Origin of the sequence: Pseudomonas caricapapayae (assembly GCF_001400735.1) — a bacterium.
Taxonomy (GTDB): domain Bacteria; phylum Pseudomonadota; class Gammaproteobacteria; order Pseudomonadales; family Pseudomonadaceae; genus Aquipseudomonas; species Aquipseudomonas caricapapayae.
Genome location: NZ_LJPW01000181.1, coordinates 1 through 57671 on the forward strand (window position 1 = coordinate 1; position 57671 = coordinate 57671).

General features: G+C 59.6%; 46 protein-coding genes and 4 pseudogenes (1 of these 50 running past the window's edge). 31 read left to right on the top strand and 19 right to left on the bottom strand.

Going from position 1 to position 57671, the window contains the following annotated elements; genetic code table 11:
- Positions 1-149 precede the first annotated feature (149 nt).
- The 4 genes from ALO80_RS27345 to mksB all read right to left on the bottom strand — a co-directional run bounded on the left by ALO80_RS27345 (position 150) and on the right by mksB (position 6359).
- The gene (locus ALO80_RS27345) at positions 150-1397 is read right to left on the bottom strand and encodes a right-handed parallel beta-helix repeat-containing protein (RefSeq protein ID WP_055011219.1); all 1248 of its coding nucleotides are present in this window, start codon (positions 1395-1397) and stop codon (positions 150-152) included.
- A gap of 171 nt (positions 1398-1568) precedes the next feature.
- Entirely contained in the window at positions 1569-4388 is a 2820-nt protein-coding gene (mksF, locus tag ALO80_RS27350) for an Mks condensin complex protein MksF (protein ID WP_055011220.1), read from the bottom strand.
- On the bottom strand, positions 4385-5092 hold the full coding sequence (gene mksE, locus ALO80_RS27355) for an Mks condensin complex protein MksE (protein WP_055011221.1): 708 nt from the start codon (positions 5090-5092) through the stop codon (positions 4385-4387). Before mksE ends, mksF begins: the two co-directional genes overlap by 4 nt.
- A complete protein-coding gene (gene mksB / locus ALO80_RS27360; protein ID WP_055011222.1) occupies positions 5082-6359 on the bottom strand; it encodes an Mks condensin complex protein MksB in 1278 nt (425 codons plus the stop codon). The genes mksE and mksB overlap by 11 nt, the downstream gene beginning before the upstream one ends.
- Positions 6360-6503: 144 nt before the next feature.
- On the opposite strand from mksB, the gene ALO80_RS27365 reads away from it, so the two are divergent.
- Positions 6504-7301, top strand: a complete 798-nt coding sequence (locus tag ALO80_RS27365) for a hypothetical protein (protein WP_055011223.1) — start codon at positions 6504-6506, stop codon at positions 7299-7301.
- On the top strand, positions 7294-7749 hold the full coding sequence (gene rimI / locus ALO80_RS27370; protein WP_054986305.1) for a ribosomal protein S18-alanine N-acetyltransferase: 456 nt from the start codon (positions 7294-7296) through the stop codon (positions 7747-7749). The genes ALO80_RS27365 and rimI overlap by 8 nt, the downstream gene beginning before the upstream one ends.
- Positions 7750-7755: 6 nt before the next feature.
- On the opposite strand, the gene ALO80_RS27375 is transcribed toward rimI, so the two are convergent.
- Positions 7756-8160, bottom strand: coding sequence for a hypothetical protein (locus ALO80_RS27375; RefSeq protein ID WP_055011224.1), 405 nt, complete (start codon positions 8158-8160; stop codon positions 7756-7758).
- 162 nt (positions 8161-8322) lie between these two features.
- Between ALO80_RS27375 and can the strand changes: the two genes are divergently transcribed.
- Positions 8323-8961, top strand: coding sequence for a carbonate dehydratase (can, locus tag ALO80_RS27380; RefSeq protein WP_002552086.1), 639 nt, complete (start codon positions 8323-8325; stop codon positions 8959-8961).
- A gap of 77 nt (positions 8962-9038) precedes the next feature.
- Here the strand turns inward: can and ALO80_RS32690 are convergent, their stop codons facing one another.
- The 4 genes and pseudogenes from ALO80_RS32690 to ALO80_RS27395 all read right to left on the bottom strand — a co-directional run bounded on the left by ALO80_RS32690 (position 9039) and on the right by ALO80_RS27395 (position 13569).
- A complete protein-coding gene (locus ALO80_RS32690; protein ID WP_375233081.1) occupies positions 9039-9902 on the bottom strand; it encodes a methyl-accepting chemotaxis protein in 864 nt (287 codons plus the stop codon).
- Positions 9897-10703, bottom strand: a pseudogene (locus ALO80_RS32695) (MCP four helix bundle domain-containing protein); the annotation flags it as partial. The pseudogene ALO80_RS32695 and the gene ALO80_RS32690, both read right to left, overlap by 6 nt.
- 119 nt (positions 10704-10822) lie before the next feature.
- Positions 10823-11482, bottom strand: coding sequence for an HD domain-containing protein (locus tag ALO80_RS27390; RefSeq protein ID WP_055011226.1), 660 nt, complete (start codon positions 11480-11482; stop codon positions 10823-10825).
- Between the two features lie 65 nt (positions 11483-11547).
- Entirely contained in the window at positions 11548-13569 is a 2022-nt protein-coding gene (locus ALO80_RS27395) for an acyltransferase family protein (RefSeq protein WP_055011227.1), read from the bottom strand.
- Between the two features lie 277 nt (positions 13570-13846).
- Between ALO80_RS27395 and ALO80_RS27400 the strand changes: the two genes are divergently transcribed.
- From ALO80_RS27400 to ALO80_RS27410, 3 genes are all read left to right on the top strand, one after another.
- Entirely contained in the window at positions 13847-14191 is a 345-nt protein-coding gene (locus ALO80_RS27400; RefSeq protein ID WP_054984527.1) for a zinc ribbon domain-containing protein YjdM, read from the top strand.
- A 108-nt stretch (positions 14192-14299) separates the two neighbouring features.
- Entirely contained in the window at positions 14300-14734 is a 435-nt protein-coding gene (locus ALO80_RS27405) for a thiol-disulfide oxidoreductase DCC family protein (RefSeq protein ID WP_083493431.1), read from the top strand.
- A gap of 268 nt (positions 14735-15002) precedes the next feature.
- Positions 15003-16211 (top strand): sugar transporter, encoded by a 1209-nt coding sequence (locus ALO80_RS27410; protein ID WP_055011228.1) that lies wholly within the window; start codon positions 15003-15005, stop codon positions 16209-16211.
- A 66-nt stretch (positions 16212-16277) separates the two neighbouring features.
- Here the strand turns inward: ALO80_RS27410 and pcsA are convergent, their stop codons facing one another.
- Positions 16278-16997, bottom strand: coding sequence for a phosphatidylcholine synthase (pcsA, locus tag ALO80_RS27415; protein ID WP_055011229.1), 720 nt, complete (start codon positions 16995-16997; stop codon positions 16278-16280).
- An 87-nt stretch (positions 16998-17084) separates the two neighbouring features.
- The gene (locus ALO80_RS27420; RefSeq protein WP_055011230.1) at positions 17085-19097 is read right to left on the bottom strand and encodes an alkaline phosphatase D family protein; all 2013 of its coding nucleotides are present in this window, start codon (positions 19095-19097) and stop codon (positions 17085-17087) included.
- Between the two features lie 265 nt (positions 19098-19362).
- Here ALO80_RS27420 and ALO80_RS32700 point away from each other — a divergent pair.
- Both ALO80_RS32700 and ALO80_RS32705 read left to right on the top strand, forming a co-directional pair.
- Positions 19363-20145 (top strand): annotated as a pseudogene (locus ALO80_RS32700) (MCP four helix bundle domain-containing protein); the annotation flags it as partial.
- A complete protein-coding gene (locus tag ALO80_RS32705) occupies positions 20140-21003 on the top strand; it encodes a methyl-accepting chemotaxis protein (RefSeq protein WP_408003293.1) in 864 nt (287 codons plus the stop codon). The pseudogene ALO80_RS32700 and the gene ALO80_RS32705, both read left to right, overlap by 6 nt.
- A gap of 8 nt (positions 21004-21011) precedes the next feature.
- Here the strand turns inward: ALO80_RS32705 and ALO80_RS27430 are convergent, their stop codons facing one another.
- Positions 21012-21449, bottom strand: coding sequence for a GNAT family N-acetyltransferase (locus tag ALO80_RS27430; RefSeq protein ID WP_055011232.1), 438 nt, complete (start codon positions 21447-21449; stop codon positions 21012-21014).
- Positions 21450-21532: 83 nt separating this feature from the next.
- Positions 21533-22726 carry a GGDEF domain-containing protein gene (locus tag ALO80_RS27435; RefSeq protein ID WP_055011233.1) on the bottom strand — a complete coding sequence of 398 codons (1194 nt, stop codon included), beginning with the start codon at positions 22724-22726 and terminating at the stop codon, positions 21533-21535.
- 408 nt (positions 22727-23134) lie between these two features.
- Here ALO80_RS27435 and gmd point away from each other — a divergent pair, with 408 nt between their 5' ends.
- Entirely contained in the window at positions 23135-24181 is a 1047-nt protein-coding gene (gene gmd / locus ALO80_RS27440) for a GDP-mannose 4,6-dehydratase (protein ID WP_055011234.1), read from the top strand.
- A gap of 88 nt (positions 24182-24269) precedes the next feature.
- On the opposite strand, the gene ALO80_RS27445 is transcribed toward gmd, so the two are convergent.
- Entirely contained in the window at positions 24270-25229 is a 960-nt protein-coding gene (locus ALO80_RS27445) for a GDP-mannose 4,6-dehydratase (RefSeq protein ID WP_055011258.1), read from the bottom strand.
- A 350-nt stretch (positions 25230-25579) separates the two neighbouring features.
- On the opposite strand from ALO80_RS27445, the pseudogene ALO80_RS32710 reads away from it, so the two are divergent.
- The 4 genes and pseudogenes from ALO80_RS32710 to ALO80_RS27460 all read left to right on the top strand — a co-directional run.
- A pseudogene (locus tag ALO80_RS32710) lies at positions 25580-26206 on the top strand (PAS domain-containing protein); the annotation flags it as partial.
- A 162-nt stretch (positions 26207-26368) separates the two neighbouring features.
- Positions 26369-26803, top strand: a pseudogene (locus ALO80_RS32715) (methyl-accepting chemotaxis protein); the annotation flags it as partial.
- A 158-nt stretch (positions 26804-26961) separates the two neighbouring features.
- Positions 26962-28230, top strand: coding sequence for a hypothetical protein (locus ALO80_RS27455; RefSeq protein WP_055011236.1), 1269 nt, complete (start codon positions 26962-26964; stop codon positions 28228-28230).
- A gap of 26 nt (positions 28231-28256) precedes the next feature.
- Positions 28257-29117: an SH3 domain-containing protein gene (locus ALO80_RS27460; protein ID WP_055011237.1), complete on the top strand. Its 861-nt coding sequence runs from the start codon at positions 28257-28259 to the stop codon at positions 29115-29117.
- Between the two features lie 9 nt (positions 29118-29126).
- Here ALO80_RS27460 and ycaC read toward each other — a convergent pair whose 3' ends face one another.
- The 3 genes from ycaC to ALO80_RS27475 form a co-directional block, all read right to left on the bottom strand.
- Positions 29127-29753, bottom strand: coding sequence for an isochorismate family cysteine hydrolase YcaC (gene ycaC, locus ALO80_RS27465; RefSeq protein WP_055011238.1), 627 nt, complete (start codon positions 29751-29753; stop codon positions 29127-29129).
- Positions 29754-29906: 153 nt separating this feature from the next.
- Entirely contained in the window at positions 29907-31475 is a 1569-nt protein-coding gene (locus ALO80_RS27470) for an alkaline phosphatase D family protein (protein ID WP_055011239.1), read from the bottom strand.
- Positions 31472-32035 carry a GNAT family N-acetyltransferase gene (locus ALO80_RS27475; RefSeq protein WP_055011240.1) on the bottom strand — a complete coding sequence of 188 codons (564 nt, stop codon included), beginning with the start codon at positions 32033-32035 and terminating at the stop codon, positions 31472-31474. The genes ALO80_RS27470 and ALO80_RS27475 overlap by 4 nt, the downstream gene beginning before the upstream one ends.
- Before the next feature lie 201 nt (positions 32036-32236).
- On the opposite strand from ALO80_RS27475, the gene ALO80_RS27480 reads away from it, so the two are divergent.
- The 15 genes from ALO80_RS27480 to ALO80_RS27550 all read left to right on the top strand — a co-directional run bounded on the left by ALO80_RS27480 (position 32237) and on the right by ALO80_RS27550 (position 53931).
- Positions 32237-32644 carry an ExbD/TolR family protein gene (locus tag ALO80_RS27480; protein WP_003380333.1) on the top strand — a complete coding sequence of 136 codons (408 nt, stop codon included), beginning with the start codon at positions 32237-32239 and terminating at the stop codon, positions 32642-32644.
- 2 nt (positions 32645-32646) lie between these two features.
- Positions 32647-33411, top strand: coding sequence for an energy transducer TonB family protein (locus ALO80_RS27485; RefSeq protein WP_055011241.1), 765 nt, complete (start codon positions 32647-32649; stop codon positions 33409-33411).
- A 20-nt stretch (positions 33412-33431) separates the two neighbouring features.
- Positions 33432-35714, top strand: a complete 2283-nt coding sequence (locus tag ALO80_RS27490) for a TonB-dependent receptor (RefSeq protein WP_055011242.1) — start codon at positions 33432-33434, stop codon at positions 35712-35714.
- Positions 35715-35739: 25 nt separating this feature from the next.
- Positions 35740-36390, top strand: coding sequence for a MotA/TolQ/ExbB proton channel family protein (locus tag ALO80_RS27495; RefSeq protein ID WP_055011243.1), 651 nt, complete (start codon positions 35740-35742; stop codon positions 36388-36390).
- 63 nt (positions 36391-36453) lie between these two features.
- Positions 36454-37695, top strand: coding sequence for a phospholipase D-like domain-containing protein (locus tag ALO80_RS27500; RefSeq protein WP_055011244.1), 1242 nt, complete (start codon positions 36454-36456; stop codon positions 37693-37695).
- Positions 37696-37822: 127 nt separating this feature from the next.
- Positions 37823-39013: a murein transglycosylase A gene (mltA, locus tag ALO80_RS27505; protein WP_055011245.1), complete on the top strand. Its 1191-nt coding sequence runs from the start codon at positions 37823-37825 to the stop codon at positions 39011-39013.
- 279 nt (positions 39014-39292) lie between these two features.
- Entirely contained in the window at positions 39293-40432 is a 1140-nt protein-coding gene (gene bcsQ, locus ALO80_RS27510) for a cellulose biosynthesis protein BcsQ (RefSeq protein WP_055011246.1), read from the top strand.
- Positions 40429-42648: a UDP-forming cellulose synthase catalytic subunit gene (gene bcsA / locus ALO80_RS27515; protein ID WP_055011247.1), complete on the top strand. Its 2220-nt coding sequence runs from the start codon at positions 40429-40431 to the stop codon at positions 42646-42648. The genes bcsQ and bcsA overlap by 4 nt, the downstream gene beginning before the upstream one ends.
- 14 nt (positions 42649-42662) lie before the next feature.
- Positions 42663-44918, top strand: a complete 2256-nt coding sequence (gene bcsB / locus ALO80_RS27520; protein WP_055011248.1) for a cellulose biosynthesis cyclic di-GMP-binding regulatory protein BcsB — start codon at positions 42663-42665, stop codon at positions 44916-44918.
- A gap of 3 nt (positions 44919-44921) precedes the next feature.
- Entirely contained in the window at positions 44922-46133 is a 1212-nt protein-coding gene (bcsZ, locus tag ALO80_RS27525; RefSeq protein ID WP_055011249.1) for a cellulose synthase complex periplasmic endoglucanase BcsZ, read from the top strand.
- Positions 46109-49981, top strand: a complete 3873-nt coding sequence (locus tag ALO80_RS27530) for a cellulose biosynthesis protein BcsC (RefSeq protein WP_055011250.1) — start codon at positions 46109-46111, stop codon at positions 49979-49981. Before bcsZ ends, ALO80_RS27530 begins: the two co-directional genes overlap by 25 nt.
- 16 nt (positions 49982-49997) lie before the next feature.
- Positions 49998-50663: an SGNH/GDSL hydrolase family protein gene (locus ALO80_RS27535; RefSeq protein WP_055011251.1), complete on the top strand. Its 666-nt coding sequence runs from the start codon at positions 49998-50000 to the stop codon at positions 50661-50663.
- Positions 50660-51334: an alginate O-acetyltransferase AlgF gene (locus tag ALO80_RS27540; protein WP_055011252.1), complete on the top strand. Its 675-nt coding sequence runs from the start codon at positions 50660-50662 to the stop codon at positions 51332-51334. The genes ALO80_RS27535 and ALO80_RS27540 overlap by 4 nt, the downstream gene beginning before the upstream one ends.
- An 18-nt stretch (positions 51335-51352) precedes the next feature.
- Positions 51353-52768, top strand: coding sequence for an MBOAT family O-acyltransferase (locus ALO80_RS27545; RefSeq protein WP_055011253.1), 1416 nt, complete (start codon positions 51353-51355; stop codon positions 52766-52768).
- An 11-nt stretch (positions 52769-52779) separates the two neighbouring features.
- On the top strand, positions 52780-53931 hold the full coding sequence (locus tag ALO80_RS27550) for an alginate O-acetyltransferase AlgX-related protein (protein ID WP_055011254.1): 1152 nt from the start codon (positions 52780-52782) through the stop codon (positions 53929-53931).
- Positions 53932-54094: 163 nt separating this feature from the next.
- Here ALO80_RS27550 and ALO80_RS27555 read toward each other — a convergent pair whose 3' ends face one another.
- Complete coding sequence (locus ALO80_RS27555) at positions 54095-54556, bottom strand: RES family NAD+ phosphorylase (RefSeq protein WP_055011255.1); 462 nt, start codon at positions 54554-54556, stop codon at positions 54095-54097.
- Positions 54553-55002: a DUF2384 domain-containing protein gene (locus tag ALO80_RS27560; protein WP_054984499.1), complete on the bottom strand. Its 450-nt coding sequence runs from the start codon at positions 55000-55002 to the stop codon at positions 54553-54555. The genes ALO80_RS27555 and ALO80_RS27560 overlap by 4 nt, the downstream gene beginning before the upstream one ends.
- A 265-nt stretch (positions 55003-55267) precedes the next feature.
- Between ALO80_RS27560 and ALO80_RS27565 the strand changes: the two genes are divergently transcribed.
- From ALO80_RS27565 to ALO80_RS27575, 3 genes are all read left to right on the top strand, one after another.
- A complete protein-coding gene (locus ALO80_RS27565) occupies positions 55268-56272 on the top strand; it encodes a response regulator (RefSeq protein ID WP_055006502.1) in 1005 nt (334 codons plus the stop codon).
- A gap of 3 nt (positions 56273-56275) precedes the next feature.
- Positions 56276-56758, top strand: a complete 483-nt coding sequence (locus tag ALO80_RS27570; RefSeq protein ID WP_055006503.1) for a PAS domain-containing protein — start codon at positions 56276-56278, stop codon at positions 56756-56758.
- A 96-nt stretch (positions 56759-56854) separates the two neighbouring features.
- Positions 56855-57671, top strand: the 5' portion of a protein-coding gene (locus ALO80_RS27575; protein WP_055011256.1) for a 3-phosphoshikimate 1-carboxyvinyltransferase. Its footprint extends 440 nt past the window's final position; 817 of the gene's 1257 nt are visible here — the first part of the coding sequence; it begins with the start codon at positions 56855-56857; its stop codon lies beyond the right edge, outside the window.

The following is a 57671-nucleotide window of genomic DNA, read 5'->3' on the forward strand; positions in this document are numbered from 1 at the left end:
ATCGTCAAGATTGAATTCCAAAACCCCATCTGCTCACGCAGATGGGGTTTTGTCTTTCTGGGGTTTAGAAAAATCAAGCTCTGTTCGCTGCCTCACCTGACTCATGTCCAACACATCCAGCTATCGAGTCGACGTCCTCTCCCCGTCACTCAGTTGAACGCCCCCATACCAGCAAGCCTGCTTCCGGATGTCAGGTGGAAGCTGCGCAACACCGGCAGGCTTCCGTCAGGCTGACGCTGTGCGTCCCAGCCTGTGTCCGAGACATCGTCGAAGTCAGCGTCCGTTACCGGCGCTGGCAAGGTCCATGAGTTGTGCGTCATATCCAGCCCTTCGGTATTGATGGTCAGCCGTCCTCTGTAGGCAATGTTGTTCAACAGATTGCCAAGAGGGATTGGTGAACCATCCGGCGCGATCCCAGCCATGTTGTAGTCCGTTCCGTTGGAAAAGGCCGTGTTGTTGATGAAGTCCAGCGCCAATGGGTGGTGATTGGCATAGAAGCCGGCAGCCTTGTTGTCGAAAGCAACCGAGTTACGGATGATGTGTTTCACGCCGTTCGGTACATACTTGCCACCATAGCCGCCTGCTTTGATGCCATTGCCGTTGCCCGCCTCAAGTTTTTTAAGCGTGCCAGGCAAGTAGCCTTGCCGCCACGCCCATGAGTTTTCGATGATTACCGGGGAGAAAGCATTGATCAGGTCAAAGCCATCGTCGGAATTGGCCCACGCGCGGCAGCCGCGAAATACATTACCTGGGTGGCCCGCTTTGATATGGGCACCGAAACCATCGGCGCTCTGGCCTGCGCCGTTTGAGGTGTAAGGGTCGTAGTTGTGATGGGAGTCGGTGTTCAGGACCAGATTGTAGCCACCGTTCTGGATGAACAGTCCTGGCCCCATGTTGTGGTGCAGGTTGAGCCGCTCGAAGACATTGTGGCTGCCGCTATTCCAGATACCCCAGGACTCGTGGTTGAGATGGTTTTCTGGCTGCTGCGGTACGCCTGTCACCTCAAGCCCTTTCAGGTGCAACCAGCTACCGGTGACGTTGAAGCCTTTGACGCGGCAATCATCTTTCATCGCCGAGAAATCGAAGACCGGTGTTTCGCCAGGATAGGCCCAGTAACGAATAGGCCTGCCTTCGCTGCCACTGTTGTCAATGGTGATGGCATTGACGGTGTCTGTACGCGTAGCACAGCTGTTGACGCCTGACGTGTAGGCATAGACGCCGCCGCGAAAGTACACCGTGTCACCGGCCTTTGCGGCTTGTTGTGCGCGCATGATGGATCGCAACGGTGCGGCTTTTGTGCCTGCAGCGTGATCATTGCCGTCGGGGGCAACGTAGTAATCGGTTGCCTGCGCTGTTGCGGCTACGGTCAGCAAGGCTGCCAGCAGTATCGTTTTCATAAGGTTATTCCAGGCCAGCCTCCTGGAATCGTATGCGTGTTTGCAGCCTTCCATCATGAATTCGATGAATAAAGAGCCTGGTCGACGAAGCCTGGCGATAGGGCCTCACTCGATTCAAAGACAATAAAAAAGGCCGCATTTTCATGCGGCCTTTGATGACAACTGACAGCCTTACGAAGCCAGCTCGGGAACCCCTGGTTTGACATCGTCGCGACGCTGAATGTATTTCCAGTCCGCCTCATCGATGTAGATGCCATTAGGCCCGCTGCCACCTTCCAGGTCGATGGCCACATGGGCCGAGACCTGTGGCTTCACGCTTGCCAGAATTGGAACGAAGCCCAGTTGCAGGCTCGTTTCCAGCAGTGCTGCCTGATTTTTCTCATCAATGTCCGCGGCTTCGTCCAGGTAATATGGCAAGCGCACACGACCGGCCTGATCGCGATCCATCAAGTGCAGCAACAGGTACATGTTGGTCAAGGCCTTGATGGTCATCGTGGTGCCGTTGGACGCGGCACCGTCGATATCGGTGTGGATAACCGGCTGACCATTGACCTTGGTGATCTCGAATGCCAGCTCGAACAGGTCCTTTAATCCCAACTGGTTATGGTTGGCAGCGACAAGCCTCGCCAGGTACTCCTTGGCCTCTTCGTTCTTGTTGTCCTGCTCTGCGCTCTGGCTCAGGTCGAAGACCGACAACGTCTCGCCTTCCTCGTATTGCCCGGCGCTGTGGATAATCTGGTCGATGTGCTTGAGCGCTTCCTTGTTCGGCGCGAGCACGATACGGAAGCTTGCCAGGTTCGACACCTGACGCTTGTTGATCTCGCGGTTGAACAGCGCCAGTTGGTGCTCAAGACTGTCGTAGTCGCTACGAATATTGCGCAGGGTGCGCGCAATGTCGGTGACTGCTGCGCGGCGAGCCTTGCCCAGCGTAAGCGCCTCGTCGGTACGGTGTGCGTAGGCATTGATCAGCAGTTGCAGGCGACGCTCCATGTCGTCCTCGCTGTCGAATTTGGCCACACCCTTGAGGCGCACCTGAGCATACAGCGCTTCGATCTGTCCGTCGCTGCGCAGCAGGCCTTGCCAGCTGTCCTGATAGTCGTTGAGCAGAGGCAGAAGGTTATCCATGGAATCGTCGATCGGGTCCATGAACGGTGTTCCGAACGGCAGGTCCGCAGGCAACAGCTGGCGACGGCGTAACGCGTCATCCAGCGTGCGTTGCTTGGATTCCATATCACCAATCTGACGTGCGATCAGTTGCAGCTTGGCCGAGAGCTGCTGGACGCGCTCGGTAAAGGCATCGCTGGAGCGTTTCAATTCATCCTGAGCGGCCTCCATCTGCGCCAGATCTTCCAGCTTGCCCGACTCTTCCGCGCTCAGGGTCTGGCACCGGCGGAAGTCTTCAAGGGCTTTTTGCGCATCCAGCACCTGTTGATACAGCGCTTCGGTCTGGGTTTTGCTCGCTGCGCGGTCGGCAGCAACGGCCTGCTGCGTCTTCAGCTGCTTGAGTTCCTTCTCCAGTCGCTCTTTCTGATCGCGCAGTGCAGCACGATCGGCCAGCGCCTGCAGGGCAGGGGGCTCGATGCTCGACAGGTTGATCGTCAACCCCGGCACGGCGAACTGATCGCCTTTGAAGCCGTCCAGAATGGTTTCCAGCGATTTGACCCACGCGTCGCCGTCGTCGAGGGCAATACCTTGCTCACCCAGTGGCAGGCTGAACAGCGCGCTGTTGAACAGGCGCATCAGGCGTTCGACATCCGGCTGGGAAAACTCTTCACGCAGACGGGCATAACTGTTGTTATCCGCGTGGTCGAGTTGCTGCCTGACAGACTTGAGGCGTTTCTCGAGATCGCGCAGGCGCTCGTCCAGGTCTTCGGCGCTGAACTGGCGGGACTGGGCCAGCGCACCCGCCAGCTCATCGTGAGCGTCTTTGGCCGCGAGCAGTTGCTGCTCCAGCACTTTAACGTCATCGACCAGTGCGAAACGATTCTTCAGCACCGCCAATTCGCCGACCCAGCGCTGGATGCTGCTGATTTCGCGCTCCAGGCGCATCAGTTCCTGGGTGCTGCTGCGCTGATCGTTTTGCATCTCATCCTGCTGAGCACGGTAGTGCTCGGCCTGAATGACCAGTTCTTCCTTGCGCGCGCCGGAGTAGTCCGACCAGGTGCCGAGCAGTGAGTCAAGGATGGGTGACAGGCGATGTAGCTTGCCGCGCAACAGATCGCGCTGTTTGACGCCAGCAGCCAGCGCCTCGACCAGAGGGCCGGCCAGCACCAGCGAGTTGTAATCCTGTTCCATGCGTCGTACATCACGGAAGGCCTCTTCACAGGCAGCGATGTAGTCGACGCTGCCAGAGCGCAGGCTGTGTTCGAAAGCATCCAGAAACAACTGTTTGAGTTTTGCTGCAGTGATTTCACGCATGTGCAGCAGGTTGATGAACAGCGCGCGGAAGGTCTTCAGGCTCTGTTCACTGGTGGAGCGCAACGGGATCAGTGTCAGGTCCAGCGGAATGGACGTATGCCCGCCGACCAGCAGACGCCGCAATTCGTCGGGCTTCAGCTCGTAGGCTTTCAGGCCCTGGCTCTCCAGATTGCTGAACAGCTCTTTCTGACGCAGGCAGGTGTCGTTTTTCTGGTAATGCCCCAGATCCAGCTCGCCGGCATAGGCAAAGAACTGATGGCCGAAACCGCCGCCCGGACCGCGGCCCACGACGCCAATAACATGCGGGCCGTGGGGCAGGGAGACTTCCACCAGTATGTAGCTGGTATCGGAAGCAAAGTAGAAGCGCCGGGATTGCTCCAGGCTGTACTTGCCGAAGCTCATGTCCGACATGCGCGCCAGAATCGGGAACTGCAGAGCGTTGATCGATGCACTCTTGCCCAGGTTGTTCGCGCCATACACCGACAGCGGGTTCTCCAGCGGGAACAGGCCGAGGCTGTAACCGGCGGTGTTCAACAGGGCAAAGCGGCGGATGCCATAACGTTCCTGGCTCATGTGTCCATCTCCTGTCGTTGCTCATCGGCGATTGCCCGGGCAAGTGCCTCTTCCTCGGTTTCTTCACCGAATTCAGCGAGGTCCAGCGGGTCATCGGTTTCCAGTAGCTTCTCGTCGCTGTCGTCATCGATGAGCACAGGCGTCGGGAGGGGCAGGGCGCTGTGCAGGCTGGCCGCCATATCTCGGTCCTGTTGCACCGACAGGCAGACATCGAGAAAGCGGTGCATCGGCGGCAGAAAGCGGTAGATGCCGACTTCTTCGCTGGCAAAGCCCAGTTGCGTCATGCGGCGCATGATCTTCTCTTCAAGCTCTTCCTGGGTCTGCACTTCTGCCTGAAGAAACAGGTCGCGGTATTTTTCCAGCATCGAAGGCAGCTCATCGCGGCCCAGGCTGCCGCCGTCCAGCACGGCCATAGGGTCGCGGCCCTGGTCGGCCAGATGCTCGACGAGGATGAAGGTGAACAGCGCCAGACGCTGAGCCGTCTTGTTGACCTGCGCGGCTGCCAGCTCAGGCACGAAATAGTAGAAACCGCGGGTGTCGCAGACCAGTTCGTAGCCCAACGCCTTGAACAGCGCACGGTACTGGTCCTGACAATTGGAGAGCTGGGCATACAGCTCCGGGTCGCGGCGGCTGATGTGATAGCCCTTGAACAGCTCGCGAAAGATCGGCGCAAGCTGGGACATTTCGGATAGATCAAGATGCATGAACGGTGCTCTCGGAATGCGCTGGCTGCTCGTCTTTCGCGGCGAGCAGGGCAAAGGAGCGCAGGCTGACGCGGTGCTCCCGGGTGAAATAGTCGCGACGCTCGAGGCGTTCGCGGGCGAAGCGCTTGTCCCGCGACAGGCGCGAGAACCAGTAGAGCAGTTCGTCGGTTTCGCCAGTCGGCTCCTGCTCCAGCAGCCAGACCATCAGGTCAGGCATCGGCAAGGCGTCTTCGCAGCGCTCGAGCATTTCCTTGACCGTACGTGGCGCACGGGGCGGTTCGCCCTTGCGAGTGCCACTGGCCTTGGGGAATTTCGCGGGTTTGGGCTCGAATCGCGCCAAGGCATATACATAAGCCTCGACCTGACTCGCACTGCCCAGAAACGTGCTTTGCGGACGGGTGAACAACGGCATTGCAGCCTGAGGCACTGCGTCCAGGCCCTTGCGACGAATCGCCGACAGGGCCAGCGCTGCACCACGGGTCACCGCGTTATGGCGACGCGCTTCCTCACGCAGCGGCAGCAGCAGCTCGCGCGCATGACGCAAGGTCAACTGGGCACTGGTCTGCATTTCGAGAATGCGCGCATGGGTACGCAGCAGCATGTCGTCGTCGACCAGATGACCCAGCCGTTGCTGCTCGGTCAACAGCCTCAGCAGCACATTCTCGACCTTGCGCACGCCCTGCTCAAAAGCGCCATCGGCGTTGACCAGCTGGATCATCGGCTCGACGTATTCGTCCCAGGTTGCCAGAACTTCTGCATACCGCTGACGCAACGGAATCTGCCGGTCGCTGGTCTTGGCCCGGTCGGCCACGGCAACCAGCGCCTGTTCGTCGTTGGCGAGTTTTTTGAGAACGTCGCGTACGCGCATATCCAGCAGCCGCAGTTGCCTGGCCAGATCGTTGGCATCGCGGATATCGAACGCGTCCTGAATGTAACCGGCCAGTCGCTCCAGGTGGCGCAGATAAGCCTCGATTTCCAGGCACAGGCCCAGGCGGTGCTCGCGGCGCAGATAGGACAGGAAGTCATGGATCTGTGCGTTGAGCTCAAAGCGATTGGGGCTCTTCGCGACGGGCACCAGAATGTCCAGACGAATCCACACGTCCAGCAGGTTGGTGATGTCTTGCGGTGTACTGTCCTGCTGTTGGGCGCCCAGTTGCAGGCGCAGCTCGCTCAGGCTCAACGTACCCTGGTCGAAATGTTCGCATAAGGGCTCGAGTAGCGCCCAGTGCTCGGCAAGGGCGCGCAGGACGCGCTTGGGTTCGATCATCGTTAGGCCGACTGTTGGCAAGTGAAAAGCGGCAATTGTACTGCATCAGTCGCCTGATATTTCACCTGCGGGCGATATGCTGCAGCGCAAAAAGCCGAACAACGCTAGAATTGCGCGCTTAACTTATCCACAGGTGGCCGACCCTTGCTCAACGAGTCCCGTCGCCGCGCTTATTTGACCGCCATGCAGGTGGTCAACTGGCTGCCGCGCACAGAACTGCCATTTGCCGCGCCGTCGCGTCCGCAACTGCTTGCCCCGGTGCCGCCACCGGTCGAGGTGCAGAATGCTGCGTCTACCGAGGCATATGCTGCGCCTGCCGAAACGCCGAACGTTGAGCCCGCTGCACGGCAGCCTGAACGGCCAAAAATCGACCTGCCGCGTCCTTCATTGGCGAGCACGCGCACAGCTGCGCCGACCGCCGAAGAGGCCGAACCTGCACCGCCCAAGGCACCTGTGGTTCCGCCCCCGCGTTTTGCTCTGCAATTACTGCGTGCCGGTCGTTGCCTGCTGCTGGTCGAACTGACCACCGGTCAGCCGTTTCAGAGCCGCGACCCATCCTATCTGCTGCTCAAGGACATGCTGCGCGCTGCCGGTCTGCCCGACAGCCCGCAGATTATCGGCGAGCCTGTGCGCTGGCCATTGCTGGTGCGTGGCCAGATGGATCAGGGCCCGGAGGCCGCGCGCGATTTTGTGCAGGGGTTTGTCGGTGCACGGGTGGAGGATGAGCCCTGCGCGTGCCTCTGGCTGATCGGTCTGCCGTCGATGAAGTACGCCGGTGAAGCCGATGCCGAGTCTTATAACCGTGAACTGCAGATCGAAGGTCTGGGCACTGCCTGGGCGTTGCCGGGCCTTGAATTAATGATGGACGAGCCTGAGCGCAAGGCGGATGTCTGGAAAGCCATGCGTCGGCTGATGACGCACTGGAAATCTACCGATGAGTGATGCCGTAACCTTCCGCCGCATGACCGAAGCCGATATGGATGCGGTCCTGAAAATCGAATACGCAGCGTTCAGCCACCCCTGGACACGCGGCATCTTTCTCGATGGCCTCAAATCCTACGAGATCTGGCTGATGTTCGAGGGCGCGCAGCAGGTCGGGCACGGTGTCATCCAGGTCATCATTGATGAGGCGCATCTGCTCAACATCACTGTTAAGCCGGAGAATCAAGGTCGTGGCCTTGGCTTGCTGTTGCTGGATCATCTGATGAAGCGTGCTTATCAGCTCAATGCACGGGAATGCTTTCTGGAACTGCGCGACAGTAATCGTCCAGCCTATCGTCTGTATGAAAACTATGGTTTCAACGAGATAGGCCGGCGTCGTGACTATTATCCGGCAGCAGATGGCCGTGAAGACGCAGTGGTCATGGCCTGTACGCTGCTGGAAGAGTAACTCGCATCAGCGCTGATGGCCGTCCAGTGGGTCGACGATTGCCAGCTCTTCCTCGTCCAGACCGTTGCCGCCACCGATGTCATCCTCATCGACCACCGTTACGTCCAGATCGGCCGGAACGTCTTCACCCTGTTCGTTGGACGAGCGGGCACCGTCCTCATGGATCAGGGTTTCCGGCGACAGATCGTCGTCGGTCGGGTGGTGGTCTTCAGTTGACGCACCGGTCAGGCCTGCCTCACGTACGCGTTGATCCGGAATTTCATGTTGCAGTTCGTCTTCAGGGATAAGATCGCCGATACGGGCGGTCTCATCTTCATTGAAATCGAGTGTTTCCATTGAGCCCATACGGTCTTCATTGTCGTCGATGGGTTCCGGCTGGGTAGCACGGAACGGACGGCGTGAATCGTTCATGACAAATCCTCATTTCAGATGGTCGTAGAAGGTGGACCGGCCATCACTTTGAAGATTCCTTTTTGTTGACCGACAGTTCTTGCCAAGTAATGGCATTCAAGGCGTGACTTGAGGGATCGGACACCAGTCCAAGGCTGGGCATCATTATCGAGGCGTCAAAGCATGAACGAGCTACAAGACCTGATTGATAACAATGCACGTTGGGCCGATGCGATAAAGCAGGAAGACCCTGAGTTTTTCGCCAAGCTGGCCCGTCAGCAAACGCCTGAGTTTCTGTGGATCGGCTGTTCGGATGCACGCGTTCCGGCCAACGAAATCGTCGGCATGCTGCCCGGTGACCTGTTCGTTCACCGCAACGTGGCCAACGTTGTGCTGCATACCGATCTGAACTGCCTGTCAGTCATTCAGTACGCCGTGGATGTGTTGAAGGTCAAACACATCCTGGTCACCGGCCACTATGGTTGCGGTGGTGTGCGTGCGTCCATGCAGGACCGCCAGTTCGGCCTGATCGACGGCTGGCTGCGCACGATTCGTGATCTGTATTACGAAAACCGTGAAGTGCTGGCCAAATTGCCGACCGAGGAAGAGCGTGTCGACCGCCTGTGTGAACTGAACGTGATTCAGCAAGTGGCCAACGTCGGTCATACCAGCATCGTACAGAACGCCTGGCACCGTGGGCAGAGCCTGTCTGTGCATGGCTGCATCTACGGTATCAAGGACGGTCGCTGGAAAAGTCTCGACGTGACCATCAGCGGTTTCGAGCAGTTGCCGCCGCAATACCGTCTGCGTCCGCAAGACTGATAGCTGCCCCGGGGTTATCGTCGTCAGCCAGCCCGTCTCCCTGACGGCTGGCTGCTGGCTGCTGGCGAGTCGGGGCATCACAGCACGAAGCGTTGGACCATCAGGTTCAGATCAGTTGCCAGCATCGACAGTGCGTTACTTGCGACGGTTGTCTGCTGTGCGCCTGACGCTGTCTGGCTCGACAGGTCACGAATGCTGCTCAGGTTGCGGTCAACTTCAGTCGCGACCTGGGCTTGCTGTTCCGCTGCGCTGGCTATCAACAGGTTACGGTCGTTGATGGTCGTTGTTGAATGGATGATCACTTTCAATGCTTCGCCGGTCGACGCTGCCTGCTCCATGGTCAGGTTGGCCTGTGTTGCTGTGTGACGCAACGAACTGGCGGTTTGGTGGGTGCTTTGCTGTACGCCGCTGATCAGCCCTTCGATTTCTGCCGTCGACGCGCTGGTGCGTTGCGCCAGCGAGCGGACTTCATCGGCCACCACGGCAAATCCGCGTCCCGCTTCGCCCGCCCGGGCGGCCTCGATGGCTGCGTTCAGGGCCAGCAAGTTGGTCTGGTTGGCGATCGCGCGAATCACATCGAGAATGCTGCTGATGCTCTGTGTGCGTTCGGCCAGGCCCTCGGCCTGATGCGAGGAGTCCAGCACGTTTTCTGTCAGTTCCTTGATCGAAAGAATCGTTGCCGACAGTTTTTCTTGTCCTTGGGCGGCTGCACGGGTCGATGCCTGCGATTCGGTCACGGTACTGCTGGCGTTGCCTGCGACTTCAATGGCGGCCTGACTCATCTGATTGACGGCAACAGCGGCCTGCTCGATTTCGTTGTTCTGCGATTGCAGGTTGAGCGCACTGGCTTCGGCAATGCTGCCCATTTCCTGGACCGACTGTGAGAGTTGTGTTGCCGCTGCGTATATCTGATCAATCGTGCTGTGCAGGTTGGTGCGCATGCGCCCCAGCGTGATCAGCAGTTGTGCGGTTTCGTCTTTGCCGTCCGGTATCTGATGTTCGGTCAGATCACCATCGGCAATGGTGCTGGCGATGTGTAAAGCCTGGCGCACCGGGTGAATGATGCTGACGCTCAGACGCCAGGCGAGCAACAGGGTCAGCGCCAATACGACAGCGATGACGCTTAGCGCAATGATTCGCGTCTGTTCGTAGCTGGCGACAGCTGAATCCACGGCCAAGGCAGCGCTCTGTTTGTTCAGTTCCCGCAGCAACTGCACCTGCATGTCCATCAGGTCGCCCTGTAGCGCGAGCATGGTGTTGGCGAGCATTCTCGCCTCATCCAGCTTGTTCTGTTCGATCAGTGCGATCTGATCCTGCAAGCCTGGCATGAAAGCCTTGTAGGCCTCCTGCAACGCGACGATAGAGTCATGTTCAGTGCCTGACTGGACGCGTGCGAGGTATTCCGAGAATCCTTTCTCGACTTCGTTCCTGAGTTGTTCGACGTTGATTCTGCTGTTGATGACTGCGCCGGGATCATCGGCATTGGCGATCAGACGAGTGGTTTCGCTGCGCAGTTTGACCAGACCGATGGCGATGGCATCGGCCATGGCGATGCTGGGCAGTGCGCCACTCTCCACCGCTTCGCCCTGTTTGCGGATTTCCTGCATCTGCAGCAGGCAGAACGCGCCCAGTGCGACCATCAGCAGCGAGGTGATAGCGAAGCAGATCACCAGGCGCAGAGTGATTTTGAAACGGCGCAAGAGTGTTGTCGTTGTGGTTTGCCGACGCAGGAAACGAGGCATAAATATTTTCACGGCACACAACCCCTATAAACTCACAGACCTTTGCGGAGAGCCGTTTATAGGGCAGTTGTGTGATGTCTTTATGACATCGGTTGTTTACGTCAGGGACAGCGGACGACTCACGCCCGAGGCGCACCGATTTCCTCCATCAGTTCATCAAGAAAGCGCTTCAGTCTGTCGTGTCTGATCTTCGCCATGTGCGCACCGGTATCAGTCTGAAAACCGTCGGCAAGTTTTAACAGCTTGGTGTGAAAGTGGTCGACGGCGAAGTTCATGTCGTCATGGGCACGCTGGCTGGCATGCGGATCATTCGGGTCGTAGAGTCTTCTGCCCATTCGCCCTGATACGTAGAAGGTTCGAGCGACGCCGATCATGCCCAGGGAATCGAGGCGGTCAGCGTCCTGCAGTATCCGGGCTTCCAGCGTCAAGGGGGTTATCGCCGCCGAGAAACTGTGCGCTTCGACAGCGTGGGCGACCGAAGCGATGCTTTCTTCATCCCACCCCATCTCGGTAAGCAGTTCGCTGGCCCGCGCTGCCGACAGTCGTGAAGCGCTGGAGCGAAACGGCGAGTCTTTCTCGACTGAAGCGCAGTCGTGCAACAACGTAGCGGCAATCAGTACGCGGGCATCGCCGCCTTCCCGGTCACGGATGGCGCAGACGTTTTCCCAGACGCGCAACAAGTGCGAGACATCATGCGAGCCGTCGATTTTCTCTGCACCGGTGTGCGGGATCAGCAGGCTGGCCAGATCCTCAAACGGGGCGAAGCTGGCGTGGGTCATGCGGTGTTCCTCGGGCGTCTGTGCGGGTATCAGCATTACAGACAATACCGCTTCATAAAACCCTGTCACTGATCAAGGATGTGGCTGATCTGGCCGGCAAGCAGCCCTGCGCCCTTGCCGTTGAGGTGATTGAAGTCCTTGTAATACGAATTCATGTCGCCAATCAGGCACTGGCTGTTCTTACAAAAGGCTTCATCCAGCGTTACGAGCCTGATCTGTTTCGCTCGGCTGGCGCGCAGGAATGCATCGCGGGAAAAATGCTGCAGCCGATCATGTTGTTCGACCGGCACCGACAGGTCGCTGACCCGCTGCAATTTTTGTGCGTTGCTGTCCGAGGCGTCTCGGGCCAGGCGGTAGTAGAGGCTTTCAGGGTTGACCCGTTGCTGTGGCACCTGCGCGACGATGAAGAGCTCGCTGCCAATCTCCCGATAGGCTCTGATCGTCGTATCAAGCGCCTGCCTGAACACTTCCCGCGAGGTTTCCCGGCTTTTTTCCGGATGGGTGCGCGAGGTCAGGAAATACTTGCTCATCTTTCTCTCACCGTAATTGCCGTCGGTGTACAGCGTCCAGCGTGCAACCAGCACGACCTTTTTGATCTGACGCTGCTTCACGTATTCGAACTCGCGATCGGCCAGCGCCTGGCATACCCCGGCAGCATAGTTGCCGTTGGTGACGTCCACGCCGAGCAACGGCAAGCAACCGCCCAGCCCGATATGCGCGACGGTTTTGCCCTGATCCCGCGCGGCGGCGTCAAACGTTGCCAACAGAGCCTCGGAATGGCTGTCGCCAAACAGGGCCATGTCCGGTGTAACCTTATTGTCCGCGAGGCCAAACAGACAAAAATCGACGTTCCAGCGCTTGTCCGCAAGGTTCCGGTCGCATTTGTCGCGTGTCTGCGGGTCGGTAAATGCCTGATGCATCGCCGGATCGACAGCGAAGCGCCAGGTAAAGCCGTTGTTGAGATAGCCGGCCAGCCCCAGCGCCACGAACAGTATCGAGGCAACACCTGCGCAGGCGAATATCTGTCGGCGGTTGAACGCACCGGCCTTGCGAAAAGGCTGCTCGACGAATCGCCAGCTCAGCCATGCCAGGCCCATCGACAGAAGGGTCAGCGCCAGCATCAGCGGCAGGTCTGGCTCAATCAGACTGCGCTGACGCGCAAAGGCGAAGACGGGCTGATGCCATAAGTAGGCGCTGTAACTGATCATGCCGATCAGAACCGGTGCCCGTGAGCCCAGCGCTTTGCCCACCCAGGTCTTGCCGGTGGCGAACACGATGATCAGTGCGGCCCCCAGCACGGGCACCAGCGCGTTGAGGCCGGGGAAGGGTGTGCTGCTGTCGAAGCACGCGACGGCGTAACCGATCAGCAGAACCCCTAGCAGCGTTGCCGCCTGATCGAGCAAGCTGGCGCGCTCGGTAGCGTGCGGTCGCCAGGCAAAGTAAAAGGCGATAAACGACCCCGTCAGCAATTCCCAGGCGCGTGCAGGCAGCAGATAAAACGCGTTGCTGGCGTTCTGATGTGCACCCAGTTCAGCCAGCGTCAGGCTCGCCAGGGCGATGCCGATCAGCAGGGCAATCAGCCACTTGCGACCCATGCTCCAGGCAAACATCAGTAGCAACGGGAAAAACAGGTAGTACTGCTCTTCTGCCGCGAGCGTCCAGGTATGCAGCAACGGTTTGAGCTCTGCCGTTGCGTCGAAATAGCCGCTTTCCAGCCAGAACAGCACGTTGGATGAAAACGTCGGCACCGCCACCAGGCTCTTGGCGAAGTACTTCAAATCGGACGGGTCGAGTGTCAACCACGCGACGGGCAGGCAAATCAGCATCATCACGTACAGTGCCGGCAGAATGCGCCGGGCGCGTCGTTCGTAGAAGTCGATCAGCGAGAATCTGCCTGCGAGCATCTGCGCAATAATGATCGAGGTAATGAGATAACCGGAGATCACAAAAAAGATATCGACCCCCACGAATCCACCGGAAAACAGCGGCAAGCCAGCGTGAAACAGGATGACCGGGATCACCGCGAGCGCGCGCAGGCCATCGATTTCGGGTCGATAGCCCAGCGCCGGGTTATGAGAAATGCCCATGAGTGTGCTCGATGCAAGAAGTGATGAAAGGCGGCAAATGCGGGCTGCAATAGCTACCGCCAGCGCGTGGCGCAGGCGTCGGGGATGAAGGAGTAGAGGGGATTGCTGGAGGCCGATTGGCTCGAACGCCTGTATTTTTAGTTCAGGTATTCAGTTCTGTCCAATGGCTGATGCTGCTTTACAGCGTGCGGTTACGACAACAGATCAGCCTCTTCCCACCTGAAACCGTAAAAGCCCTTTATAATTCATGGTTTTTACCCTCCCTGATGCGAGAACCATTGTGAGCTTACCGTCCTGCCCGAAATGCAATTCCGAATACACCTATGAAGACGGCAGCCTGCTGATCTGCCCGGAATGCGCCCATGAATGGTCTGCCGACGCGGCTGGCACCGACGCGTCCGACGACGTGAAAGTCATCAAGGACTCAACGGGCAACGTGCTGCAGGACGGCGACACCATCACCGTGATCAAGGACTTGAAAGTCAAAGGCTCCTCGTTGGTGGTCAAGGTCGGCACCAAGGTCAAGAACATCCGCCTGGTCGATGGCGACCATGACATCGATTGCAAGATCGACGGCATCGGCGCGATGAAGCTGAAGTCGGAGTTCGTCCGCAAGGTTTGATTCTGCCGGGCAATGGCTTTAGCCTGAACGCCTCGCCGGTGTTTCGACTGGCGGGGCGTTCATGTTTCCGGGCGCGCCAGGGCTGTTTTTCCTGAACAGGTGAATACCGTGCCGACCACCACCCCCGCCCCTTATCTGAAACCCGATGAATGCGTCGTGCTGTTCGATGGCGTCTGCAAGCTGTGCAATGGCGTGGTGAAGTTTCTGATTCGCCATGACCCGCATCGGCGTCTGCGGTTGGCCGCAGTGCAGTCTGAGCAAGGACAGGCATTGCTGAAGTGGGCCGGGCTGCCACTGGACGATTTTCATACCATCGCGGTCATCGTCAACAATCGGGTGTTCGTGCGCTCGGATGCTTTTCTACACATCATGGGGTTGCTGCCTGCGCCGTGGCCGCTGCTCAAAGTGCTGGGGATTTTTCCACGCTTTCTACGGGACTGGGCCTACAACCGTATCGCGCTCAACCGATATCGCCTGTTCGGACGCCATGATCACTGCCAGTTGCCTTCGCCCGAGCACCGGCAGCGCTTCCTTGATGGTTGATGACCGGCGGTCAATTGCCACGTCTGTTACGTGTGCACGGGTTGTGATCCACTCTGGCGGTCCGTAGAATTCGCTTCATCTGGCTTCACTCCCACTACCCACAATAATCCACTTTGCACACTGCGCCCGATCCCGAAGGTCGAGCGGAGCGTTTTTGCGTTGGTTTTTCAGTGGGGCGAGCCGCGGTTTTCCATACAGGTGTCAGGCGTGCGTGTTCACGCGTGGCGGTCGGCCTTCGGGTCGGAACATTTTCAGGGCGTTGTGATTCTTGATAACTTCACCTCCAAACGAGCAGGCAGGTAGCTGGCTTGGCGTATTCGCGCTGGCGCTGGCGGCCTTCATTTTCAATACCACCGAGTTCGTGCCGATTGGTCTGCTGAGCAACATCGGCCAGAGCTTCGAGATGACCCCGGCGCAGGTCGGGTTGATGCTCACGATCTATGCCTGGGTCGTGTCGCTGATGTCGTTGCCGATGATGCTGGCGACGCGCAACATCGAGCGCCGCAAGTTGCTGATGTTCGTGTTCGGCCTGTTTGTGGTCAGCCACGTCCTCTCCGCGATCGCCCCCAGCTTTGCGATCCTGCTGGTGAGCCGGGTCGGTATCGCGTTTGCACATGCGGTGTTCTGGTCGGTCACGGCGTCGCTGGCCGTGCGCATCGCACCGCCCGGCAAGCAGGTTCAGGCGCTTGGCCTGCTGGCGACCGGTACTTCGCTGGCAATGGTGCTGGGTATTCCGCTGGGCCGCGTGCTGGGCGAAGCGCTGGGCTGGCGGACCACCTTCATGGGCATCGCCGGCGTTGCCGCGCTGGTAGTCTTCCTGCTGGCTCGCGCGCTGCCGTTGTTGCCCAGTCAGAACTCCGGATCCTTGCGCAGCCTGCCGATCCTGTTCAAGCGCCCACGGCTGATGGCGATCTACCTGCTGACTGCGATTGTGGTAACCGCTCATTTCACCGCCTACAGCTATATCGAACCGTTCACTCAGACCGTGTCCCGGCTCAGCGGCGAAATGACCACGATCCTGCTGCTGGTCTTCGGCGGTGCCGGAATCATGGGCTCGATCATCTTCAGCCTGTTCAGCGACCGTTTCCCGAACGGGCTACTGATCACCGCCATTGGCACACTGACCGTGTGCCTGCTGATGCTGCTGCCCCTCTCCGGTGATGCCGCAACGCTCGGCACGCTGACCATTATCTGGGGCATGGCGATCATGTGCTTCGGCCTGACATTGCAGGCGCGCGTCCTGTCGCTGGCACCCGATGCGACCGACGTGGCAATGGCGCTGTTCTCAGGCATTTTCAATATCGGTATTGGTGGCGGCGCGCTGCTCGGCAGCGTGGTCAGCAGCCATCTCGGGGTTGCCAACGTCGGTATCGTCGGCGGCCTTCTGGCCCTGGGCGGTTTGGGGTTGTGCTGCTTTACCACGCATTACTTCGGCAAGGTCCGGCCCTCTGCCGAGATGCACGCCGAGAGCAAATAGGACGCACATAAAAAAGCTCGCCGACCGCGCAAGGCGATCAGCGAGCTGTTTGTTCTGACATGAAGATCAGGCTTTAAGCCGACCCAGCCATTCCAGCGACGTTCTCCAGATACAAATCCCCAGAAAGTACGCCGACATCGCCAGCCACAGTCCCATTACTACAGGGCCATTGTGCGGATGGTTGATGATCAGCAGGGCGCTGGACAGCAGCCATACGGTGGTGACGGCGATGTTGATCGGCATAAAGCGACGCACCCGGAACGGGTGCAGAAACTTCATGCGGGTCAGGGTCAGCAGTGCCAGAGCAATAATGGTGATGAAGGTCAGCCACGGCGCGGGCGACAGAATGTAGAGGCAAAGGGCAACTACGTTCCATGCTGCAGGAAAGCCCTGAAAATAGTTGTCCTTGCTTTTCATGTCGACGTTGCAGAAGCAGAACAGCGACGACACAAGAATTACCGATACGCTGAGCAGCAGCGTGTAATCGGGCACCGGAATGTAGCGGTAGATGAACAATGCCGGAATGAACACGTAGGTCAGGTAGTCGATGACCAGGTCCAGCACCGAACCATCGAAGTGCGGCAGAACAGACGTTGTATTGACCTTGCGGGCCAGCGAGCCGTCTAATCCATCCACGATCAGGGCCGCGCCCAGCCACAGCAGGCAGGCCTTGGGTTCATTGTTGAACAGGGCGATGGTGGCCAGGAACGCAAGGACTACGCCGGTGGCGGTGAAGCCATGCGCGCCCCATGCGTTGAGTCTGGCTATGCGTTGATTGGTTATCACGGGGGCGCTCTCCAGGAAATAATGCTTGCCAGGGTGTGCCGCAAACCTGACCGGTAGCAACTATCGACCCGGCAATTGCCGATAAGTTTAGCGGTGACTATCCCTTGTTTCCCGGTTGTTTTCCAGAAAACCGCGATCTGTGTCAGACCGCTCGTCTCTGTAGTCTTCCGGTTCGACGAAACAGGTAGGCTCGTCACCGTTGGCATTGAGTTGGTTGATCAGGGTCGGCTGGCCTTGTTCATTGAACACTACCTGACCGACACCTGCCGAGTTCCATAAGCGTTCACCGGCCTTGCTGTGCTCGGGCGTGCGCGGAACAACCTTCATCAGGCGGCGCTTGGTGAACCAGTTAAGAGGTGAGCGGGGAGAGTATAACCAGCGATTCAAGCGATCAAAAGTGTCCAGCAGACGACGGGGGAATTCATTCTTGATGCCACTGCTGGTGATTTGCCAGATGCGAGGCCCGCCACTGCGATGGCGAATCAGGATTTCGTAGACGAACGAGTAATGTACGTCGCCCGACAGAATCACGTAGTTGCCCGGGGTTCTGGAGTGGCGAAAGATGTTCAGAATAACGTTGGCAGCGCCACGATGCGCCATCCAGTTTTCCGCATCGACCAGCAACGGATAGCCGCACCAGCTGAAGATCCGCTGTATCGCCTCGATCAACTTGACGCCGAACACGGGGGCAGGTGACACGATAATCGCCGATTTGTGGTCAAGCAGTTCCTGTTGCAACTCACTGAGTGCTTCCCAGTCCAGCAGGCCGGACGGGTGATTGAAATTCGACTCGCTGCGCCAGCGCCGCGTGCGAGTATCCAGAACCACCAGCGCGGGGCTGGTCGGCAGCACGTAATGCCATTGTTGAAACTTCAGCAATCGGTCGATCAGTGCGTCCTGAGCCGTGCTCTCCAGCCAGTTATTCTGGCGCATTGCCTCTGTGCTCAGTTCATGTGCCTGCCGGACCAGGTCGTTGAGTGCGTCGGGGTTGTTGCCCCAGCCCTGACAGAGCAGATAAGCCAGCAGCGCGTTACCGATGATGCGTTTCGAGAAGGGATGGCCGTAAGCGGTCTCTTCCCAGTTTGCCGACAGGTTCCAGTCATCGGTGATGTCATGGTCGTCAAAAATCATCATGCACGGCAGGTGAGCCATCGCACGCGCTACGCCGTTCAGCCCGGCGGTGAAATCCTCGATCACGTGCTGCTCTCTGGCATAACGCTCGACTTCGTCGGCTTCCAGATGCGGCCTGCCGGGCTCGATCAGGGTCCAGGGTGTAGGTGACCAGACCAGCAGGTACATCGCGATGACTTCCGCCAGCGTAACCAGATGGTTATCCGCAGTGCTGCTGGTAAATACCGGCTTGCTGGTGCCGCCAAAGAATCGCTCGCGCAGCGTGTCGTTGCTTTTCAGGGCGGGCAGCAGATCGGCGCGCTGGTAATAGCTGGCCGGATGCGTATACAGGCTGCTGCTGTCATCGACCACCGCACCGTCAAGTTGCTCATCGAACAACCCCAGCCGTTCGATCAGCACATGGATGGCACGCAGCATCGGCCCGGCCACGTCGTCGGCGTAAATCTGATCGCCGCTCATCATCAACAGGGCAGGGCGCTGCTGCGGTGCCTTGCTGTCGGCCAACAGACGGTCCACACAGAGCAGACCTTCTGCTGCGCTGTGGTGTGGCTTGCGGCACGAGCCATGCAGCAGATGATCGATGCTGCTGCGCACCACGAAGTTCGGATAGCGGGCACCGTCGTACAGTAAGTGAGGTGCCCACTCGGCAATGCCGCCCGGTTCGCCATCCACCACCAGGTCGTAATCGATCCAGGCGTCCCGAGGCAGTTCGGCCTCCAGTTGCAGGTCGATCAGATGAATGAATGCGTGGCGACCCACCGCGATGACCTGACATCGCTGGCCAGTCAGTGAATGATCGGTAAAGCCGCGCGCGGCATCATCGGCGTCAAGGCGCAGACGCAACGTGAGGTCGAGCGGGCGCGAGCCCACCAGCCATAACACCAGGCGGCCGGCTTCCTGACGGCGTAACAGCGGGCCGGCGAGGATGGACGGTAACGGAGCAGGTTGTTCGGCGGGCGAAGACGGCATCCTGATTCAAGACTCTGGCTGATCGTGGGCGGGAAATACTAACGCAGTCAGTGTGGAAAGTTCTTGTTACACAGATGCACCGTGGTCCCCAGCCTGTTTCAAAGCATTGCACCAGAGAGTTGGAGCATCGAGCGCCAAATCGGATGAATGCCCCTTCAGTGGTATGCAATGTTGCCGATAGTCACTTTCATACAGAGCCTGAAATTGCCGGTTCCCGTGCATCGCTGCTCAGCCTCAGCCAGCTGTTCAAACTAGAGATCTTTCCATGAACTGGTTCTATAACGCCAAGCTGTCCACCAAACTGTTTATTTCATTCGCACTCTGCGCGGTCATTACCCTCGCGGTGGGCATGGTTGCGAGCCGGGGGATTGGTGAACTCGCCACTAACCTGAAACTTGCGTTCTCCAACAACCTGGTATCGGTGTCGAAAACCAACGAGGCGACTGCCAATGTGATCGAGCAGAACCGTGATGTGTATCGTCTGCTTTCGGTGGCCGCTGCCAATGCACCGCAAAGCGCCAAGGATGAAATTCTCGCCAGCCTTAAAAACAATCGGGCGGAAGCAGAAAAGGCCTATGCCACCTATCGCGCAACGCCGCTTGAAGATGACGAGCGCGCCGCGGGCGATCAGATGGACAAGGACTGGCCCGTCTATCAGGCACTGGTCGATCGTGCTGTGACCGTGGCTTTTTCCGGAGACGTTGCAGCGGCCAGGGCGCTGGTCGAGGGTGACGTTCGCAAAGCCTACCTGACGGTGATGGACGAACTGAACATCATGGTCGGCTCCAACAACCGTCAGATAGGCGAAGGTGCCGCCGCGGCTGAGAAGACCGAGTCCTCAGCCAACCTCAATCTGTACCTGGGTATCGGCATTGCCTTCGTCGCTGCGTTTGTTTTGGCACTGTTTATCAGTCGTGTCATCAGCTCACCCATTTCCTCTGCGCTTGCCAGTGCACAGCGCATCGCGGGGGGGGATCTGACCCAGCCGATTGTCAGCACCCGTCGTGACGAAGCTGGCCTTATGCTCGCCGCGCTGAGTGACATGCAGAACAGCCTGAAAAGCACCATCGGGCAGATTTCCAGCGCCGCTGACCAGCTTGCTTCAGCTGCTGAAGAGCTTAATGCCGTTACCGAAGAGGGTAGCCGTGGCCTGACGCGGCAGAACGACGAAATCCAGTTGGCTGCCACGGCCGTTACCGAGATGACGGCTGCCGTCGAGGAAGTGGCGCGTAACGCGATGTCTACCTCTGATGCTTCAAAGCGAACCAGTACCGAAGCGGCTACCGGACGTGATCAGGCTCGTGAGGCGGTCAGTGCGATCAACAACGTCAGCGCCGAGATCAGCAGTTCTACTTCGATGGTCGAAGAGCTTGCCGGGCGTGTTCGCGAGATTGGTCAGGTTCTGGACGTGATCCGTGGTATTGCCGAACAGACCAACCTGCTGGCCCTCAACGCCGCTATCGAGGCAGCGCGTGCAGGCGAGCAAGGCCGCGGCTTTGCCGTGGTGGCCGATGAAGTGCGTGCCCTGGCCGCTCGTACCCAGGCGTCCACCGGTGAAATCGAAACCATGATCGGCAGCGTTCAGGCCAGTGCCGATCAGGCTGTGCGAGCCATGGGCAACAGCCGCACCCTTGCCAGCAATACTCAATCCCTGGCTCAGGCCACTGGCCAGTCGCTGGAGCGCATTGCGCAGAGCATTGCCGAGATCAATGATCGCAACATGCTGATTGCGACGGCGTCCGAAGAGCAGTCTCACGTTGCGCGCGAGGTGGATCGCAACCTGGTCAATATTCAGGACCTTTCCACCCAGACCGCTGCCGGCGCTCACCAGACCAGCGCTTCCAGTCAGGAGCTGTCTCGTCTGGCGATTTCCTTCAACAACCTGGTAGGCAGGTTCAAAGTCTGACGCAGGCGTCAGGACGTTGTAGACGGCAGGCGCTTCTGGAAAAAGAAGCGCTTGTTGCCGGGCGGATAATCGTCGATCTGGCCGAACTCGGTGTAACCGTGGCGACGATAGAACTCGGGCGCCTGGAAGTCGAAAGTGTCCAGCCAGATCCCTGCGCAGCCCTTCTCGATCGCCAGATCCTCGGCCATCTGCATCAAACGCGAGCCCATTCCCTGCCCACGGGTTTGCTCCGGCACTACCAGCAGCTCGATGAACAACCATTGATAAAAAATACGTGCGTGCAGGCCACCGAGAATTTCCCGGGTCTGATCATCGCGAATGAACATTGCCACCTTCTCGGACTTGCCGTCACCCGCCTGCTCGGCGTTGAAGCGCCGCAGTGGCTCCAGAATCGCCAGGCGATCTTCTTCCGTAGGGTTGCTGTCGACGTCAATATGAACGCTCATGCGATGGCTCCCAGCCGTAGTGTGCGCGACGAGCTTAGAGTGGCAGAGACGTTTGGTAAAGGCAGGCCCCGCAACGTGTCATTTCACGCAAAACACACGCAGTTACGTCCGGCGCGCTTGGCGGCGTAGAGTGCATTGTCGGCAGCGCTGATCAGTTTGTCGGACGTGATTTGCGGAGCCACTGCACACGCGACCCCGAGGCTGACGGTGACGAAGGCGCTTTCGCCCAGCACCGGGTGCGGCAACTTGAGCGCGGCTACAGCGCTCTGCAAGGCGTCGGCCATGTCTCTGGCCTGTCCGGCATCGCCATTCATCAGGACCAGAACCTCTTCGCCACCAAACCGAAACGCCACAGCGCCGTTTTCATGTGCACTTTGCTGGATTTTCTGACAGAGCAACTTGAGGCAGGTGTCGCCTTGTGGATGGCCGTAACTGTCGTTGTAGGATTTGAAGTGATCAATGTCCAGCAGGATGATGGCCACATTCGCCGGTGTTTTGCGCGCGCGCTCCCAGACTGAGTTCATCACTTCGTCCTGATAGCGCCGGTTGAAAAGGCGGGTCAACCCGTCGGTACGCGCAAATTCCATCAGTTGCACCTGAAGCAGGCGGCCGCGAAGCGCAAACAGGTAGCTCATGCGGCTGCCGCGTTCCAGGAAGTAGGAGGCCATCAGTAGCAGCATGACCGTGGAGACGAACAACACGGCATTGGCCTGCCAGATCACGAAATCTGCGAAATTGGCAATGTAGGTGGTCACCAGCTGGATGATCAGCATGCATGACAGTGCGACCGCTGCATGGCGCAGGGGCAATTGTTGAATCATGGTGCAATAGACCATGATCAACAGCATTCCCAGTTGATAAAAGATTTGATACGGACTCTCGCTGTGGATCATCACCAGCATGGGCATGAGCGAGCACAGCACCGTCGCGACTGCCGCAGTGGTTTCCATTGCCCAGCGAGAAGAAAAGCGCCGCGCCAGCACTAACAGCACAACGAACATCGGCGTGATCAGGAGTAGACGCCCGAGCGCCACGTAAACAAACACATCGCGCAGAATCAACCAGTCACTGATCAGAAACAGGTTGTAGATCAGGCTGCCCCCAATCCCGACCGCCGTAAGGAACTCGCGCCGCTGTGGCCGGGTTTCAGTCTGGTAGCGCCGCTCAAGCATACGGCTGAAGCGCAACGCACCCACGCCCGAAATAATCGTCTGCTCTACCTCTGCAAGGAGTTGCGCATCTTCAGGGGTAGGACGGTCAAGCGCAGAAACGAGCATGTGACACCGGTACATTAACATCGAGAGACTTAGGACATCACGAATGATGTCTTAGTGCTATTAGTGTGTGGTGTGTGGGTCCTGAAGTCGACCGGCGGTTCCTGTCGACTTTCCGGCAAGGCGTCAGGACGACTGCTGTTCTCCTTTTGGTCATCTGCGCTAGGGTAATCGCACGGTGAGAGTGGTAAACCGCACGGCTTACTTATTCTGTTCTGATATTTGTTCGGAGCAGCTCGCAAACAGAGACTCTTGAAATGACTGCTTGCACATCAGATTCCGCATCTATAGTGATCATATGCTTCGACTCAAACGCTGTGGGTTGCCTTCGAAGCGAGCGTGCCGAGCGTCCCGAATGTACCTCGGCATAATGAATGAAGTCGCGTCAGCCCGGACCGGAATCCCCTATTTATGAATGCACCTAGAGAATCTGTAATTATCACGGGTATCACTGGCCAGGATGGCGCTTACCTGACTCAGTTGCTGCTGGAAAAAGGTTATACGGTTTACGGCACCTACCGCCGCACCAGCTCGGTCAACTTCTGGCGTCTTGAAGAACTTGACGTGGCTAGCCATCCGAATTTGCATCTGGTTGAGCATGACCTGACTGACTTGAGTGCCAGCATTCGCTTGCTGCAAAAAGCCGAGCCTACCCAGATTTACAATCTGGCGGCGCAGAGCTTTGTTGGTGTTTCCTTCGACCAGCCGATAACGACTGCTGAAATTACCGGCCTGGGCGCAGTCAACCTGCTTGAAGCGATACGCATAGTGAACCCGAAAATACGCTTTTATCAGGCGTCCACATCTGAAATGTTCGGCAAGGTGCAAGAAGTCCCACAGGTCGAAAGCACCTCGTTCTATCCTCGCAGTCCTTATGGTGTGGCCAAGCTTTACGCGCACTGGATGACGATCAACTATCGGGAGTCGTATGGGATCTTCGGTGCCAGCGGCATCCTGTTCAATCACGAGTCCCCTCTGCGGGGAAAAGAGTTTGTCACCCGCAAAATTACCGATTCTGCCGCACGTATTTCACTGGGTATGTCACAACTTCTGGAGTTAGGAAATCTGGATGCCAGACGTGACTGGGGTTTTGCGAAGGAGTATGTCGAAGGCATGTGGCGCATGCTGCAAGCTGATGAGCCCGACTCATTCGTACTGGCGACCCATCGATCCGAAACCGTTCGAGACTTTGTGGCAATGGCCTTCAAGGCTGTCGATATTGACTTAGAGTGGAAAGGTAGCGCAGAAAACGAACAGGGTATTGATGCGGCCACGGGCACAGCCCTTGTTCAAGTCAACCCAAGATTCTATCGCCCCTCTGAAGTGGAGCTGCTTATCGGCAACCCTGAAAAAGCCAGGAAGGTGCTTGGGTGGGAAGCGAACACTAGTCTCGAGCAGCTATGCCGGTTGATGGTGGATGCCGATCTGAAGCGTAACCAGCAGGGAACATCGTTTTAAGCGTCCCTCGTTCATACTCTAGCAGGTGTAGGGTGGGTGTTTCAGGCGTTGTTGATCGCAACGCCCCTCACGTATAAAAACCGGTAGCTCAAGCCATTGCAGCTACCTCATCGCGCCAGTAATCCAGCAGTGTTGTGAGTGTAGACTGCAGCGTTGTGGTGGGCGTCCAGCCAGTGACTTTCTGGATAGCGGAGTTATCACCGAACGCGCAGGGGATGTCAGATAAGCGCATTCGTTCGGGATCGTTTATCACATCGATCCTCTCTGAGCTCAGTGCCATGAGCTGACTCAGTATTGCCTCGATACGGACGGGCTCGCCGCTGCAGATGTTCAGGCATTGAGGATAGGCTTCCTGCCTGGTGGCCATGTCCAGCAAGGCGACGTAGGCATTGCACACATCACGCACATCGAGAAAGTCTCGCGCCGCTTGCAAGTTGCCGACTTTCAACTGTGGTGCTTGCTTGCCTGCTTCAATCAAGGCGATCTGACGAGCAAATGACGCGGTCGCGAAGTCAGCCGATTGCTTGGCGCCAATGTGATTGAACGGACGTACGACAATGCCGTTCTGGCCACGACGAAAGTATTCATGAAAGGCCGCTTCGGCAGCAAGTTTGCTGGCGGCATAGGGGTTCATGGGTTTGCAGGCACTGTTTTCGTCGAGCGCAATACCCTGCTTGAATGCCTCGCCGTAGACTTCCGATGAGCTGACAAACAACACAAATGCCTGAGGGGCCTTGCGTTGCAGTGTCTGTAGAAGGTTCACGCTGCCCATGACGTTGGTTTGCCAGGTGGCCAGAGGGTCCTGGAAACTGGTAGGCACATGCGTAATAGCCGCCAAATGCACAACGTGAGTGGGATTTGCCTGAGACACCACTTGCTCAAGGCCAGCGGCATCGCGAATGTCACAATGCAGCGATTCAGCCGCATAAGCGGAGCGGGGAGAGTCAGGGCTCACCAATGCAATAACATGGTGCCCGGCGTGCTGCAGCGTACGGCACAGCATCTGCCCGACGAAACCGTTTGCACCGGTGATCAGGATGCGTCGCATCATTGAGGGTCCTTAATGGCATTGCCGCAAGCAAGTGAGTCTAGCAGGCAATAGCTGGTCAATCCGTTGTGACCTATGGCACCTGCATTTTGTTTCGTCTTGCACATTCGTCATCAGCCTGCCCATTCAAGGTTCTGCATTTGCAGGTTCCGGTCGTGCGGGCAACCCACATCAGTTCAATCTGCCATCATCAGACGAAACGCCTTAATCCCGTCTACGCTTACGCCGATACATACGTACAACCCACTACTGGTGCCATCATGTTCAACACTCGCTTGAAAAGGGAATTACAGGCACAGCACGCCGAGTTATCCATGTATCGGCAAATGCAGAAAGGAATGGATGCGCGCATGGTGTCGTTGAGCCTGGACGCCAGCAATCACATCGTTCATGCCAATGACAACTTCCTCAGGGCGCTTGGTTATTCCGCCGAACAGTTGCTGGGCAAGGACCTTGACCAGATGGTGCCGACCTACGTCAAACAGCTCGATTGCTACCGCAACCTCAAGCTTGCGGTGCAAAAGGGCGAGTCGGTGATCGACAACTACCGTTTTCTGCATGCCGACGGCAGCCTGGTGTGGATTCGGGCCATGTGGCAGCCGGTTCTGGATGACCAGGGCAAGCTGATGACGTTGCAATGCTACGGATCGGACATCACCCAGACTGTCGAGACCGCCGCCGAGAACTCTGCGTTCATTCAGGCATTGCTGCGCTCAACCGCTGTGATCGAGTTCGATCTCGGCGGCCATGTGCTCACGGCCAATGATCAGTTTCTGCGGGGCATGGGTTACAACCTGGCGCAGATCAAGGGCAAGCACCATAGCCTGTTCTGCGATCCGCAGGAAACCTCGCAGGCGCCATACCGGGAATTCTGGTCGATGCTCAACCGTGGCGAGTTCGTCGCAGGGCGCTTCAAACGTATCGACAGCAGCGGGCGTGAGGTCTGGCTGGAGGCTACCTACAACCCGGTTCATGATGCTCAGGGCAAACTCTACAAGGTCGTCAAGTTCGCCACGCTGGTGACCGATCAGGTGGCCCGCGAAGACGAAGTGAGCCAGGCGGCAAGCGTGGCTTTCGAAATCTCCCAGCAGACCGACGTCAGTGCCCAGCGTGGGGCGGACGTGGTGCAGAACACCGTGCAGACCATGCGCAAGATTTCCGAAGAGATGCAGTCCGCCTCCTCGGGCATCGAAGCCCTGGGCAAGCAGTCATTGTTGATCAGCTCCATCGTGCAGACCATCGGTGGTATTGCCCAGCAGACCAACCTGCTGGCACTCAACGCCGCCATCGAGGCTGCCCGTGCCGGTGAGCAGGGCAGGGGCTTTGCGGTGGTGGCGGATGAAGTCCGTCAGCTGGCTGGCCGCACCAGCGCCGCAACCGAAGAAATCGTCAGCGTCGTGCAGCAGAACCAGGCGCTGGCCGACGAGGCAGTGCGCGGCATGGCCAACAGCCGCACCCAGGCGGAACAGGGACTGGCACTGGCCAACGAGGCAGGCGCGGTGATCGTCGAGATTCAGGAGGGGGCCAAACAGGTGGTGGGTGCGGTGGGGCGGTTTGCCAATCAGTTGAAGTGACTGTATTTCGGGTGTTGCGTGTCACGGATGACCGGCAACACCTGATAGCTCTGGCATCATTTTTGGACGGCAGGCAGAATGCCCGGCAGTTGGTCAGTGGGCACATTCGCACTCATGTGTTGTGACTCGCTGGTCCCGCTCTGACAAGGATTGGTTGGATGCTGCTTGTTGCACTTACTGCTCTCAATGCCTTTTGCCTTATAGGTGGCTTGCTGTTCAACGCAGAGTTGCTGAACAAGGCAGGTGCCGATATTCCCCTTAAAAACCTGCAGGCCCTGGAAATATACGGGCAGACTCTTGCAGCCGTGAGCGTATGCCTGGCGGCGTGGCGCCTGTGTATCTGGGCCCATGGAAAATGGGGGCATCAGCAGTATCTGGTGCGTTCCATCCTGCTCAGCACTGCGATACTGGCCCCGCTGACCTGGTGGGTTCAGGGGGTGGTCCCGGACGCAATTGCTGAAGAGTTTCCGGCCGAACTTCAGGTTTACAGCCTTTACGCCTACGTGACCAAGAAAGGTCTGCTCTACGATTCGGTGCAGATACCCGGCATTCCCTATCAGGAGTATCGGGACAAGGGCGAGGGCAAAGCCTTCATCGCCAACCTTGGCGTACTCATGAGTGTGCAGGGCTCGTACGTCGAGCAGATCGGCCACAACTTTCAGGGCTTTGCTCAAACCGTCTTCAGGGGATATGCCCGGCGCAATGCCGATAAGCTCTATGTGCGTTTACAGACCGAAGTCATCCCGGTGTTTGACGATATCGCCCGTGAATACGTGAGGATAGAGGCATTGCGGCGCGCTGGCGCAACGGGCAATAAACGAAAAGCGCTTGCCCCGCCGTCGGCCGCTACTCAACAACAGGCCTTGCCGAGTGCTGAAGACTACGCGTTGGCGATGCCTTCAGGCCTGCGTACCCGTCAAGCGATGGCCAATACCGCAGAGGTTCGCGGCATGGCACGTCGAGCCCTGGGCCCGTTATATGTAGAGGGTATGGACCTGCTTGCCACACGCACTCAGTTCAACACCTATCTCAATGGCATTGCCTTCAACATGGCCAGCGACGTTGCGAGCACTGATGTACATGGCGCGCAGAGTCTGAGCGTCCTCAAAAACATGTGGTTCGTACCTTGGTCATTGCTGAGCGGTCTTTTCATGGGAGCCCTCAATATCGCCGGTCTGCTGCTGTCGACCATCGAGCAGCGTGCGTTCATACATAAGAGGCGTGTCGCCCTCAGGGCGGCAGCAGTCATCCTGATCGTGGTGGTTCCACTGCTTGCCGGCAACGCAATCATTCAATCGCCAGGCTATCGCACCGCGTTCAAGAGTATCGAGGCCGGCCCTACCCTCATGGCCGGTGTCTTTCATTGGGCGATGTCTGCAGAAGCCATGTTGTACAACTTGACCAGACCTCTGCTCGACGCGGAGTGAGGCGTTTTTAAAAAGGAGCAGGTCCAGTGCGCAGGAAGTTCGTTGCATCAGTTCTGGCGATAACGGTCGCCACCTCAGTCACCGGATGCGCGCAGATGGGCATCAGCAAGGAACAGGCGGGTACTGTGATCGGCGGCATCGCCGGTCTGGCGGTGGGCGCAACGATGGGCAAGGGCAAAGGCCAGATCGCCGCCGCGCTGATCGTTGCAGGTATCGGTGGCTACATCGGTAACCGTATCGGTCAGTTGCTCGACGACAGAGACAAGCAAGCGCTGGCGCTGCGCACTCAGGAAGTTCTGAATCAGGCTGCGACCCCTGTGGCGCAGTCCACTGCCATCTGGCGTTCCGATCATTCCAATGCAAGCGCCAGGATTACGCCGGGGCCGGAATACAAGGCGGTCCGGACCATCGAAGTCAAGCGTACCTCCAGCATTCAGGGCGTACCGTCGATGAAGCTGATCAATAAGCCCTATGTCACCCGATCCACCCTCAACGTCCGCTCGGCACCTAACATGTATGCCGACAAGGTGGGCAGCCTGCCGGGCAATACACAATTTACTGCCGTGGGTTCTACCGGCGACTGGATTCTGGTCGGACGCAAAGGCGTGACCGTGGGCTACGTGCACAGGGACTACGTTATGACGCTGTCTGATGCCGACGCCAGTAAGAGGCTTGCCGCAGCCAGGCTCGATGATATGAACGTAACGGGCAGCAAAGAGACTGAGGCATTCGATCTGGGCTCTATCTCTTCACTGCCCTCCGGCAAAACGGCCGTCGAGACCACCTGTCGACCGCTTACTGTGAGCCTGGAAGCCAGCGGTAGCACCACTGAAAAGCAGGAAAACACATTCTGCAGGCAGGCCAACGATACGTGGGAGTTGATTTGACGCAGGCCTCTACCGAGCCGTCAGTGCCGAATAACTGTTCATCAGGTTGCGGTAGTTCGGGATCCGCTCGGAAAGCAGGTTGCCCAGCCCTTCGATATCGTTGCGCCAGTCACCCTGCAGCTCACAGGCCACCGAGAACCAGTTCATCAATTGCGCGCCTGCCTGGGTCATACGGGACCAGGCGGCTTGCTGGACGGTGGTGTTGAAGGTGCCGGACGCATCGGTGACCACGAACACTTCAAAGCCTTCGGCCAGTGCCGACAGGGTCGGGAAGGTCACGCAGACATCGGTCACTACCCCGGCAATGATCAATTGCTTGCGGCCGGTCGCCTTGATCGCCTTTACAAAGTCTTCGTTGTCCCAGGCGTTGATCTGACCCGGACGGGCAATGTACGGCGCGTCAGGGAACATGGCCTTGAGCTCCGGAACCAACGGGCCGTTGGGACCTTGTTCAAAGCTGGTGGTGAGGATGGTCGGCAGCTCGAAGAACCGGGCCAGATCAGCCAGGGCCAGGACGTTGTTCTTGAACTCGTTCGGCGAGAAGTCCTGTACCAGCGAGATCAGTCCTGTCTGGTGGTCGATCAGCAGTACGATGGCGTCATCTTTGTTCAGGCGGTTGTATGGGGCGTTTTTCATGGTCAAGTCCTTTCGTTTGGGTAGGTGAGGTCTGGCGTTCAACATGGGCTCAGAGTAGTGGCTCACCGGAAAGGGAAAAAGCGCCTGAAGCGGGTTTTACTGTCTCTTCACAGTGGACAATATTGTCCAGGTCCGACTTGTCCAAAGACTTGCCTACCCAGGAACAGCTCCTGCCTTGCCAGCTTCTACCGTGAAGCGTTTGAGCGTCGATACGCTGGCGGCGGGGTCGAGTACATCCGACACCACCTGAAAGCGCGTCAGCATCCGCTGTTCGCTCAGATCCACCGCGACGTAACCGCGCTGGCGGCTGTCGAAGAACTTCACATGGGGGTTGAGCCCGAGAATGCTGTTGAAAGCATCGAACGACGGTCCGCTGGAGGTCACCGAAGTGCCGACGAACTCAGTGGCGACGACGGCTGAATCCGGATTGTCCGCATCGGCGTGCAGGTCGGTGGTCCAGAACGAATGGATATCGCCACCCCAGAACACCGGGTTGCGGGTCCGGTGGCGTTGCAGGGAGGCCAGCATGCGCTCGCGGGTCGTCATGTAGCCATCCCAACCGTCGGTCCAGTGGCCCAGCTCCTGAGTGTTCGGGTCGCGCTGCTTCAGCGGTGCGACCAGCAAATCCTGCGCAATGACATTCCACTGCCCCGGTGACCGGGCGAAGCTGCGATCCAGCCAGGCTTCCTGCTGCCAACCAAGCATGGTGCGTTTCGGATCGCGCGGATCCGTGCATTTGCTGGGCGCGACGTGGCCTTGACGGCTGCCATTGGCCTGGATGCACGGCTGTTCGGAACGGTATTGTCGACCGTCGAGTACATGGAAGCGTGCCAGCCGGCCATAATCCAGGTTCCGGTAAATACGCATGTCCGGCCCTTTGGGCAGGCTGCTGGCGCGCAAGGGCATGTGCTCGTAAAACGCCTGATAGGCGGCGGCTCTGCGGCGCAAAAAGCTGTCCACGGGAACGCCTGGATCCTGTGACCATTGTGCGGCGTAGTCATTCTGTACTTCGTGGTCGTCCCAGGTGGCGACGCTCGGCGCACAGGCATGCAGTGCTTGCAGATCGGGGTCGGTCTTGTACTGCGCGTATCGGTTGCGATAGCCCGCCAGGTCCATTGGCTCGGACGTGGCATGGCTGCGCGCAGCCGGGCTTTTTTTAGACGCGTTCGACTCGTAGATGTAATCACCGAGAAAGAACACCAGGTCCGGGCGCTCTGCCGCCAGGTGGCGATAGGCACTGAAATACCCGGCTTCCCAGTGCGAACACGACACAAAGCCGAAGCGTGCCGAGACCATTGCGCTTGCCAGCGGTGCAGTGCAGGCCTGACCGACAGGGCTTTGTGCACCCAGGCTCTCGAACTGATACCAGTAAGGACGTCCTGGCTGCAAGCCGCTCACCTCTATATGGACCGAATGGGCAAGGCGAGGGTGGGCAGTGGCCTGTCCTGTGCGGACCACGTGAGCCATGGCCGCATCGCTTGCGATCTTCCAGCGCACCTCGACAGGTTTATTCAGGCCACCATCACCCGAGGGCGTCATCACCTTGGGCGCCAGGCGTGTCCATATCACGAAGCCGTCCGGCATCGGATCGCCAGACGCCACGCCCAGCGTGAATGGATAATCGACACCCGCGCTTCGCGCGAACGGGCTGAGGATCGACAGCAGCGTGGCACCGGCGACTCCGGTAATGATGCGTCGACGCTCCGGGTTGAAATCGGTCATGACGCGGCCTCCGACGATTCGTATTCCGAGCGCAACAGTCCGAACAGCAACATGTTCTTGAACACACCGTTTTTCAGAAACGCCTCTCTCGTACAGCCCTCATACGATAACCCGCATTTCTCCAGAACCCTGGCGCTGGCCGGGTTGTCGCTGAAGCACTGGCCGGCGATGCGATTGAGGTTCATGTCAGTGAAGCCATGCTTCAGCAAGCCTTGAGTCGCTTCGCAGGCGTAACCCTGATTTTGGTACTGCGTTCCTGTCCAGTAACCCAGATAGCCACTGCGATGCGCCATCGAAAGGCGCAGCGAGACGATCCCGGTCAACGTGCTGGTTTCCTGGAGGTGAACCCCGAGGCTCAACGTCTGACGGGCGGCGTATTGGTCGTGGGTCTGGGCGATGAATGCCCGCGCATGCTCAAGGGTGTAGGGGCTGGGCAGCGCAGAGGTCATGGCGGCAATCGTCGGCTCGTCGGCCAGGCGTGACGAGGTGAGTGCCTGTTCAGGCTGCAACGCGGCGAGCAGTAAGCGCGAGGTTCTGATAGTGGGCAACGGGTGACTCATCCGTATTTTCCATCGGGTTGAATGCTCAAATGCTGCCGCGTTGTTATGGCATTTCCGTGACAGCCTCAAGAATCATTTAAGTGCCATGAGATGTACAGGTAACAGCCATGTAACAGTCACGTATCGGTCTCGTAAAACCAACCGATCGGTCATGTTCGGTTGCTAGATTCTCGGCCTCCAAGAAGAAAGCGAGAGGCAGGCATGAGAACGTGGGACGAACCTAAAAAGCGCAAGGCGCACATCGAACTGATCCCCATGATCGACGTGATGATGTTCCTGCTGGTCTTTTTCGTATTGGTAAGCCTGAACGTGATTCCGGCGCTGGGGATGAAAACCCAGTTGCCGAGCGCCAGCAGTTCGCAGCAACTGAAGCCGCAGAATAAATCGATCCTCACTCTGGGGCTCAACGGCGAATTACAGCTCGACGGCAAGGCGACCACGGTCGACGCCCTGGTGCCTGCCTTGAAGGCGCTGGAAAAGCCCGACACTAAAACCACGATCATCGTTAACAGTGACAAGGGCGTGGAAGTCGCACGTCTGGTCGAGATCATGGACACCCTGCGTCTGGGTGGTTTCACGTCAGTCTCCATCGCCACGCGCAAATCCTGACCATGTATTTCCTGTTTCGTGTACGTCAGTGGCTCGGCGGCCTGCCTGCGCTGGTGGCGCTCATCGCAATCGTGATCGGTGTGCAGACCCGTCCTCTGAAAATGGAACCGGTCTACGACGAATCTGCCGTCGAGCTGGCGCTTGTCGAGCCCGAGCCGCTTGCACCCGAGCCCGTTGCTCAGCCTGAGCCGCCTGAACTGCCTGTGGCTCAGCCCGAAGAGCCGCCACCGCCTCCTGTCGTGGAAAGCGAAGAGGCCGAACCGGCACCACCGCCGCCCAAGCCCGTTCCCAAACCAAAACCCAAGCCGGAGATCAAGCCAGAACCGCGGCCTAAACCCTTGCCCAGGCCGGCAGTGGCAAAACCCGTCGAGCCGGTTCAGGCCCCCGGCAAGCCGATAGCCAGCGCCCCGGTTGCGCCGCCGGCACCGCCTGCGCCACCCGCGCCGCCGAAAGTCGACACTCAGGCTATGGAAGGCGGCTACCTCAAAGGGCTGCGTAACGATCTGGACGGCTACAAACAGTACCCGACCGGACGACAGGCCTCGCTGGAACGCCCGAGCGGCGAGGTGGTGGTGTGGTTGCTGGTCGATCGCCAGGGGCGAGTGCTGGACTCCGGCATTCAGACCCAGGCGTCCAGCATGCTGCTCAACCGCGCGGCCGCCAACAGTCTGCGACGCATCAAGCAGGTCAAGCCGTTTCCCGAGCAAGCCTTTGGTGGACGCAGCGAACAGCGTTTCACCGCCACCTTCAACTACAGCGTGCAATAGCACTGACAAGGAACAGAGTGATGAAGTTTTCCAGAATTCACCTTGCGTTGGTCGCCGCGGGCATGAGTCACGGCATGGTTATGGCCGACTCGAGTGCCAGTGACGTCGGCACCATCGGTGTGCAAGGCAAGGCGACGGTTGGGGGCGGTTACATGGTGCAGGAGGAGAGCATCAAGGCGCGCTCCACGGTGACAAAGGAGGCGCTCGACAAGCAGACCGCAACAGGTAATGCGATCGATAAACTCAAGTACACACCGGGCCTGAATATCTCCAGTGAGGACGCCACGGGTCTTTCTGGCTTCAAGTTCACCATGCGTGGCCTCAACTCCGACCAGGTCGGCATGTCGGTAGACGGCATGCCGATCAACGACTCCGGTAACTACGCGTTGTATTCCAACCTGTTGGGTGACCCGGAAAACATCGATCAGATTTTCGTGACTCAAGGCTCTGCCGAAAGTGATGGCCCGCACATCGGTTCCAGCGGCGGCAACATCGGTATCGTCACCATCCGGCCTACCAAGGACACCGGTGCATTCGTCAAGCAGGTGGCGGGCAGCAATGGCACTTACAAGACCTTCGCGCGACTCAACACCGGAGAAATCAACGGGCTGAGCAACTGGCTGTCGATGTCTCACACCGAAGGTCAGAAATGGCGCGGCGATGGTGCAGTGCGTGCCGACAAGGTGGAATGGAACAGCTTCTTCGACATGGGCTCGGGCAATACGGCCAACCTGATCCTCAAATATCATGAGCAGGACAACAACAGCTACAGCCAGCTCACCAAGAGCCAGTTCCAGCAGAACGGGCGCAAGTTTGACCCTTATCCTTCGACGCCCGCGCGGGGCAGCAACGGCAAGTTGTCCAGTTATTACGAGCTGGCGCAAAACCCGTTCCAGACCTTCACCGCCGTGCTTAACACCCAATTCAAACTGGCCGACAATCTGGCACTTTCAGTCGTCCCCTATTATTTCTGGGGCAACGGCAGCGGTGTAAACAGTTCCTCCTATGCGCTCAACCGCGGCTCGAATCAGAACGGTGTGTTTGACCTGAGCAACTTGCCGACGGCAGCCGCCTATAACGCCGACGGCTCATCGACCACTGGCGTGTATTACCGACCTTCGCGCACCCAGACCTGGCGTCCGGGGATCACCACCAAGTTGAACTGGGATGTCAACGACGAGCACAGCGTGCAAGTCGGCTACTGGTATGAGCGCGCGCGTCAGTTGCAGACTCAGCCTTTCATTCGCCTGAAGAGCAACGGCAAGCCAGAGAGTATCTGGCCAGACTCGGATTACATGGTCGATGCCAACGGCAATGAGATCCAGGGCCGTGATCGCTATACCGTAACGCCTGCACAAAAAGTATGGGCTCAGGACACCTGGTATTTCGCCCCGGACTGGACGCTGATCGGCGGCCTGGCCTACATGAATGTCGAGCGTGAAGGCAATAACCACGGCAGCCTTACCGAGCGGCCGGAAAAACGTGACCAGACCTACAACAAGCTGCTGCCGAACGTAGGCCTCAAGTATCAGCTGGATGAGCGTGACCAGTTGTTCTACAGCCTGTCGCGCAACATGCGCATACCGCAGAACTACGTACTGTATGACCCGGGCACCGGTTCCATCAACAGTAAGCCGGAGACCAGCTGGAACCATGAACTGGGCTGGCGCTTTACCGAACAGGACATGACGCTGGCCGCCACCCTGTTCTACATGCAGTTCAAGGACCGTCAGGTGTCATCAAGAGACATCAATGGTGACTTTGCCGACATCAATGCCGGTGCAGTCGATAACAGCGGGCTGGAACTGGAGTGGAGCGGTCTGTTGCCGCACCATTTCAATTACTACACCTCGTACACCTACACCCGCGCCAAACAGAAGGATGACCTGACCGTTTTCAATAACGGTGCCGCCATCGAGCTGCCTACCAGCGGCAAGCAGTTTGCCAACGTGCCGAAGAACATGCTGGCCGCAAACATCGGCTACGACGACGGCAGTTATTACGGGACCTTTGGCGCCAAGCTCACCAGCAAGCTTTATGGCGACCTGACCAACGACGAAAGCATTCCGGGGCGCACCATCTTCAATCTGGGCGCGGGGATCTACCTCCCGGTGGACAAGAAAATCGTCAAGGACGCCACCCTGCGTCTGAACGTCGACAACCTGTTCGACAAGGAATACCTGGACGGCGTGTACACCACCAAAACCAACGCGGCCACGTACAGCGGTTTTCGCGATGGCGACCCTGCCTACATCGTCGGGGTCGAGCGTACCGTTACCGTTTCTCTTGAAGCCAACTTCTAATCTTCATTGACCAGAGGTCCGTGTCATGGACATGAATCAGCTTCACGACATCACCTTCTATGTGATGTACGCCGCCATCGCGATAGCGATCTTTGTCGCGATCGAACGAGGCATCTACTTTGCTTACGTGCGTCGCCAGTCGCGGGCGCTGCAAGCGGCACTCGGCGCTTCGGTGCACAGTGAAAAGGACCTGCCGGAGACGGTGACGCGCCGGAGCAGCCTGCCGCTGGAAATGGTCTTGCCGGTGCTTGCGCAAAAAAATGCTCAGGGCTCGCGCAGGGATCTGGATGATGTCATCGAAACCCAGTACCTGAGCACTCGCGCGCCACTGGCCCGTAGCCTCTGGCTGATCGAGACGATCACTACCGCTGCACCCCTGTTGGGTTTGCTGGGCACCATTCTGGGCATCATCGACACGTTCAAGGCGTTGGCCAGTGCCGGGGTGTCCGATCCCGGGCAGATTTCCGCCGGTATCGGCACGGCACTGTTTGCGACCGGGCTGGGCATCGCCATCGCCTTGTTCTGCGTGGTCTTTCACAACTACTTTCAGGACAGCCTGGAACGCATCAACGATCAACTCAAGATCCTGTTGATCCGCGCTTCCAGCGGCGCACGGGTGCAGGATGAAACCGAGCATTCGGCTGCCCCGGCCCAACCGAAATACCGCACTGCCTGATCAACCTGCCGGCGTGTGCCCCTGGCATGCGCCATCCTGCCTGTGTCCGGCGATGAGGCCCGCATGTTCTTTAATCTTCCAGGTCGTTGGGTACTGGCGCGCTCCCGTGCCGTGATCGTAGCGTTACTGCTGACGAGTTCGTTTGCGCAGGCCGACTTCGCTATTCCTGGTTTCGAGCTGGTACACACCGTTCCGGTCGGAACCGACCTGCAAACGCCTGACCTGCGAGCGCCCGGCGAGGTCTGGCGCGAGCTGTTCGATGGGGCCCGCAAGGGTATCGATATCGAGCAGTTCTATGTCGCAGACCATGCCGGTTCGGTGATGGATAAGGTGCTTGAAAACCTGACAGCAGCGGGGCAGCGCGGGGTGAAAATCCGTTTTCTGCTGGAAGAAAAAGGCCTGAAAATGTCCGATCCGCAGACCCTTGAACGGTTGCGGGCGATACCCAACCTCACCTTGCGCGTACTGCCCTACGCGAAGCTCACGGGCAGCGGCATCATTCACGCCAAATTCATTGTCGTGGATGGCCGACAGGCGTTCATAGGCAGTCAGAATTTCGATTGGCGCTCTCTGGAGCACATCCATGAAACCGGCCTGCGCATCGACGAGCCGAATGTCGTGCGCCAGACGCAGGCCGTGTTCGATCAGGACTGGCTTGCCCAGGCCGCCATCGCTGAAGGCAAACCGATTCCGGTGCCACACTCGAACAAGAACGCTTTGCCCGCTGGCAATTATCTGGTCGCCAGTCCGCAGCACTATAACCCGCCCGGCGTACTCGACTCCCAGACCGAGCTGCCGCGTTTGCTGGCGCAAGCCAGACGCGAGGTTCGCGTCCAGTTGCTGGATTATGCACCCTTGTCCTACGGACCTGACAAAACCCGGCCTTACTATGCGGTCATCGATAACGCCATCCGCAGCGCCGCCGCCCGTGGCGTGTCGATCAAGCTCATGGTGTCGGACTGGAACACAGGCATGCCCGAAGTAGCCTATTTGAAGAGTCTGGCCCTGGTGCCCAACGTGCAGGTGCGCATCGTCACGCTGCCCATAGCCGCCGATGGATTCATCCCGTATGCACGCGTGATCCACAGCAAGACCATAGACATCGATGACCAGGTCGCATGGGTCGGCACCAGTAACTGGCTCGGCGGCTACCTCGACAATTCGCGCAATCTGGAAGTGGTGATGCACGACGGCGCAATGGCCAAACGCATCGGCCAACTGCACGAGCAGCTTTGGGATGGGCCGTATGCCAAGGTCATCGATATCGATCGCGATTACCCGGAGCCGCATCCGGGCCAGCCTTGAGGGCGTTGTTCGAGAGGCTCGTCGTGCAATCCGCCCCGACCCCCTAGGCCCCTCTGCTTGCATCAGCCACAATGACGCCTTTTTACCCACCAGCCTGCTGCGGGCTGTAAAAGGATTGGTGCTGCCGATGATGCTCTCTTTAAAGCCATGGTTGCGGGGCCTGGCGCTGGTTTTGCCACTGGCTGCCCTGCTGACCGCGTGTGACAAGTCCGATAAGCCGGTGACGCCGCCTGCACCGCCGCACACCACGTACACTCAGGCTGGTTGGGACGCGCTGCCCGCAGTGTCGGACGCTGACTTGCAGGCCGGTTTTGCCTCGTGGCGCAGCGCGTGTGTTCGTTTGAAAGCCGATGCGGTATGGGGGCCGACGTGTGCGGCGGCTGCGAGTCTTGCTGCTGCGCCGGAGGCTGCGCAGATCCGGACCTTTTTGCAGGAGCAATTGCAGGTCTACAGCCTGCGCGCCGACGGGGGCAGTGCCGATGGTTTGATCACCGGCTATTACGAGCCTGTTTATCCGGGAAGCCTGACCCAGACTGCGGCTGCCAATGTGCCGGTGTATGGCATCCCGGACGATCTGATCGTGGTCAATCTGGACAGCATTTATCCCGAACTCAAGGGCAAGCGCTTGCGTGGCCGGCTTGAGGGGAGGGTGCTCAAACCTTACGACGATGCCGCGACGATCAACGCGCAAGGGTTGAACGCGCCGGTGATTGCCTGGCTGACCGATCCGATGGATCTGCAGTTCCTGCAGATTCAGGGCTCCGGGCGAGTGAGTCTGGAGGATGGCTCGCAGTTGCGTCTGGGCTACGCCGATCAGAACGGCCGACCGTATCGCGCAATTGGTCGCTGGCTGGTAGAGCAGGGCCAGTTGAAGAAGGAAGACGTGACCATGGGCAGCATCGCGGCCTGGGCCAAGGCGCACCCGGAGCGGGTCAGCGAGTTGCTGGCCAGCAACCCCAGTTACGTGTTTTTCGCTCGTAACCCCGACAGCAACGAAGGCCCGCGCGGTTCGCTCAACGTGCCGCTGACGCCGGGTTACAGCGTGGCCATCGACCGCAAGGTGATTCCGCTGGGCAGTCTGCTCTGGCTGTCCACCACTCGACCGGATGGCAGCAGCGTGGTGCGCCCGGTTGCGGCGCAGGACACAGGCGGTGCGATTGCCGGTGAAGTCCGTGCCGATTTGTTCTGGGGCACGGGCGATGAAGCGGGCAGGTTGGCCGGCGACATGAAGCAGAAAGGTAACATCTGGTTGCTATGGCCCAAGGGTATGGCGTTGCCTCAGACAGTCGATGCGGCACCTGCGCCAGCCAGCCACTGATTCAATCTGACCCTCTCCCTGAAGCTATACATTCAAAATGAATGCATGGCTTCAGGTGCGTGAAACCCTCGATTCAAAGCCGTTTGCCAGCCAATACGTGCCAAATCCACAATTTTCTAACGCCAATAAAATGTCGAAATTGTGAGTGACTTACCGCTCATCGGTAAATCATGGACGTCATATATCAGTTTCTTGACACTGTCACAATGACATCACACATTAGCATTAATGCTTTTTCACAGGGATCGTACTTAGCGGCCCCATTCGAGGTTGTACAGAATGAGTCGTGCTGACGATGTGGCCAATCTGTTTCAACGTTTTGGCGCGAGCTCGGACGGTTATCTGGAGATCGACAACAGCCTGGTTTATCAGGAATCGTCGGCTCCCGGGACCCACTCGGTCGCGTTGCAAGGCGCAACCTCTCTGCCGTCTCTGGAGCAACCTCGCACAGAGCGACCGGCGCAAGTCAGCGCCACTGCACTTGATTCGATAACGACCGATACCACCAGACGCACTGCCTCTGCTGCATTGGCGAATCTGCTGGCCGAAGCCGCCCAGGCGCGGCAGGCCGAGGCGCAGGCGCGTAACAACGAAGCACTGGCTCAGTCGATGCTCAAGGGGCAACCTTCGAGAACTCCGGCGCACGTCATCGCCGTGGTGTCGGCCAAAGGCGGGGTGGGTAAAAGCACCCTGAGCGCGGCGCTGACCACCCTGGTCAAAGTGCCTGGCGGGCAGACGCTGGCCATTGACCTCGACCCGCAGAACGCCTTACAGCATCATCTCAACGCCAGCCCGGATGTGGCGGGCCTCGGCGGTGCCAGTCTAAGCGGCGAAAACTGGCGTGCCCTGTTGCTCAACGGGTCTGCCGACACGCAGGTGCTTGCGTACGGCACGTTGCAGCTTGACGAGCGTCGTTCGCTGGAGCGTTTTCAGGACAGTGACCCGGACTGGCTGGTCCGTCAGATCGCGCGCATGCAGTTGAGTGCTCGCGACGTGGTGATTCTCGATGTGCCGTGCGGTGATTTACACATGCTGGAGCAGGCGCTGAATGCTGCCAGCCAGGTGCTGGTGGTGCTCACTGCCGATGCCGCGTGCTATCTCACGCTGGACCAGATGCAGGGCTGGCTTGAGCCGGTACTGGCCGCTCCGCAGCCGCCGGTCTGCCACTACGTCATCAATCAGTTCGATGCGTCGCGTGCATTCAGCCGCGACATGCGCGATGTAATGGCGAAACGCCTGGGCGGCCGTTTGCTGGGCATCGTGCACAAGGATAATGCGCTCGCAGAAGCGCTGGCCTACGGGCACAACGCAGTACAGGTTCCGGGCGCCTCCTCCGGTGCTCAAGACCTGCGCGTGCTGAGTGACTTGCTGACAACCAGACTGCTGACTCAGGACGTAGAAGAGACCCGATTGCCATGACTGACCTGTCGCTCGACGTGTCCCCACCCCGGACGCGCTTATCGCTGTGGCTGAATGCTTTGTCGGCAACGTTCGGCCAGCAGTCCAGAACCCTGCGCCGCACACTGAAAACCGTTGCCAGCGTTATCGGGCTGCTGGTGATGGCGCTGGTCGTCACCGTGCCTCTGGATCTCTACGCGCAGTGCTTCTTTGCCCTGGCATGCTTCGCCGCGATGCTGGTGATTCGCAAGATACCGGGACGTATTTCGGTACTCGCTTTGGTGACGCTTTCGCTGTTGGCATCGTTCCGCTACATGTACTGGCGTCTGACTTCGACTCTGGATTTCGACAACTGGCTGGACAGCCTGCTGGGTTATGGGCTGATCGTCGCCGAGTTCTACACGCTGATCGTCATTGTGCTGGGTTACGTGCAGACAGCCTGGCCGCTGCAGCGCAAACCGGTGATCATGCCGAGCGATTCCAGCCAATGGCCGACGGTGGATGTGTTCATCCCTTCTTACAACGAAGCGCTGAGCATCGTGAAGCTGACCATTTTTGCCGCTCAGTCCATCGACTGGCCACGCGACAAGCTGCGGGTCTATGTACTCGATGATGGCCGTCGCGAAGATTTTCGCGAGTTCTGCGAGCAGATCGGTGTCGGCTACCTGACCCGTGACAACAATCGTCACGCCAAGGCTGGCAACCTCAATGAAGCGCTCAAGTCCACTGATGGCGAATACATCGCCATGTTCGATGCCGACCACGTGCCGACCCGCTCGTTTCTGCAGGTCGCCATGGGCTGGTTCCTCAAGGACTCGAAGCTGGCGATGTTGCAGACGCCGCACTTTTTCTTCTCGCCTGACCCGTTTGAAAAGAACCTCGACACCTTCCGCAGTGTGCCCAACGAAGGCGAGCTGTTTTATGGCCTGTTGCAGGACGGCAATGACCTGTGGAACGCGACCTTCTTCTGTGGCTCATGTGCAGTGCTGCGGCGTTCGTCGTTGCTGGAAATCGGCGGTGTGGCCACCGAAACCGTGACTGAGGATGCGCACACTGCGTTGAAGCTCAACCGCGCCGGTTACAACACCGCTTACCTGGCAATTCCGCAAGCGGCGGGGCTGGCCACTGAAAGCCTGTCGCGCCATGTGGCCCAGCGCATTCGCTGGGCGCGCGGGATGGCGCAGATCTTTCGCACCGACAACCCGCTGCTGGGCAAAGGTCTGTCTTTGGGTCAGCGGCTGTGCTACGCCAACTCCATGCTGCACTTCTTTTACGGCCTGCCGCGTCTGGTGTTTCTTACTGCGCCACTGGCCTATCTGCTGTTCGGTGCCGAGGTCATGCACGCCTCGGCGCTGATGATCACCGCTTACGTATTGCCGCACCTGGCCCACGCCAGTCTGACCAACTCGAGGATTCAGGGACGTTTCCGCCATTCGTTCTGGAACGAGGTCTACGAGGCCGTGCTGGCCTGGTACATCATGGGCCCGGTGCTCATGGCGCTTATCAACCCGAAATTCGGTGGTTTCAACGTCACCGACAAAGGTGGCGTGGTCGAGGAGAAGTTCTTTGACTGGACGCTGGCGCGACCTTACATCGTGCTGCTGACGCTCAACGTGGTGGTCTTCGCGCTCGGTATCTACAGCCTGTATCAACTGGGCTGGAACAATGATGCGATCACCCTGACGATCATCATCAACATGGCCTGGACGCTCTACAACATCATCATCACCAGCGCTGCAATTGCGGTAGCCAGCGAGATCCGCCAGGTGCGCACCGAACCGCGGGTGCAGGCCACACTGCCGATTCGCGTGACCCGCGCTGACGGCGTGGTATTCGACGCCGTGACTCAGGATTTTTCCCAGACCGGCCTCGGGCTGGTACTGCCCGACGATTCGGGCATCGACAGTGGCGACAGCATCACGGTATCGCTGTATCGCGGCGCGCAGACCAGCCATTTCCCCGCAACCGTGATGTTCTGCCGCGATTGCTATCTGGGTACCCGTTTCGATGATTTGTCACTGCGCCAGCAGAGCGAACTGGTGCGCCTGACGTTTGGTCGGGCCGACACCTGGGCATCGACCTGGGGGCATGGCAAACCGGATACACCGCTGGCCGCGCTGCGCGAAGTCAGCCACATCGGCGTCCGTGGTGTTGTCGAGCTGTTCAAGGCCACCCGCAAGGATTTCAGACGCCTGTTACCAACACGTAAAAAAATCTCCCCACCTCCCGCAAACTGATGGATTGAGTAGTCATGACTAAACGGTATTTTATCGGTGCCGAACGGTTCGCCGTTCGCCGCTCATGGGCTTTGTTGGCCTGTGCGTTGTCCGTGCTCTCCACGGGTGGTGTCGCAACTGCTGCCGAAACAGCCGCTGCAAACGATGGTTACAGCGTGACGCTCAAGCAGTTGGGGCGTAATTACCCCATGAGCCTGCGCGGTGTGGACGCCACTGACAGCGTCAACTTCAACGTGCGTGCCGATCAGGTGGTGACCGGGGCGAGCCTGACCTTGAGTTACAGCTATTCACCGGCGTTGCTGGCCGATTTGTCGCAGATCAACGTCATGATCAACGACGAAGTCGCAGCGACCCTGCCGTTGCCCAAAGAGGGGGCAGGCAAGCCGCAGACTCAGGTGATCGAGATTCCACCGCAGATGATCACCGAGTTCAACCGCCTGAATCTGCAGTTCATCGGCCACTACACAATGAGCTGCGAAGACCCCAGGCACTCCAGCCTCTGGGCGCGGATCAACAACGACACGCGTCTGGACATCCGCGTTACGCCGTTCGCGCTGCCCAACGACCTGGCGATTCTGCCGCTGCCGTTCTTTGACCGTCGCGATGACCGGGACGTGAACCTGCCCGTGGTGATGGGTGCAGCACCCGATAACACGACTCTGGAGGCGGCGGGCGCACTGGCGTCGTGGATCGGTGCGGCCAAGACCCGCTCGCGTATGGCCAGCTTCCCGGCGCACTTCAATGAGCTGCCGGCCAGGGGCAACGCGCTGGTGTTGCTCAAGGGCGACGGTGCTCTGCAACTGGGCGCCTTGACCATGCCTGCGCCGAAAGGCCCGACCCTGACGATGGTGACGCACCCCAGCGACCCCAACAGCAAGTTGCTGGTGATCACCGGGCGTACTTCCGCCGAGCTTAAAACAGCGGTCAACGCGCTGGTGGTCGGCGGGCAGAGCCTGGTCGGCAGCAGTGCGCTGATCGAACAGGTCGACATGCTTGCGCCGCGCAAGCCATACGACGCGCCGAACTGGCTGCCGAGTGATCGGCCGATCAAGCTGGGCGAGCTCATGCCTGCCAACAAACTGAGTGTCTCGGGTTACGATCCGGGCGATATCACCGTGCCGCTGAACTTGCCTCCAGACCTGTTCAACTGGCGCGAAGACGGCGTACCGCTGCACCTCAAGTACCGCTACACGCCGCAGGAGCGCTCCAACAATTCATCGATCATGGTCAGCCTCAACGACACCCTGATCAAGGCCGAGCCGTTGCCGTCGATTGACCGTCTGAGCAATTCGATCGTGGCCCGGCTGACCGGTGGCAACGACACGATCAGCCGTGAAGCGCATGTGTACCTGCCGCTCACTTCGGCAGCGCTGCAATCGCGTCTGCAACTGCGCTACATGTTCGATTACCTCAAGCAGGGCGAGTGTGGCGACATCATCATCGACAACATGCGCGGCAGCATAGATCCGGAATCGACCCTGGATTTCAGCGGCTACGACCACTTCATGGCGATGCCCAACCTGGGCGTGTTCAAGGATTCGGGTTTCCCGTTCACGCGTCTGGCTGACCTGTCGCAAACTGCGGTGGTACTGGCTGACCAGCCGAGTTCCGAGGACGTCAGTGCGTACCTGAATGTGCTGGGACGTTTTGGTGAGTCCACCGGTTACCCGGCGACCGGCGTGACCGTGATGCAGGCTGCACAGATCGCCAGCGCGGCTGACAAGGACATTCTGGTCATGTCTTCTGGCACCGATCAGCCGCTGCTCAAACAATGGGCCGACCGCCTGCCGACCTCCGGCAACGGCCAGCAGCAGGGCTTCGAGCTTTCCGATCTGTCGTTTCGCCTGCGTGAGTGGATGAGCCCGGACCCGGATGAAAATCAGCGCCGGGCGCGGGTGGCGATGGCGTTCTCCAGCGATGCGCGCAGTACCTTCCTGACCGGCTTCGAATCGCCCCTGCAAAAAGGCCGCAGCGTGGTGTTGATCTCGAGCGGCCAGCCAGGCGGCATGAGCGATGTCACCCGAGCGCTGAGCAGCAGCGACAAGGTGCAGGGCAGCCTGGTAGTGGTGCGCGGCGACTCGGTCGAAGCACTGGTTGCCGAACAGAAGTACTACGTCGGTGATCTAGGGCTGCTCAAGTACGTGCAGTGGCTGATGTCGCGCAATGTGCTGTGGCTGTTGCTGGCGGTCGTCGTGGGTGTAGTGCTGGTCACCGGGGTGGCTTACCTGACCCTGCGTTCGCTTGCCAAACGCCGCCTGGAGCATGAATAAATCATGCCGGCCCTGTTAACCAGTCTGCGTCGTGCTTTTGGCTGCATGAGCGGTGTGCTGGCGTCGGCAATGCTGACGCCGGTTCTAGCGGCCGGCACCTGCGACAGTCCGGCCTGGCCGTTCTGGCAGGACTACGCCACGCGCTATGTGCAGGCCGACGGGCGTGTGCTCGAGTCCAGCCTGAAAGCTAACCACAGCACCTCCGAAGGCCAGTCTTATGGCATGCTCTTTGCGCTGGTGGCCAATGATCGCGAGCGCTTCGACAGGCTCTGGACATGGACTGCCGAGAACATGGCCGGTGCCGACCTCAAGACCCGCCTGCCCGGCTGGTTGTGGGGGCAGGGCGAGGATGGCAGCTGGAAACTGCAGGACGCCAACTCCGCGTCCGATGCTGATCTGTGGATCATCTATGCGTTGCTGGAAGCCGCCCGCATCTGGCAGCACCCGGCTTATCGAAACGATGCGCTGGCACTGCTCAAGACCGTGGAATCCCGGTTGGTGGTCAACCTGCCGGGGCTCGGCAAGATGCTCCTGCCCGGCCCGGAAGGTTTTGTGCAGCCCGACCACCTGTGGCGTTTGAACGCCAGCTACCTGCCGGTGCCGCTGCTGCGGCGTCTGGCCAGAGAAGTGCCAGGTGGTTCTTGGAAGGAAATCGCTGACAACACGGCGAAACTGATCGACGGATCAAGCCCGAAAGGGTTTATCGCCGACTGGGTGGGTTATCGCGGTACATCGCCAAACACCGGACTGTTCGTGGTCGACCCGGTCACGGGCGAGCTGGGCAGCTATGACGCGATTCGCGTCTACCTCTGGGCGGGCATGACGCCTGCGTCCGACCCGTTGGCTGCGCGCTTGCTGGCGCGTCTCGACGGAATGTCGATAAGCACGGCCTCCAGCGGTATTCCCCCGGAAAAGGTGCAGGTGATGAGTGGCGTGAGCCAGGGCCAGGCACCGTTTGGTTATTCGGCGGCGTTGCTGCCGTATTTCCAGGCCAAGGGCCAGACATGGCTGGTCGAACAGCAGCAGCGCAGGGTCGAAGCCGGGGTCAGCCAGGCGCTGGCCCGCGATCCGAAAGACCGCACCGAACCGGCCTATTACAACCTCATGCTCAGCCTGTTTGCCTTGGGCTGGGTTGAAAAACGCTATCGGTTCCGTGAAGACGGAACCCTTGAATTGTCCTGGGAGACGTCATGCCCGCGCGCCGCCACACGTTAGTCATCGGGTTGGTTGCCGCGATTGCAGCCAGCGTTCCTCATGCCCAGGCCGCCACCGCCGAGGCGCAGTTGATCGAGCAGGGCCAGTACTGGCAGGCTCGCTCGAACGCATTGCGCGCCGCCGAGGTCTGGCAGAAGGTGCTGCAGATCGAGCCCAATCAGATCGATGCGTTGTATGGCATGGGGCTGATCGGCGTCAAACAGAACAAGCCGCAGCAGGCGCAGGCCTATCTGGCTCGGCTGCAGGCGCTGTCGCCCGTGCCGTGGCAGGCGGTGCAGCTGGAGCAGGACATTGCCCTCGGTCAGCCGCAGAATCAGGCCTTGCTGGATGAGGCCCGACGCCTGGCCGATGCCGGCGAGCGCGACAAGGCGACCGGGGTCTTTCGCCAACTGTTCAATGGCCGTTTGCCCGAAGGCACGGTGGGGCGTGAGTACTACACCAACCTGGGTTTCAGCAGCGCGGACTGGCCCGAAGCGCGCAAAGGCTTCGAGCGCCTGATTCGGCAGAACCCGGACGACTCGATTCTGTCGCTGTTTTTCGCCAAGCATCTGGCCCGTCGCGAAGACACCCGAGCCGAGGGTATCGCTGCGCTGGCACGGCTGAGTACGCACCCGGATATCGCCGGGGACGCCGATCAGAGCTGGCGTATGGCGCTGGTCTGGATCGGTCCGCCCACGCCGGCGCAAGTGCCGCTGTTCGACGCGTTTCTCAAGGTTCATCCCGATGATCAAGAGATTCGCGACCAGTTGAACAAGGGCCGCCAGCAGCACGCCAGCGGCGCTGGTTCAGGCTGGCAGCAGGATCCGCTGGTGGCGCGTGGGCTGAAGGCGCTGGAGCGAAATGATCATGCTGCTGCTGAACAGGCCTTTGTCGCGCGCCTGAAAATCAAGGCCGACGATGCCGATGCGCTGGGCGGGCTGGGCGTAGTCCGCCAGCAGCAAAACCGATTGGCGGAAGCCGAGCAACTGCTGACCCGCGCGAATCGCCAGCCCGGCGGTGCACGCTGGAAAAGCGCACTCGATAGCGTGCAGCTCTGGACATCCCTGCAACAGGCCCGCGACCTGCAGGCCAAGGGTCAGACCGGCAAGGCTCAGGAGTTGCTGGCCCAGGTGCAGCGACAGAACCCGAACAGCGTTGATGTGCGTATGACTCAGGCCGATCTGCAGGCTCAGACCGGCCAGCTCGACGCGGCCCAGGCGGGCTATCGTCAGGTGCTGACGACCCAGCGAGGCAATCCGCAAGCCGTGCGCGGGCTGATCGACGTATTGGCGCAAAGCGGCCAGGCCGATGAAGCGCTGCGCCTGCTCGATACCTTATCGCCTGCCGAACAGGCTGCACTGGGCGACAGCGGTCGCTTCAAGGCGTTACGTGCCACGCAGACTGCAAGGCTGGCCGAGCAACGCGGCGATCTCCGTGCCGCCCAGGCGGCTCTGAGGGACGCGGTAAAAGATGAACCGGACAGTGTCTGGACCCGTTTCGACCTGGCGCGTCTGTACCTCAAGACCGACGAAGCGCCCAAGGCCCGCGCGCTGATCGACGAGCTGCTCAAGTCTCGGCCCAACGATATCGACGCGCTCTACACCCGTGCGCTGCTGTCGGTGGAGATGGGCCAGTGGCAAGACGCGCAGGCCACCTTTGCGCGCATCCCTGTCGACCAGCGCACCCCGGACATGAAGGCGCTTGCCGACGAAGTGAGCATGACCGTGCAGGTCAACCTGGCCATCGGTATCGCCAGGCGGGGTCAGCGCCACGAAGCGCTGGCGCTGCTCGACCGCCTGCAGCCGGTCGCCAGCGGCAGCCCGGAGCGTCAACTCACGCTGGCCAGTGCCTACATCGACGCCGGCGAGCCGGAGCGTGGTCGGGAAATGGCCCGCGCAGCCATCGCTCAGGCACCTGCGCAGTCAGCCGATCTGCTGCTGCAATACGCCAGTCTGTTGCTCGCGGCGGGGGATGACGTTCAGGTCAATGCGATCCTGCGTAATGTGCAGGGCCAGCCCTTGAGCGTGCAGACCCGTAAGCGTTTCGACGACCTTCTGTATCGCTACCGTATTCGACAGGCCGATCTACTGCGTGAAGGCGGCGATCTGGCAGGTGCTTACGACACGTTGGCCCCGGCCCTGGCCCAGCGTCCGGAAGACATTCAGGCGGTGTCGGCCTTCGCCCGGATGTACACCGCCAACGGTGACAGCGCCAAGGCTTTCGAACTCTACAAGCCGTTGTTGCAGCGTCAGCCCAACGATCCGCAAGTCCTGCTGGGGGCTGCCGATGCCGCCGTGAAGGCCCACGATTATGGTTTTGCCGAGAAGGCCCTGAGCCAGTTCCGTACGTTACAGCGCAACGACCCGCAGACCCTCACCGAGGCTGCGCGGATCTACCAGAGCATGGGCCAGACTGGCGCGGCCACCGAGTTGCTGCGCAAGGCTGTGGCCATCGAACAGAGCGAAAAGCAGCGCCTGATGGCGACGCAGGGCGGCGTGGGTGTTAGCTCGTCGAATCCGTTCGCGGCCACCGGTTCGCGCAGCCTGGCCGCGGCGTCGGCGATCCCGGCACCGGCGCAGGTGTCGCTCGGCGGCGGGGCGGCGACTGACTTGCCAGCCACGCGTGACACCGCCTATCCCGGCGAGAGCGCTGCACAACCGTTGTCTGCAGGACGTGCACCAAGTGTGCGTGGCAATCCGTTTCTGGCTGCCGCCGACCGTGATCAGGCCAGCAGCGCACAGCAGGCGCTCAATCGTATTCTCGAACAGCGCAGCGGCTTCGTCCGCCAGGGCCTGGCGGTGCGCAGCAATAACAGCGAATCCGGCCTGAGCAAGCTCACCGTGGTCGAGACGCCACTGGAGATCAACATGCCGGCTGGCGATAACCGCGTAGCCGTGCGCGTCACGCCCGTGTCGCTGAATGCCGGCAGCGTGAAGTCCGATGCGGGCGCTCGCTTTGGCGGCGGCACTACCGGCGCAGCAGGTTCGCAAAGCGACAAGGGCGTCGGTCTGGCGGTAGCCTTCGAACGCCCCGAAGAGGGCCTCAAGGCCGATGTCGGCACCACTCCCGTGGGTTTCAAATACAGCACGGTCGCGGGCGGTGTGAGCGTCGACCGGCCGCTGGGCGACAACCCTGATCTGCGCTATGGCCTCAACGTGTCACGGCGCCCGGTGACAGACAGCGTAACCTCGTTCGCGGGCTCCACCGACGAACGCAGCGGTCTTTCCTGGGGCGGCGTGACCGCCAACGGCGGTCGCGGGCAGATCAGCTATGACGACCAGACCATTGGCGGCTATGGCTACGGCTCCTGGCACAAGCTGGTCGGCACCAACGTCAAATCCAACACCCGTGGCGAAGTGGGTGGCGGCGTCTACTGGTATCTGCGCAATGCCGAGGACAGCAAGCTGACCGCCGGCCTGAGCCTGATGGGCATGAGTTACGCCAACGACCAGAGTTACTTCACTTACGGTCATGGTGGCTATTTCAGTCCGCAGACCTTCTATGCCATCGGCGTGCCGGTGATGTGGGCGCAGCGCACCGAGCGCTTCAGCTATCAGGTCAGGAGTTCGGTCGGCGTCCAGCACTTCAAGCAGGATGGCGCCGCATTCTTCCCCGACGACAGCGCTCTGCAAGCGGCTTCCGGCCAGCGTTACTCAGGGCAGAGCAAGACCGGGGTGGGCTACAACCTGAGCGCTGCGGGCGAATACAAGCTCGACTCCAGCCTGTTTCTGGGAGCCGACCTGGGCCTGGACAACGCCCGCGACTATCGCCAGTTCAGCGGTGCGCTGTACCTGCGCTACATGTTCGAGGACATGACCGGCCCAATGGAGCTGCCGGTCAGCCCTTACCGTTCACCTTATTCCAATTGATTTCTGGAGAAATTCGATGCCTTCCGTTCTTGCCGGTATGACCCTTCTGGTCCTGGGAGAAAGCCACATGAGTCTGGCCGACCACCTGATGGAGCCGCTGCATGACAACCTGACCCGTCAGGGCGCGATCGTGCATTCGATTGGCGCCTGCGGGGCCAGTGCCGGTGACTGGCTGATCAGCAAGAAAGTCGATTGCGGTGCCGAACAGAAAGGCAACGGCAAGATCGTCATCAAGGGCCGTGACGCGACCACCACGCCGATTGGCGAACTGATCGCCGCCGACAAGCCCGACCTGGTGGTGATTGTGATCGGCGACACCATGGCCTCCTATGACAAGCCCTCGTTTCCAAAGGCCTGGGCATGGCAGAGCGTCACTGGCCTGACCAAGGCCATCGCCGCCACCGGCACCAAATGCGCTTGGGTCGGCCCGGCGTGGGGCAAGGCCGGCGGCATGTACCAGAAGAACGACGCGCGGACCCAGTTGATGTCGCAGTTCCTGGCCAGCAACGTGGCACCCTGCACGTATATCGACTCGCTGAGCTTTTCCAGACCAGGCCAGTGGATCACCACCGACGGTCAGCACTTTACCGTGGCCGGTTACAAATCCTGGGGCACCGCCATTGGTGATGCGCTGGGCAAACTGCCGGTCAGCAGCGTCAGCGCGGCAGGAGCAAAGCAATGATCGCCTTGCGCCTGATCGCCGTCAGTGCGGCTGCCGTATTGCTGGGCATGGAAGCGCAGGCCGCCGACATCGCCCTGTACCCCACCGGTCCTGCCCAGGACTCGGCTTTTATTCGCTTCGTCAATGCGTCCACCGCGCCGCTGCAAGTGATCGCCCGTGAAGGTCAGACGCCGTTACACCTGGACAGCGCAAAGCCGGTTTCACTGTTTTTCCCGGTGCAGGCCAGCAGCTCGATAAAAGGCACGCTGGTCAGCGGCGATGAAAAGCTGCCGATGGACGTCAGCGTCGAGCCCGGCGAGTTCGCCACGGTCGTACTGACCACGCAGGCCGACGGTAGCCTCAAGCCGGTGACCGTCCGCGAACAACCCGATGATTTCAACGGTTTGAAAGCCTCGCTGGCGTTCTTCAGCCTGGATGCCGGATGCGGCGACGCGGGCCTGCGTCCTGCCGGCCGCAGCGCCGACCTGTTCAAGGCGGTTGCCACGGGCACCCTGCAACGCCGTTCGATCAACCCGGTAAACCTGTCGGTACAGCTGGTCTGCGCCAACGCCACGGTCGGCGAGCCGCTGGACCTGGGTGAACTCAAGCCCGGTGAGCGCTACAGCGTATTGCTGGTGCCGTCCGCCACGGGCCCGCGCCTGTTGTCGGCCACGGATACGCTGTCCAACTGATCGGATTCTGTCGTCGTTATGGTATTCGCCTCGCTCGAATTTCTGATGGTGTTCCTGCCCGCTTTTTTGCTGGCCTACTCGGCGAGCCCCGCGGCATGGCGCAACGTCGTTCTGTTGATCGGCAGCTGGCTGTTCTACGGCTGGCTGAGCCCGCTGTTTCTGGCGCTGCACATACTGCTGACGGTAGTGGCCTGGATCGGCGGTCTGCTGGTCGACCGGGCGCGGCAAGGCTCGAAAGGGCGAGTGCGGCTGCTGGTGGCGTTGATCGTGTTCAACACCGCCGTGCTGTGTTGGTACAAATACGCCAACATTGTCGCCGGAACCTGGAATGAGCTGATCACCTGGTATGGCGCGATGCCGCTCGATTGGGAGTGTGTGGCGCTGCCGGCCGGGCTGTCGTTCATCGTCCTGCAGGCGATTTCCTATCTGGTGGATGTACACCGGCACACCGTGCCGGTCGAGCGCAGCTTTATCAATTTTGCGACCTACATTTCGATGTTCGGCCACTCGATTGCCGGCCCGATCATTCGCTATGACTGGGTGCGCCGTGAACTGGTACAGCGTCACTTCACCCGGCAGAACTTCGCCCTGGGCGCGCGGCGCTTCATGATTGGCATGAGTATGAAGGTGCTGGTGGCCGACACCTTGTCGCCGTTGGTCGATGTCGCGTTCCACTTGCCGGATCCGTCGCTGACCGATGCCTGGATCGGCTGCCTGGCCTATTCGCTGCAACTGTTCTTCGATTTCGCCGGTTACAGCGCCATGGCCATCGGCCTGGGTCTGATGCTGGGCTTTCATTTTCCGGAAAACTTCAACCGGCCTTATCTGGCCCGCAGTATTCAGGATTTCTGGCGACGCTGGCACCTGTCATTGTCCAGTTGGCTGCGCGACTACCTGTACATCGCTTTGGGGGGGAATCGGCATGGCGTCTGGAACACCTACCGCAACCTGTTCCTGACCATGGCCATCGCCGGACTGTGGCACGGCGGTGACAGCTGGAATTACCTGCTGTGGGGCGCGGCGCATGGTGTGGCGTTGTGCGTCGATCGCGCTTGGTCGCGCTCAAATCTGCCTGCTATTCCCAGGCCGCTGGCGCACCTCCTGACACTGCTGTTTGTGTGCCTGGCATGGACGTTGTTTCGCGCCCCGGACTTTGCCACCGCAGTGAACATGTACGCCGGGCAGTTCGGACTGCACGGCCTGGGCTTGGGCGATGCGCTGGCCGTAACCTTGCGCCCGGCACACGGCATGGCCGCGTTATTGGGCGTGACCTGTGTGCTCGCGCCGCTGCTGCAGGCTCGCTGTGAGCAGCGGTTCGGCAACCGGACGCTATTTGTCTATGGCGCAGCGCTGTGGCCGGTGGCCGGATTTCTGTTGTCGTTCGCGCTGATTGCCAGCCGTGAAACGGTTCCGTTTCTGTACTTCCAGTTCTGAGGCTGGTGACCATGACCACTCCGTCTGCTGTACCGTCCCCACCCAGTGAACTGGCCGTGCGTACCTGCGGTGTGGCGGGCATTACCCTTGCGGTGTTCATCGGCGTCGGCCTGCTGGCCTCGGGCCTGCTGCTGGCCAGCGGCAAGGTCGAGCTGCTGCCGAAGCCGCTGACCCTCAACGCAGCGCTGCACGGCGAGGTGACTCACCAACTGGCCAAACAGCTGTCCGGGACTTTTCTGGCCCAGCGTGCGGCCAGTATCGAGCGTGGCGCGAGCTGGCTGCTGTTTCATGACACCGGCCCGCGAGTGCGTCAGGGGTGTCCGGGCTGGTTGTTCCTGACCGATGAGTTCAGGCTCAATCGCGATGCGCAGGCCAATGCGCAACGCAAGGCCCAGGCGGTGATCGCTGTGCAGCGCGGCCTCAAGAAACGCGGCATCGAATTATTGGTCGCCGTGGTGCCCGACAAAAGCCGCATTGCGGCATCCCGACTGTGCGGTCTTTATCGGCCTGATGTGTTGCAGGCCCGTGTCGAGCATTGGACCCGCGACCTGCAAGCTGCCGGCGTCGATGCCCTGGACCTGACCGCGACCCTGCAACCGCTGGGCGAAACGGCTTATCTGCGCACCGACACGCACTGGAGCGAGAGTGGTGCCAACAGCGCCGCCAGAGCCATTGGTCTGCAGGTGCAAAAAGCCGGTATTCAGGCCACTCCGCAGCGTCAGTTTCAAGTTCAGACGTTACCCATTGCCGAGCGCCCCGGCGACCTGGTGCGCCTCGCCGGGCTCGACTGGCTGCCGTCGTCATTACAACCTGCGCCGCAAAGCGTGGCCGTCACGCAAATCACCGAGCTTGCCAGCGAATCAGCAACGGACAGCGATAACCTCGACGACCTGTTCGGCGACAGCAACCTGCCCAACGTCGCACTGATCGGCACGTCGTTCTCGCGCAATTCGGGTTTTGTCGGGTTTCTACAGCGCGCACTGGGGGCCCCGATCGGCAACTTTGCCAGGGACGGCGGCGAGTTCTCGGGCGCTGCCAACGTCTACTTCGACAGCCCGGCCTTCCGCCAGACACCCCCAAAATTGCTTATATGGGAAATCCCGGAGCGGGATCTGCAGACGGTTGATGGGGGGATCGACAGGTTAGATACACGTTTAAAATAAACGTTGGGTATAACCTGTTCGAGGCACTGTTGCGATTACCAGGTGCCAGCTGAAAGCAGATGAAAGCGGGTTTCTTCCAGCGGGGCCTTTGACCGTGTGGCCATTTCATCTAAAGCCAGAAGGCCCTCACGGAACAGTCTGGTGTACTAATCGCACAGCCAGCTCACCTCAAACGCGGATCGACCACAAACTCCAGCTCTTTTGCAGTGGCCACAACAGCCCGGAATTCCGGATGCTGGACATTGAGCAGGTAATTGGACTCACGCGGGATGATCACGCTGGGCACGGCCAGCGCCAGGCTCTGGCCCGAGGCCAGCCAGTCGTCGCCGAACGAGGCGGTGGCCGGAGGCGCGGGTTCTTCACGCCAGTCGGAGGGCAGGGTGTCGAAGCGTGCATTGAGTATGTGCGCTTCGGCAATCTGCAGTTCCAGCATCGCGTAGTGCTGAGCCACGCTGGCATTGCCCAGATGCACCAGCACTTCCAGCAGCGCCAGCGACTCGCTGCCTGCGCAGTACACGCAGGCGTTGCCCTTGCTGTTCCAGCGTCCGCCGTAGAGTTTGGCACCTTCACCGTCGAACGCCTGGGCCAGCCATTTGCGTTTGACCAGACGGTAGACTGCAATCACGCCCCGACACCGTGTTCCAGCCGACCGATCAGATCAAGCACTGCCTGCGCCTCGGCCGAGGTGGCAAGCATTTCCAGCGGCCTGCGATTGCCCAGCCCGTAGACCGGACTGGCCAGCCACAGTCGGGTCGCTTCGGCATCGTTTTCAAAGAGGTCCAGCGCCGCCTTGTAGACCGCAGCCAGGCGAAACAGACGGTCGCTTTCCTCGGCATTGAAACGACGCACCTTGAGGCGCCGCTGCAACGTTGCCGGAGCGATGCCCAGATGCTCGGCCAGGGTCGAGCGGTTCAGGTCGGTGTAATGTGCAAGGCGTTCGAAGACTTCATAAGGCAGGCCATCGTGCAACGCCGAGTACAGACGCGTACCACGCGCCGGAATGCCCAGATGCTGCCAAAAATCGTCCGGCCGGGGCAGGACTGGATGGTAATCGCTTATAGGCAGAGACATGGCACACCTGTCTATCGAGTGATTGCTATTAAATCTATCACTTGATAATAGGCATGTTTGTGACGTCGCGATATTGATTTATGGCAATCGATGGCGAATAAAACTACAGAAACTCGAAAAATCACCGACTTAGGCTATAGGTTTAGTTTGAATGTTACTGAGCGCGCGTTATAGGCTCGGTGTCAGTCGATCTCGATAGTGCCGTCGAACGTATACGTGCTGTCCGCCGTTGTCAGCCTGATTTTTTCGCAGTGAGAATTACACGATGTCCACGCTTGCACTATTGATATGCGATGACTCGAACATGGCGCGAAAGCAGCTGCTGCGCGCGCTGCCTGCCGACTGGGATGTGTCGGTCACGCTGGCCACCCAGGGGCAGGAAGGCCTGGAGGCCATTCGTAAAGGCCAGGGTCAGGTGGTGCTGCTGGACCTGACCATGCCGGTGATGGACGGCTACCAGACCCTGACGGCGATTCGTGACGAAAACCTGGATGCCAAGGTCATCGTGGTGTCAGGTGACGTTCAGGACGAAGCCGTTCGCCGGGTTATGGAACTGGGTGCGCTGGCGTTTTTGAAAAAGCCTGCCGACCCGGACGAACTCAAGAGCACACTGGAGCGTCTGGGGCTGCTGGGCAAGCCGGCGGCGTCACCGGTTGCGCTGCCGGCGCTCAACAACAAGGGCGGGGTAATCAGCTTTCAGGATGCCTTCCGCGAAACCATCAACGTGGCCATGGGGCGTGCGGCGGCGTTACTGGCCAAGGTGCTGGGCGTGTTCGTGCAGTTGCCGGTGCCCAACGTCAACATGCTTGAAGTCGGCGAGCTGCACATGGCGCTGGCCGACGCCCACAGTGACCAGCGCCTGACGGCGGTGTGCCAGGGTTACATAGGTGGCGGTATTGCTGGCGAGGCGTTGTTGATTTTCCACGACTCGGAAATCTCCGGCATGTCTCAGTTGATGGGCGGCGATCAGTCCGACAGCTCCAACATGGAGATGCTTCTCGACCTGTCGACGATCCTCATTGGTGCCTGCCTGAGCGGTATCGCCGAGCAGATCGACATCGCGTTCTCGCAAGGCCACCCGCAACTGCTGGGTGCGCAGGGCGGCATCGACGAGCTTATCCGTATCAATCAGCAGCGTTGGAAAAAGACCCTGGCGGTTGAAATCAGTTACAGCGTGGAAGGCCATAACATTCACTTCGATCTGCTGATGCTGTTCACCGAAGATTCGGTCGAGCTGCTTACCAAAAAACTTGCCTACATGATGAGCTGACCCATGAGCAACGCTATTGAAATCAACGAGCTTCATTGGTTGCTGGCCGTCACGCAAAACATTGACGTAGGCATTGTGGTGCTGGACCTGAACTACCGGGTAACGGTCTGGAATACCTTCATGGAAAACCGCTCGGGCGTGGTGCCCTATGTGGCCATCGACAAGACGTTCTTCGAGCTGTTTCCCGAAGTGAACCGGCAATGGCTGAGCAAGAAAATCGATAACGTGGTGACCCTCGGCACACCGGCGTTCACCATCTGGGAGCAACGACCCTACCTGGTGCGCTTCAAGAATTACCAGCCGATCACTGGCCACGAAGAGTTCATGTACCAGAACACCACACTGTTCCCGCTGCGTTCGACCACCGGGGCAATCAGCCATGTGTGTCTGGTTATCTACGACGTTACCGACGTGGCGGCCAACCGCAATCAGTTGCTGGCGGCCAACGACAAGCTGCAGCAACTGTCGGGTGCAGTTAAAAACTGACGTGTGCCGATGCGCGTCGATGATTGAAACCTGCACTGCGGGCTTGATCCCGCTCGTGCTAGGATCGCGATTTTTCCGCTGACGCTCAGGGACATCATGCGACCTCAAGCCACCCTCACTGTTTTGCCTGTCGAGCGCCCTCTGGTCGGGCGCGTCAGCCCGCCGGGCTCCAAGTCGATCACCAACCGTGCGTTGTTGCTGGCCGGGCTGGCCAAAGGCACCAGCCGCCTGACCGGTGCGCTGAAGAGTGACGACACCCGCGTGATGTCCGAAGCATTGCGTTTGATGGGCGTGCAGGTCGACGAGCCGGATGACAGCACCTTTGTGGTAACCAGCAGCGGACACTGGCAAGCGCCGCAGCACGCGCTGTTTCTTGGTAACGCCGGCACGGCAACGCGTTTCCTGACCGCTGCGCTGGCCAACTTTGAAGGTGACTTCGTCGTCGATGGCGACGAATACATGCGCAAGCGCCCGATCGGGCCATTAGTGGATGCCTTGCAGCGCATGGGCGTGCAAGTCAGCGCCGCCAGCGGTTGCCCGCCAGTAACTATCAAGGGCAAGGGCGGTCTTGAGGCCGGCCGGATAGAAATCGACGGCAACCTGTCCAGCCAGTACGTGTCGGCGCTGCTGATGGCCGGTGCCTGCGGCAAGGGGCCAGTGGAAGTTGCGCTGACCGGCAGCGAGATCGGTGCTCGCGGTTACGTCGACCTGACGCTGGCAGCCATGCAGGCGTTCGGTGCCGAGGTTCAGACCATTGGCGACGCCGCCTGGAAAGTCTCGGCCACCGGTTATCGCGCTACGGATTTCCATATCGAGCCGGATGCCTCGGCCGCCACTTACCTGTGGGCCGCGCAAGCCCTGACCGAGGGCGCTATCGACCTCGGTGTGGCCAGCGATGCGTTTACTCAGCCCG

Coding starts and splice junctions, on each gene's coding strand:
- ALO80_RS27345 (WP_055011219.1), bottom strand. CDS start 1,397: ATGAAAACGATACTGCTGGCAGCCTTGCTGACCGTAGCCGCAACAGCG.
- mksF (WP_055011220.1), bottom strand. CDS start 4,388: ATGAGCCAGGAACGTTATGGCATCCGCCGCTTTGCCCTGTTGAACACC.
- mksE (WP_055011221.1), bottom strand. CDS start 5,092: ATGCATCTTGATCTATCCGAAATGTCCCAGCTTGCGCCGATCTTTCGC.
- mksB (WP_055011222.1), bottom strand. CDS start 6,359: ATGATCGAACCCAAGCGCGTCCTGCGCGCCCTTGCCGAGCACTGGGCG.
- rimI (WP_054986305.1), top strand. CDS start 7,294: ATGAGTGATGCCGTAACCTTCCGCCGCATGACCGAAGCCGATATGGAT.
- ALO80_RS27375 (WP_055011224.1), bottom strand. CDS start 8,160: ATGAACGATTCACGCCGTCCGTTCCGTGCTACCCAGCCGGAACCCATC.
- can (WP_002552086.1), top strand. CDS start 8,323: ATGAACGAGCTACAAGACCTGATTGATAACAATGCACGTTGGGCCGAT.
- ALO80_RS32690 (WP_375233081.1), bottom strand. CDS start 9,902: ATGCGCACCAACCTGCACAGCACGATTGATCAGATATACGCAGCGGCA.
- ALO80_RS27390 (WP_055011226.1), bottom strand. CDS start 11,482: ATGACCCACGCCAGCTTCGCCCCGTTTGAGGATCTGGCCAGCCTGCTG.
- ALO80_RS27395 (WP_055011227.1), bottom strand. CDS start 13,569: ATGGGCATTTCTCATAACCCGGCGCTGGGCTATCGACCCGAAATCGAT.
- ALO80_RS27420 (WP_055011230.1), bottom strand. CDS start 19,097: ATGCCGTCTTCGCCCGCCGAACAACCTGCTCCGTTACCGTCCATCCTC.
- ALO80_RS32705 (WP_408003293.1), top strand. CDS start 20,140: ATGCAGAACAGCCTGAAAAGCACCATCGGGCAGATTTCCAGCGCCGCT.
- ALO80_RS27430 (WP_055011232.1), bottom strand. CDS start 21,449: ATGAGCGTTCATATTGACGTCGACAGCAACCCTACGGAAGAAGATCGC.
- ALO80_RS27435 (WP_055011233.1), bottom strand. CDS start 22,726: ATGCTCGTTTCTGCGCTTGACCGTCCTACCCCTGAAGATGCGCAACTC.
- gmd (WP_055011234.1), top strand. CDS start 23,135: ATGAATGCACCTAGAGAATCTGTAATTATCACGGGTATCACTGGCCAG.
- ALO80_RS27445 (WP_055011258.1), bottom strand. CDS start 25,229: ATGCGACGCATCCTGATCACCGGTGCAAACGGTTTCGTCGGGCAGATG.
- ALO80_RS27455 (WP_055011236.1), top strand. CDS start 26,962: ATGCTGCTTGTTGCACTTACTGCTCTCAATGCCTTTTGCCTTATAGGT.
- ycaC (WP_055011238.1), bottom strand. CDS start 29,753: ATGAAAAACGCCCCATACAACCGCCTGAACAAAGATGACGCCATCGTA.
- ALO80_RS27470 (WP_055011239.1), bottom strand. CDS start 31,475: ATGACCGATTTCAACCCGGAGCGTCGACGCATCATTACCGGAGTCGCC.
- ALO80_RS27475 (WP_055011240.1), bottom strand. CDS start 32,035: ATGAGTCACCCGTTGCCCACTATCAGAACCTCGCGCTTACTGCTCGCC.
- ALO80_RS27480 (WP_003380333.1), top strand. CDS start 32,237: ATGAGAACGTGGGACGAACCTAAAAAGCGCAAGGCGCACATCGAACTG.
- ALO80_RS27485 (WP_055011241.1), top strand. CDS start 32,647: ATGTATTTCCTGTTTCGTGTACGTCAGTGGCTCGGCGGCCTGCCTGCG.
- ALO80_RS27490 (WP_055011242.1), top strand. CDS start 33,432: ATGAAGTTTTCCAGAATTCACCTTGCGTTGGTCGCCGCGGGCATGAGT.
- ALO80_RS27495 (WP_055011243.1), top strand. CDS start 35,740: ATGGACATGAATCAGCTTCACGACATCACCTTCTATGTGATGTACGCC.
- ALO80_RS27500 (WP_055011244.1), top strand. CDS start 36,454: ATGTTCTTTAATCTTCCAGGTCGTTGGGTACTGGCGCGCTCCCGTGCC.
- mltA (WP_055011245.1), top strand. CDS start 37,823: ATGATGCTCTCTTTAAAGCCATGGTTGCGGGGCCTGGCGCTGGTTTTG.
- bcsQ (WP_055011246.1), top strand. CDS start 39,293: ATGAGTCGTGCTGACGATGTGGCCAATCTGTTTCAACGTTTTGGCGCG.
- bcsA (WP_055011247.1), top strand. CDS start 40,429: ATGACTGACCTGTCGCTCGACGTGTCCCCACCCCGGACGCGCTTATCG.
- bcsB (WP_055011248.1), top strand. CDS start 42,663: ATGACTAAACGGTATTTTATCGGTGCCGAACGGTTCGCCGTTCGCCGC.
- bcsZ (WP_055011249.1), top strand. CDS start 44,922: ATGCCGGCCCTGTTAACCAGTCTGCGTCGTGCTTTTGGCTGCATGAGC.
- ALO80_RS27530 (WP_055011250.1), top strand. CDS start 46,109: ATGCCCGCGCGCCGCCACACGTTAGTCATCGGGTTGGTTGCCGCGATT.
- ALO80_RS27535 (WP_055011251.1), top strand. CDS start 49,998: ATGCCTTCCGTTCTTGCCGGTATGACCCTTCTGGTCCTGGGAGAAAGC.
- ALO80_RS27540 (WP_055011252.1), top strand. CDS start 50,660: ATGATCGCCTTGCGCCTGATCGCCGTCAGTGCGGCTGCCGTATTGCTG.
- ALO80_RS27545 (WP_055011253.1), top strand. CDS start 51,353: ATGGTATTCGCCTCGCTCGAATTTCTGATGGTGTTCCTGCCCGCTTTT.
- ALO80_RS27550 (WP_055011254.1), top strand. CDS start 52,780: ATGACCACTCCGTCTGCTGTACCGTCCCCACCCAGTGAACTGGCCGTG.
- ALO80_RS27560 (WP_054984499.1), bottom strand. CDS start 55,002: ATGTCTCTGCCTATAAGCGATTACCATCCAGTCCTGCCCCGGCCGGAC.
- ALO80_RS27565 (WP_055006502.1), top strand. CDS start 55,268: ATGTCCACGCTTGCACTATTGATATGCGATGACTCGAACATGGCGCGA.
- ALO80_RS27570 (WP_055006503.1), top strand. CDS start 56,276: ATGAGCAACGCTATTGAAATCAACGAGCTTCATTGGTTGCTGGCCGTC.